The sequence below is a fragment of the Candidatus Villigracilis saccharophilus genome (genome assembly GCF_016711665.1).
The window spans coordinates 1-57671 of the sequence record NZ_JADJSO010000049.1 but is presented as its reverse complement, the minus strand read 5'-3'; the positions used below and the strand labels follow the sequence as shown (position 1 = coordinate 57671).

Below are 57671 nucleotides of genomic sequence, written 5' to 3'. Positions count from 1 at the left end.
TGGAACAGATACAGAAATTTTCAGAGGGGATCACGCGCTTTTTACTCGAACAAAATTCCAAGCTGATCGTTGTGGCTTGCAATACAGCATCAGCCGCGGCGTTGAAATATTTGCGCGGACGGTTTCCTGAAGTCCCTTTTGTAGGCATGGAGCCTGCTGTCAAACCTGCTGCGGAGATAACCAAGACAGGCAAGGTCGGCGTGCTGGCAACTCCCGCAACTTTTCAGGGCGCATTGTACGCGTCTGTTGTGGAACGTTTTGGCGCGGGCGTTGAATTCTTTCAGCACGCTTGTCCTGGGCTTGTCAGTCAAATTGAAAAAGGGGAATTGGAGTCAAATGCAACCCGCGCAATTTTGGAAGATGCGCTTCTGCCGATGCTGGAAAAAAATATCGATACAGTCGTATTGGGCTGTACACACTACCCGTTCGTGATTCCGCTCATTGAGCGGATCGTGGGCGCGCATGTTCGGGTGATAGACCCCGCTCCCTCGGTGGCGAGACAGGTCAAACGTCTGCTTGAGGTGAGTGTGAATCTAAATCAGACGAGTGAAAGCCAGAGAGTCCGATTCTATACTTCCGCTGATCCTGCTTCGATGAAATCCCTGCTGCCTTTATTGTTGGGGACGGATGGCGAAGTTGAAGCGGTTACGTGGAAAGATGATCAAGTGACTCTGTGATCTGCGCGCCCATGCGCTGCATATCCTTGAACAGGCGCAGCGGCTCGGCGATGTGCCCCATCATGTGGACTCCAGCGCGGCGCGCCGTGCCATCGAGATATTGAAGCAGATACGCGACGACGGGGATGGCGGTCAGTTCATATCCATCGGGATGCGCGATCTGCAACTGGACCTCAGCCTGCCTGCCGTTCAATTGACCTTTTGCTTCCACTTTGAGCGCCACCAGATACGGCGGCTTAGACTTTCCCATACCCCACCACATCAATTTACCCAGCGGACGAAGCCCGCGTTTTGGCGCAAGTTTGAGACCACAAAAACGATCGGGGTGATGATCAGGTCTGTAAACCAGTTCGAGCCTGAAATATAAAATCCAGTATCCTTGATGGTTGGAATCAAATTAGGAATATTTCGCAGTTCCTCGAAGAACATGGAATAGCCTGTGCGTTTGCCGATATCATTTCCAAAATTGAAAACGCGCGAATCCCAGGAAGTGGGTTTTGTCCACGCGCCATGTTTGTAGACTTGCGCCTGATACTCAAGAAAACATTCCATGAGTTCATCCACGGCTTCGGTGTAGGGCAGGCCCCGCATATTGAGGTAGCCAGCCGTAAATGCGGATTCGGCTATGTCCAATTTTTCTGCAGTGTAGCGGATCATCGCGGCGGGCAGACCGGGGTGAAAGCCCGCTTCGGTGATGAAACATAACCCCGCCTGCTGAATCTCTTTTTCTGCGCCATATAAAGCGCTGAGTTTTTTGGATGAGAGCTGCACATCGAGATAATCCACGTGCGCGGCGATGCAGGCGCGGATAACTGTCTCAGCGTGCTGCGTGGTTGGCGCGGCGACCAAACACAATGTCACGCCTTGAAGCGCTTGCGTTAGATCGTTAATATTGGACGCATCAACCTGTCTTGCGGATGCACGCGAGTCGTGCAATTCATCCACGAAAGATTTTGCCTTTTGTATGCTTCGGCCAGATATGATGATTTCAACATCGGTTTGAGCGAGCAAATGTTTGGCGAGCGGTCTGCCAGTATATCCATACCCGCCCAGGATTAGGATTTTTTTCATGTTGTTTTACTCTTTTTCAGGTTTGACGGCCAGCAGGGTTAGATTTTTTCCCAGTTCGCGTAGTTCCGTTTCATCCTTGAATTTCATCCCTGCCATCGCCATCACGGAGCGGGTATAGGCGGGTTTGCTTCGATAGAATTGAACAAGCATTTCGCTTGCGCCTGCGGTGGTGAGCGCTCCTGCGCGCGCCTTAAATTTTCTGCGTCCAACCTTTGCTTCAAAGATTGGATTGGCTTGAATATTTTTATACCAGTCGGCGCGCGCGCCATAGGCGGCTTCGATGTAATAAGTGTCGGAGGCTTTGTCGTAATCCATCACGTCAACCATCGAGTCGTAGCGCTTGCCTGATTTGCGTCCAATGTGGGTGATGAGCATCCATTGCGCGCCGAGTAGACGCTCCCAGCCGCCGAGTCCCATTTTGTGAAGGATGACTGGAACCTTGAAGAAGAATTTTTGCAATTGACCGGGTCGTTTGTCAAAGGCGCTCATGGATTATCCTCCTGTAAGTAGGAACTTGAAGAATTTCCCCAGATCACGCAGGCGCGGCCAGAAGGCGGGGACACGCTTGCGATAATCAGCGTAGGATTGGCCGAAGCGTTCGATCAATTCCTTTTCTTCCACGAGACGGATCCAGCCTGTGAGTCCAAGCGGCACGAAAATGGAGAAGATGATGGAGTTCGCATTCCCGTTCAAGAGTGCAAGCCCCATCCAAACGCGGATCGCACTGGCGTAGATCGGATGGCGTAGGATGCTGTAAATACTTGAATCAATGATCTGGCCTTCCTCGGGGTAATAAACATATAAGAGCGTGAGATTGTCCACGCCAAATGTCTGGACACTGCGAACCCATAATAATGCGCCAACGCAGACCATGAACCAGCCGAGGGCAAGAAAGACGATTGTCCACCAGCCGATGGGCACGAAGGGACCGTTCATGTAGCCAGCGTGTGCGACGGCTCCGAAGATGAGTCCCAGCCCGGGCAGGGCGTAATGGGCGAAGGCATTGCGGTAGGCAAGTTCTTTATATTTTTCTTTGTATGCTTGTTTGCGGGAGAAGAAGAAGCTTAGGAGAAGAAATCCCAGCGAACTGATGATGATCTCGCTGTCGATGCTCCAGGTGGGGATGTTGTCTGTGAGGATGAAATATACATTGACCAGTGTGAACAAGCCTAATGCGTAAAGAGTAATTCGTAATTTTCCGCCCATTGAATTTAATTCAGGAACATGTTTTGCGAGTGAGTCCATGCCTTTGATGTTCATGGTGACCATCCTTTGGTGTTGTGATTATACTCCTCGCATTAATCTGCCGCGACAATACCCATGTCCGTTGTTTTTATTGTTGCACCTTCAAGGTTCTCAAAACTTAATTTTGAAACATCCAGCCCATATTTTCCCGCCACGCGTTCGAATAAAGCATGATAACCAGCTTTGACCATCGCCTCCCAGTTTAAACTGAGCAAGTCCGCGATGCTGTGTATTGATTCCACATTTTCCCCTTCGATCTCAATAAAACTTCCATAAGGCAGTTCATCCAGCATGATGTGCGTATCGTTTAATTCATAGGTTGTGCGGAATTTTTCATAGAATACAACAACCTGAAAACCGACGGCTTCAAGGAATTGTTTTGCGCTGTCAAAATCCCCCACCTCAAATTCGATTTCCTGACGGCTGAGAATGCCGCCTTTATTTTCCACGCTCGGACCTTTGAATGTGAAGCGCGCTATATCATCCTGTCTCAAACGGAGAACGCGAAAGCTGTTTCTTAGCTCTCCATCTGGCCTGTCGAAGCGCAGGTTGACTTCGTGTACGCGCGGTTGAATTAATTGCGCCTTCAATTCTAGAAGGCGCAATTCGATCTTTCTTAAATTCTGTACATGGAACTTGGCTTCGGTTTCCTGCCCGTTCATTAATGCACGCTCAGTAAGGTCTGCTTTTGTTCCACGCTTTCGCCAGCTTTTACGCGGACCTTTCCCATTACACCGTCTCGCGGCGCTTTCAGTTCATTTTGCATTTTCATGGATTCTAGGATCAGCATGACCTGTCCTTTCTTCACTTGCTCGCCTTCTGAGATCATGACCGCCACAACCAGTCCGGGCATGGGTGCTTTTAGATGGAACTCGCCGCCCTCTGCAATACCTCCGCCCGCGGCCGCTCTTAGCCGCTTTTCACGCTCATCTTCTATCTTGACCTGATACTGCTGTCCGCGGATAAGCACTTCCCAATCTTCATCGCCCTGATAAACATAAGACTCGTAGGATTTTCCGTCCGCGATCAAAGAGAAGACTGGCTGCCCGCTTACCGCCTTAAAATCAACTTGCAGCAATCGGTCGCCGATGCGGATGTGATTTTCATCCACGACCTCGATCTCAAATTCTTTATTATCAATGGTTGTAATATATTTCATACTTTATCCTCAATCATCAATCGCCAATCGTAAATCGTAAATTATCTATGCATTCGTTCCCATCTGCCGACCCATTTCCAGTTGGATGTGTCTCTTTCATTGCGGCGAACCCGTTGTGCGGATAATTCACTTTGGTGATGCGCGACGAGTGTCGCAAGAATGGCCGCGATCTCCGCGTTTGTGGCGCGGGATTCAATTGCGTCATCCATCGAGAAGCGTTCCTCCACAAAGCGTGTGTCGAATTGTCCGCCCATGAAACGATGTGAATCCATCAAGGTCTGGTGGAAGGGGATATTGGTACGCACGCCGACGATGCGGTATTCTTCCAGCGCGCGCCGCATGCGCAGGATGGCTTGTCCGCGTGTTTCGCCCCAAACGATCAGTTTTGCGATCATCGGATCGTAGAATGGAGTGATCTCAAAGCCGGGATACACACCAGTGTCAATGCGCACGCCAGGTCCGGTGGGCAGGATGCTATGCGTAATTTGTCCGGTTGACGGCATAAAACCATTGAAGGGATCTTCTGCGTTGATACGGCATTCGATCGCGTGGCCATTGAACTTGATCTGGTCTTGTGTATAACTCAACTGCCTGCCGCGCGCGATGCGTAATTGCTCCGCAACGATATCCACACCTGTTACCATCTCAGTGATCGGATGTTCCACTTGCAGGCGCGTGTTCATTTCAAGGAAGTAAAAATTACGTTCCTTGTCAACTAAAAACTCGATCGTGCCGGCATTGACATAATCCACTGCCTGCGCGGATTTGACCGCGATGGTTCCCATTTTCTCGCGCAAGTCTTCATCCAGAAATGAGGATGGCGATTCTTCCAGCAATTTTTGATGGCGGCGTTGGATGGAACATTCACGTTCACCTAGATGGATTACGTTCCCAAACGAGTCTGCCATGATCTGGAATTCGATGTGGCGCGCGCCCTCGATCAATTTTTCCAAATAGACATTGCCGTCGCCAAAGGAAGATTCCGCCTCGCGTCTCGCGGATGCAAGCAGGGTCGGCATTTCCTCCAGGCTTTTTACTTCCCTCATGCCTTTTCCGCCCCCGCCAGCAGTGGCTTTGATCAGCAAAGGGAATCCGATCGTCGGAGCGATTTGAAGCAGGTCGTCATTCGTCATGTTCCCGACAGCTTCCGTGCCAGGCACAACAGGGATGCCTGCTTTGATGACAGTGGCGCGTGCTTCGGCTTTATCGCCCATCGCCGCGATGGACGAAGGCTTGGGACCAATGAAGGTGATGCCAAGGTCTGCGCATTTTGCTGCGAAATCTTCACGTTCCGCCAAAAAACCATATCCCGGGTGGATCGCGTTCGCGCCTGATTTTTTGGCAACTTCAAAGATCTTGTCTGCGCGCAGGTAGGATTCTCGCGACGGCGCAGGTCCGAGCAGGTAAGCCTCATCCGCGTAGCGGACATGCAGCGCGTTGCGGTCTGCTTCTGAAAATACTGCTACTGTTTCAATGCCAAGTTCGCGGCAGGCACGAATAATGCGGACTGCGATCTCACCACGATTTGCTACCAATACTTTATTGAACATATATGCTCCGCATGTGTCAAAAGTGTCAAGTGTCAGGTGTCAACTTACCTGATACGCGGCACTAAAACACTTGATACTTATAATGGAATATTTCCGTGCTTCTTGGCAGGATTCGCGTCACGTTTGTTGGACAACATTTCCAGCGCATTGATCAGGCGCGGACGGGTTTCCTTCGGCTCGATGACATCATCAATATATCCGCGCTGGGCCGCCACGTATGGATTTGCGAATTTTTCCTTGTAGTCTGCAACCAGTTCCGCTTTCTTTGCAACCGGGTCGCTTGCCTTATCCAATTCCTTGCGGAAAATAATATTGACCGCGCCATCCGGCCCCATGACTGCGATCTCAGCCGTCGGCCAGGCGAGGTTCACGTCACTGCGAATATGTTTGGATGACATCACGCAATATGCTCCGCCATAGGCTTTGCGGGTGATAACTGTTAATTTGGGCACCGTTGCTTCACAGAACGCGTACAGCAATTTCGCACCAGAGCGGATGATGCCATGATGTTCCTGAAACGTACCGGGCAGAAATCCGGGCACATCTTCAAAAGTGATGATGGGGATGTTGAATGCATCACAGAAGCGCACAAAACGCGCAGCTTTTTCACTTGCGTCAATATCCAGAACGCCTGCCAGGACTGCGGGTTGATTTGCGACGATGCCAACCGAATGTCCGCCCAGCCGCGCAAAACCGACCACGATATTCTGGGCATAGTTCTCATGGATTTCGTAGAATTGGCCGTTATCCATGATCTTGCTGATCACCTCTTTAATATCATAAGGTTTATTGGCGTCATCTGGAATGATGTTGTTGAGTTCTTCATCCATCCGCAGCGGATCATCACTTTGAACGAAAGGCGCATCCTCCATATTGTTCTGCGGCAGGTAGCCGAGCAATTTGCGAATTAAATATAGCGTATCCGCTTCACTGTCGGCGGCAACGTGGCAAACGCCTGATTTTTCCGAATGAACGCTGGCTCCGCCCAATTCTTCCTGGGTTACTTCTTCGTGGGTAACTGCTTTTACTACATCAGGTCCCGTAACGAACATATAGGATGTGTCACGGGTCATAAAAATGTAATCTGTCAACGCGGGCGAATACACCGCACCGCCGGCGCATGGTCCCATGATCGCGGAAATTTGTGGAATGACTCCCGAAGCCATTGTGTTGCGCAGGAAAATATCCGAATATCCGGCCAGAGCCACAACGCCTTCCTGAATGCGTGCTCCGCCTGAATCGTTCAGTCCAATAATAGGTGCGCCGTTCTTCATCGCCATATCCATGATCTTGCAAATTTTCTCGGCATGCACTTCACCAAGGCTTCCGCCAAACACAGTGAAATCCTGCGAGAACACGTATACGAGGCGGCCTTCAATTGTGCCCCAGCCAGTCACCACAGAGTCGCCCATATATTTTTGTTTATCAAGATCGAAGTCGTACGTGCGATGGATCACGAACGGATCAACTTCGCGGAAAGAGCCTTTGTCCAAAAGCAGGTCAAGGCGTTCACGCGCAGTCAGACGACCTTTTTTATGCTGGGTGTCAATGCGGGCCTGCCCGCCGCCCAGGAGTGATTCAGCTTTAAGATTATTCAGATTTTGGATTTTCGTGGTTTTATTCATACGCCTCTCTCGACAATAATTTTGTTGTGAACAGAATGAAGACAAGCAGAACCAGATTTACTATAACAGCGAACGGCCAGTTTGGATGCGGCCTTTGCCAGATGAGACGCTCGCTCCAATACCAGACGGTGTAGCCTGCTGTTGCCCCAAAGAGCAGTTTCGCCGCCCACGCTTTTTTCTTCCAGATACTCCACAAAAGAAGTACGCCCAAGGCTGTCCATAATGTGCCGCTTATGGTTGTAATTGCGGCGGCAGGTTGTGCGGAAAATTCATTTAGCACCCCACGCCATGTGATGGAAGTCCAGACCCGGATGAGATTCCATATTGTTAGGGTTAACACCAGCCATAGCGCGAGGGTTACTCGAAAGGAACGGTTTTTCATGGCATGCCGTTGATTGTGAAATTTGAAGGTGAGGAAACGGCTGATTGTGGAGAGGCAGACGTGTGGTCGATGTTGGAGGCGTTGCACGAGAGAAAGTCAACTACCGGTAATGTCAATATTCCTGTTCGCAATTTCATCTCCTAATATTTTGGCTCTTTCAAAAGATACAGCAATCCCTTACCGCCGTAGACATTGTACTTTTCAAGATAGCGCTCGAATTGGCCAAAATAAGGCGGCATCGAAAGCAGTTGCGCGTTGGCAAAGATGATGGTGACACCGTGCTCGCTCAGGTATTGAGGCGCCTGCCGGTTTTGTAGTGCGTGAAAATAATCATTGCTGTTGATCAAGCCGTCCATATTGACGATGGTGCGGTCTTTTATATAGTAACCAACATTTCCGCCGCCTGTCATGCCGATAATATCACCCGGCTGGGTGTTTTCTTCCAGGAATGGCAGGACTTCTATATAAGGTCTTTCCGGGGGAAAGTAGTTGTATCTCATGACTGTGGTGACGTAACTGCCTAAGCCATACGCAAAATATATGCCGATCAGGACAGCGGAAGCTTCCACTGAGAATCTCAGGGGTTTAAATTTTTGCAGCGGGTGGATCGCCAGATCGATAAACAGGCTGCCAGCCATTGTGACGAATATCATTTGGCTGATCCAATACCATTCCTTTGCGCCGCCGTATGCGGTGGTTGTGTAGGAAAGGATCAGGATCGCGCAGCCTGCCGCGAGTGGAATGAGAGCCATATTTGTAATTTTTTCTAAAGCCCGGCGGATATTCATGGCGGCAAGAATGACCACCAGTATGGCGGCGACCGCCATAACCAAATAATAACGTTCGTCTGTGGTGTCGCTGCCAGGATAAAGGGGGTAGATCTTTTTTGCGATCCATAGCGCGACACTGGAAAATGGTTGCCAGGCATCGAAGGCGTTTTGAAAGCCGATCCCAAAAAATGTGGTCCAGTTATGGGCAGGCCGTTCGTATATCGTGTTTGGCAGGGAGCCCCACCAACGCTTGATCTGTCCGCTGACAGGGCTGGATGTTCCAAAGATGAACTTATTTAATAACATGTATACTGCGAGCGCGCCGCTGACGATTCCAAAATATACCGCTCCATCTCCCAGCCATTTTTTCCAGTTCGCCAATAAACCTGAAATTGGAGATGTTTGTTCGATCATGGGTGCTTCTTTATTTCCGATGCGGCGGGCGGTTAGTCTAATGGCAAGCGCCAGAGTGACACTGATGCCCCAATCAAGGAAAAAGGCCGTGCGCGGGAAGTTATTTGCAAATCCAATTTGAAGCAGGAGTAAATAAAATCCTGTCACAAAGATCGTGCCTGCGCTATTTGCAGCAAGGACCTGACTGATCGTTCTCCAAACAGAATTTGCTTTTGGATGTTGATATAAGCCAAAGAAATAAAAAGAAATGGTCTTGACCACCAGGGATATAAGTGCCGCTTGCATGGCAGATGACGCATAAAGAATATTGTATGCTTCCAGCCCGGTGCGGATTGCCACAGAAAACACCATTGATAGGAAAATGATCACAATATCAAGCGGTAGAAAAAAGCGAATTGGACTCCCGCGAAAGATCACCCAGATGCCGACAATTACCGCGAAAAAGACAAGGTCAAGCCGGCTGAACATCACGAGGACCGCGAGCATCCCTAGGACAGCCAGTTGACGGGGGGGCACCGGTTTTGTGCGCCATTTTTTTTCAAATGCTGAGAGATTCCACATTAACAATACGATCGTAAAGCCTGCCAGCGCTGTTTCCAACCCAAATTCATAGACCGTGGTGTGAATGTAAAAGTTAAAAGCCCAAAAACAAGCTGCCAAAATACCAGTCGCGCGCGAAAGGGAACTTGAAATGATGCGATAGATCAGAACAGCTGTTGCAGCATTTAATATCCCCATGACGAGCAATAAAACACGCAGAGGCAGGATCAAGTCAAAACGGGCGAGGTAAAAAACAGGCACGCATACCAATAACCACAGTGGGTGATATTTGTTGGTCAGGTTGATACCGTCGAAACTGATGCCGCGCCCTTCAGTGATATTTTGGGCTACTTTAAAATAATAATAAGCATCATCCCGTGTAAACCAAGCGTTGGGAAAATTGTATGCATCTGAAAAGGCTGCGTATAGATGAATACTGGTGATTGTAACGATCAGGACAATTTCAAATAGTGAAAAACGTTTAAGGAAATTCATTTTTTGTTTTGTAAATCAGCGGCACGTCAGCTGATCTGCACAATTCCTATGGTATATCGAGTGTGATCTTGCCAAAATTCTCACCGCGCCACAGTCTTTCTTGCGCAGCGGCAGCTTCCTGGAGCGGAAATATCCTATCGAGGATCGGCTTTAGTTTTCCAGCGACGATCAGGTCCATTACCTCGGAGAAGTCCGCCAAAGTACTCATGGTGGAGCCGATGATCGAAAGGTGTTTCGCAAAAATAAAGCGGTTATCAATTTCGAAGCGCGGCGCGCCTGTGTTGCCGACAGTAAGTAGGCGGCCCCCTTTGCGAAGGGCACGCAAGCTCAATGGGAATGTTGTGCCGACATTATCGATCACCACGTCAACGCCGCGCTTTTCGGTTGCGCTGAAAACAGCTTTTGACCAGTCTTCCGTTTGCGACCGATCGATCAGGATGTCTGCGCCAAGGGAATGGGCTGCCTCTAATTTGGATTTGTTCGATCCGATGACTATAACACGCGCGCCAAGAAATTTTGCGATTTGAATGCTGGCGGAATTCACACCTCCACCCGCGCCGACAATCGCCACTGTTTCACCTGCATGCACTCCGCCGCGCTTGACCATTGAATGCCAGGCGGTTTGATACACCAAACCGGATGCGGCAGCTGCATGGAAACTAAGATCGCTGGGCATTTTATAAAGCTGGCGGGCGGGTAAACAGATATATTCCGCGTATGTCCCGCGCATCGTCTCGCCAAGCAGATGCCAATCGCGGCATAAATTATCCTGACCCTGCAAGCAGAATTCGCACTTGCCGCATCCGAAATTCGCATTGATGACGACCCGATCTCCAGGTTTAATTTCGGTGATATTTTCACCAATTTCCACGACTTCCCCAGCGCCATCAGCCCCATTGATGTGAGGCATCTCAAGTTTTAGTCCCGGCCAGCCATTGCGGACAAAAATATCCATGCGGTTTAGGGCAGCTGCGCGCAAGCGGATCAATACCTCGTCAGCCTTAGGCAGGGGCGTTGGAAAATCTGTATATTCAAGGACTTCAGGTCCGCCGTGCTGATGAAAAAGGATCGCTTTCATTGTTTTGAAAAATTCCTTTATTAAAGCTGATGTGAATGCAAAAAGAAGAAACGCCACATTTTAACTGTAAATGGGTGCAAAGTTGGCAGTGCGCTATTGGAGCGTAAACTGCGCCTTGTCACTTTCAATACCGCGCGATCCGCTTGAATCGATCAAACTGTCGCCATCAAATATGCGGACCTTCCAGAGGTATTCACCGGGCGGCATGGATTCATCCAGCCTAAATTGGCTGTCTTGGGTTCCAATTTCACCGGAATAGTAGGCTGGTTCCCATAGGCTGTCTTCAAGGTCTGGGGTAAAACTTAAATCAGATGTGACGACAACGGGATCAATAAAAACGCTGTATTGTTCATCGGCGCCATATGTGCGCGATAAGGATAGAGCGAGTTCTCCGGAAACCAGCTCATAAGTGCCGATGGACTTCCATGTCCACTCTTCAATTGGACTCCCGGTCTCGGCAAATTCATTTGTTTGTCCATTTATGCTTATGAAATTATGTTGATCGTTATTACGCCGTTTGTAATATCGGACCCAAAGTTGGTATTGCCCTGATTTTGGAACGTTTATGGAATATGTTGTTTCTCCTGAGTCCCAATTATCCAATACAAAGCCTGAGCCTGAGAATCCATTGATATATCCGCCGTTTGGGTACCAGCCTGATCTGGAGAACGCGTCTTCTGCTTCGATCCAGATGATATTATCGCGCTTGCGATCAAGCGTTAACGCGAAACTGGTTGACACGGTGTCGTTTGGATTCCAGCTAAAATTAATCGGAGTTGATGAAACCAGATCTTTTGGTGTTGTCGTCACCGGGGCGGGCGGAGAGTAACAAGCCGGTGACTGAAGTGCCTGTGGGCTGAAATGATAGATATCAAAGTACACTGCCTGGCGACTTAACTCTGCTTGCGGATAGCATCTGAGAATAACCCGTATGGCCTGTTCCCGCTCTTCGGCAAGGTTCGGGGCAGTCTTATCATAAACAACATCCAGTCCGCCAATATCTTTGTTTAGCCAAAGGGCGGAGAGCAGTGAGTTCATTTCCAGCTGTTGGTAATGCTCCGCGGCATCCAGACCGAGCTGCTTTGCGCCGCCGACTGCGTATAGCAAAACATGGGATTCGACAAAAACCGAATCTTCTTGATTGGGCATATAAGGGAAAAGGAGCAGCGGCGTTCCTTTGGCAGAGTCCAGTGTCAGGTCTGCAAGTTCGCGGCGTTTTTGGCGCTCTTCGGGATCCGTCAATTCGGTTCTGAAAATGACGTAATCTTTGACAAGGATGGATGCGATGAGTAATCCAAACACTGGCGCTGCGGCAGAAATTTTTTGATTCTCAAAAAAAGCGCGCAGAGATGCGAGGGTGACCCATAACCCGAGCGCACCCCAGATCATGAGCGGTGGTATGGCAAGATACATCACTCTTGGCCATGGTGATCCGAGCAGGATCGGTCCTGTCAGAATGTGAATTGCGTACCAGAGCGGAATAAATGCGAAGTGTGCGCGGCGTATATTCCACAAGTTGTAAATCATGCCTATCACGATAAAAGGTAGCAGCAAGGGATTGACAAGGGGACCGCTCCAGTTAATAAGTGAGTCAACCCAAACTACACGCGAAAAGGTAACCTCCAGCACGTTAACAAAGTTTCCCCAGAATAAAGTGATCAGATTTAACAGGTCTTGTGTGTTGAATGAGGCAGCCAACCAGCCCATATGGTGGCCTTGCCGCTCCGCCATGTACTCACGCGTCGACCCGAAATAGATCACAATTACAGGCCATACGACCAATGCAAGGTTGGTTATCCAGCTTATGATCGAAGCCCGCTTGTTCCTGATTTCAAAAATTGCATAGCCGATCAAATAAAGAAACGCAGCCACTATGTTTGGATAAAAGGTTTCGTAAGTTAGCATCCCCAGACAAAGCAGAAATCCTGCGAATTGGAATTGCCAGAGTTTTCGGTCTCGTAATGCCAGAAATAATACGGCCAGCGAGGCGATCATCCACGCTTCGGGAGGCGTATTATGCAGCGCCTGATGCGATGCGTTAAGTTCGATAAAGGGGAAGGCTGAATAGCAAGGAGGAGAGTAATCCGGCAGCTTTGCTGGAGGTTAGAAACGGACCAGAAAATATAGACAGACCACAGCAATCAGACTGAGAACCGCACTTTCTATTCGCGCTGAAACAAAGTCCAGGCCGAAGATCCGCAGGAAGATCGACCGCATCCAGAAATCAACAGGGAGAAACTTGAAGTGCCTTCCTCCGAATTCGCCGATATCAACTCGCAAGATGGTGGAATACCAGGTCTGCACCGTCCACTTGCTTTCATCAGCTTCGACCCGTAAACACGGGAGTTCAAGTCGAAGAAGCGCGTCAGGATTGTCAGAAGGATGATCAAACTTAATAAGATGGCTTCACCGCGCTGGTTTAATTGAAGCTGACTGGTAAAGATGGATTTCCATTTTGGGTTGTTGTGTGCCCAGATCAATAATCCAACGGCGCTCATCAGATAGGCTAATATACCGACCCGAAACGATTGGTTGTTTATCATCATCTGTGCAAAAACTGCCAATATCACTGCGCCGATCAATACTATTCCATCGGGAATTTGGAGTGCTGGGAGATTAATCGATTCCTTCAGATTGTTAAATCCTGGCAATCCGGAAAATGAAAGTTTCGGTAATCTTATTTTGGGCAGGTGGATCTTTATATAATAATCCGTTCCGTTGTCATCGCGGACAGGTTTGATCTGTGTATTGAACAAATAACCGCGTTTACTGGATGTTGACGCGCTTTCTTGATTAAGCTGGATTAAACCTTGTTCCACAGCCCATTCGGGAGGATCACTGATCGTGATTTCTTTGACCTTCGTGACAGTCGGGGCCGGAACGGATACTGTCAAAATATCATAGTCATCTGCTGGAAAATTTAAAGGCTCATGGACAGGGGCGTTCATCCAGTTTGTCAGGCGCGAAAGGGTGGGGAATTTGAACAGCCATTTCGAGGGCAAAAACACGGCTGTTGTAAAACATGCCAAAAGCCCCGCAAGAAGCGCCCAAAGTGAAAAACGAGTATATGACTCCGACAGGATGGTTATGAAGGGTTTGTCCTGCTCAAAAACGAATGGAGTATTCATTCCGGCTGCCAGAACTGCCCCTCCGCCTGTGGAGTAGAAAATTCTGCCGATGAACAAATCGCCCCACTGTTTTCTTAAAACCGCATCGACCTGTTCCATTATTTGAGGTGGATAAAAAACGATGGTCGGCTGGCCCGAGAATTTCTTTTCCTCACTTAATACCTGACTTGCTGAAACCGATTCATATGGAATATTCTTACGAAATTCTTCCACGGCGTAAGGACGGATATCTTTTTGGAGTGGGTCTGTGTAGAGCTCAACGAATGACTCTCCTTTCGAGTCCAATATTGCCCAGGAAACCACCTGGTCTGGCTGTGCGTGGTAAAGGGCCGGTACGCGCCCAAAAAAATCATAGATACCGCTGGCGGCTATGACCACTGTAAATAATAGAAGAGAAATTATTCCCATTTTTTTTCGCGGGAATAACATGGCCGCGATTGCGCTTGCCGCCGCATTTAAGCCGATGCCGGTCAGAAGAGCGAGCGCAGGAATGATCGTGATCATATGTGTGTGCCGCGGAGGGACAGTGTTCAGTGCGCTTAATCCAAAGACGTTGGCAAAGAACCAGAGGATGATCAGGAGGCTGCGGGGCTGTTTGAATGTTTTTAATGTCAGCGCAAATCCCAACAGGTAAAAAATAACCCCGCTCGTGCCGGCAAGCGGAAAGGCTATGTAATGTTCGGAGATCAGCCCCTGTCGTTGGAAGACGATCATGGTACGGAGAAAACCGCGCAATATCAGATTGAGGTAAATTTTCGGGTTGTAAAATAATTCATTGTCATTGATGGTGAAGGACGGTGCAACTGAGAATAGTTCCTCTTTTGAGTAAAACTGTAAACCATTGAATGAATTGAAGAACGCGCTTTCCCACATTTTGTAACTCATGGCTTGCGGGTCTGCGATGGAGCCATGTGCGATGTACGGGGCTGCGACCAGCCCAAAGCCAATTCCCAGGACGGCTGTGGAAAGTAGAAATTCCTTGAATGTGATTTTTTTTCCAAACCAGAGCAGCCCAATAAATGCAAGCGAAATGACGATACTAAAACGCGCCGCGAAGTATGTATAAAATCCCAGACCTGCCGCGGCGCCTGCCAGGAAAAGATAAAAACTGCTTTTGCGGTTTATGCCGATATATAACCAATAAAGCGTTAAGGTCATAAAGAACACGGCTTGGATGTTGTTATATCCGAGCCGAGAAAAGCCAATGAAATATGGACTGCTCGCCAATGCGATGGCAGAGACCACGGCAACCTTGCGCCCGTATCCTTCCCGGGTTAGCAGGTACAAAGGTGGAAGGGTGGCAATTCCCATTATTACCGAACTAAAGCGCCAGCCCCAAAGATCGATACCGAAAAGCCGCATGAACCAACTTTGCAGGATCGAGCTAAACACTGGAAATGAATATACTCCCGAGGCGAATATGGAGGGTTTGAAATTGCCTTGAGCGATGTCACGCGCAATTGTCCAGAAATTACCCTCATCGCCCATTAGTTGATCTGGCAGTCCCTGTAGGCGATACACTCCCACTAGGATGGCCGCGATCATCAATCCGATCATCCACAACCAGTCGATTCGTTCAAGGTGTGGTGATAGATCCACTTGCCGATCAACATCCCAGGCTGCTATTGCAAAGGTGAAAATTATTAAACTGAGGATCCAAACAGGAGCTTGCAACACCAGGAAATTTTCTGACCTGATAACCACGATCAGGAATATGAACAGCCCGCTTGCGATCAGCAGCCAGCGCCAGTGTGGAAATATCCTGCGTACGTCAATTGCGAAGTTGTTGAAAAACTCGCGGGGCTTGGGCAGGAGGGGAACACCTTGTAATCCCATTGAAAGTAATATCCCGCCAAATAAAAATAAAGGGAGTGCATTTAGTATATTATCGACCCCTGGATCTCCAAGAAATAAAATTTCGTTAAGCCAAATCCCCGCTTTGGTTGGCTGGGATTCCGGAATGGTTTGTTTGTTGATTTGCCACTGTCCAATGACAATCAGGGTCACTCCTAAAAAAGCGAGTACCCACCGAGATCTCAGCCAGTTTAGATCGATCCGCCCGGAATGAGAAAATATCCATTGGGCAAGCTTACTTTTGCCGAATTCTTTCCTTTTTCTTCTCATCCACTTTATTAATTGCCAATCCATGTACAAGGCAATGACAGCGGCCATGCCAATCAAAAGAATTTGATTGAAAGACATCGGGATCGTCCTAGCGAAGACTGGTTTCCATGCGTGAGATCACAAGCCGCTGTATCTCGCTTGTGCCTTCATAGATTTCAGTTATTTTTGCGTCGCGGAAATACCGTTCCACGGGAAGTTCCTTGCTGTAGCCCATGCCACCGTGGATTTGCACTGATTGATGTGTAACGAACATGGCGGTTTCAGAGGCGAACAATTTTGCCATGGATGCTTCGAGTGAGTATCGTCCGCCGTTTTCTTTGGATTTTTCTTTTGCGATCGCGGCGTTGTAGATCAACAATCGGGATGCTTCGATGCGGGTCTTCATATCTGCGATCTTGAAGCCTGTCCCTTGGAACGCTCCGATCGGCTGACCAAATGCCTCACGCTGCCCCGCGTACTGTCGTGCTGCTTCGTAGGCGGCTTCTGCAATTCCTAGGGCTTGAGTCGCGATGCCTATGCGGCCTGCGTCTAAAACTGTCATGGCGATCTTGAAGCCATCGCCCTCGTCTCCGAGTCTATTCTCGGCTGGGACGCGGCAGTCTTCAAAGATAATCTCACTGGTGGCAGAAGCGCGGATGCCTAACTTGGGTTCCTTCTTGCCGCGTACGATTCCTTTTGTTTTTCCATCCACGAGAAAGGCGCTGACACCTTTTTGTTTTTTCTCAGGATCGGTCATCATAAAGACAACGAAGTAATCCGCTACGGGTCCGCTAGTGACCCAGGATTTGCGGCCATTCAAAATATAAAAATCTCCGTCGTGTGTTGCGCGGCTTTTCATGGTGCCCGCGTCTGATCCGCTTTTTGGGGTTCTGTCAGGGAATACGCGCCGATGGCTTCACCGGATGAGATGGGTGTGATGAATTTTTTCTTTTGCGCTTCGGTTCCAAATTTCAAAATGCCGTGACAATACAGCGAATTATTGACAGACATGATGACGCCGTGAGCCGCATCCACTTTGCATATTTCCTCAAGCGCCAGGACATAAGAGAGAGAGTCCATGCCGGCGCCGCCATATTCTTCGGGGATTTCGATGCCCATAAAGCCGAGTGCCCCCATTTTTTTGATGGTGTTATATGGGAATTCTCCGCTTTCATCGAATTCTGCCGCGATCGGGGCGATCTCTTTTTGGGCAAAATCACAGGCTGCATCACGCAGCATTTTATGTTCAGGGGTGAGTGGGTAGATCGGTAAGTCTGTCATGCGCTGTCTCTCCGCTGAATGATTTTTACAGGATTATACCGCTGATAAGTTTACTGTATTTTGTAGATAGATCCACTTTAGCGGGATTGGAAACAGCAGATAAAGCGCTAATCCTGACTTTGAGTTTACTATTCCCGCATGTTCCGTTGTGGATCATCTTTTTGTATTCGTTTACCACCGATGAAGACACATATACTTTTCCACTCCCGGGCTTCACTACCAAATGGTTTGGCGAAGCATTAAAACGCGCCGACCTTTGGGAGGCTCTCACTCTTTCCTTGAAGGTTGCCACGCTCTCGACCATCGCAGCGCTGATTTTTGGCACCCTCGCTGCCACTGCCGTCTATCGAAGTGATTTTTTCCGGCGTGACGCGGTTTCCTTCCTGCTTGTCCTTCCCATAGCGCTTCCGGGCATTGTGACCGGCATCGCGCTTCGTTCAGCGATCAGTTCATTGTCCATTCCATTTTCGTTCTGGACGATCGTGATCGGCCAGGCTACTTTTTGTGTGGTCGTTGTTTATAACAATGTATTGGCGCGTTTTCGGCGTATGTCTGGTTCGCAAATCGAAGCCTCGATGAACCTTGGCGCGAATTCATTTCAAACTTTCCGGCATGTCGATTTACCGAATATTGGCACGGCTTTGCTTGCGGGCGGCATGCTGGCTTTCGCGCTTTCCTTCGACGAAGTCATCGTCACTACTTTTACGGCTGGGCAGCAGTCCACACTGCCGATCTGGATCTTCAGGCAGCTCGTTCGTCCGCGTGACCGCCCTGTGACGATTGTGGTTGCGACCATCGTGATTCTCATTTTACCTTCCTGCCGATATTCTTCGCACAAAAGATCTCTGCAGAATCATCCGATACCGAAGGCGGATCGAAATAATTTATTAAGACAAACACCAGCGGCATGTATAAACTTGCCGCTGGTGTTTATTTCTCTTGTATAATCCCGCCATGATCAATTTCTCCTACTCTTATCTTAATCCCAAATGTGAAGCGCGCGTGCACCCCGAAGGCGGATGCGGAGTCTTTGCAGATGCTGCCATCTCAAAAGGCGAACTTATCTCTCTTTGGGGCGGATGTATCGTTCAAAAAAATGACCTCGATCCCTCCATGCCGCGCTTCACCCAGCGTGTGATTCAAGTGGATGAAGATCTGTACCTGCTGACCGCCGAGGAGAAGGAACCAAACGACTGCTTCAATCATTCCTGCGAGCCCAATCTCGGATTCTTTGGGCAGATTGGTCTGGTTGCCTTGCGGGATATTAATGCAGGCGAGGAAATGATGTTCGACTACGCCATGTCTGATGGCGGTCCTTATGATGAGTTCGTGTGTTATTGCGGTTCCTCCAGTTGCCGCGGAACGGTCACGGGCAACGATTGGAAACTTCCTGACTTGTGGAAAAAATATGCGGGATATTTCTCGCCGTATCTTGCGCGGCGCATCATGAATTTGCGTGAAATCCAAGACAAATGAAATTGTCTTTCCCTGTTCGCATCTTCCTAATTGCGCTTGTACTTAGGTTAATTCCGGTTTTACTAACACGTTCGCTTGGCATCGGCCTCGATGATATGTTCCAGTACGATATGCTGGCGCGCAGCCTTGCTTCCGGCCGGGGATTCCGCTGGTACGCACAGGCGGATTTGAAACAGCTTGAGCCATATGTTGATTTTGATCTTGCCACGGCGAAAGGCTACGATCCAAAATACGGGCTATACACTTCCTTCCGCGCGCCGCTTTACCCTGCTTTTCTTGCAATCGTATATTATTTTAGCGGGGCGGGTGCCTCTCGATTTTTTGCTGCTCGTTTGGCGCAGATCATTTTTCTTGGTGCGCCGCTTGCGCCTTTGACATATCTTGTTTCAAAACGCCTTGCTGCATCCTCTTTTTTGATGAAACAAAACTGGAAAGGTCGGCAAAAACATCCGCGTGGGTGGTTGCCTGTTATCCCATGCTTCTTGTTTATCCATTGGGACTTGGCACAGAAAATCCTTTCTTTGTTTTGCTTCTTGTTTCCTACCTTTTTCTTCTTAAATCCATCGAACAGCCGACGAAATTTAATTTTTTTCTTTCCGCTGTTTTTTTAGCATTAACTGCCTTAACCCGCTCCGTGATTCTGCCGTTTGCGGGTCTGGCTGTTTTATATATGATTTATCTACACCGAAAAAAAGCCATTCTGGCCGGGATTGCTTTTATTTTGATTCTCTCTCCCTGGGTGATTCGTAATTCGTTATTACATAAGAGATTGACAGGCATTGAAACCTCGATGGGATACAACCTGTATCTTGGATATTACCCGCAGGGGAACGGGTCGTTCATTTTCGGCCCGTCACTGGATCTGCTCGCGATCATGGACGATGCCGAACGCGATGAAGTCGGGACACAAAAAGCGTTCGGATTTATCAAAGCGCAGCCCGCGCGGATCGTTCCACTTGCAATTAATCGTCTGGGCTTTTTCTTTGGCTTGGAGAAGCGTGTTTTAATGTATTTTTATTCAAATGATTTGCTTGGGTATATTCCAGCCCGCATATTGTTTGTGGTCGCCTTCGCCCTGCTCTTGCCGTTTGTGATCATTTCGATCTCTGCATTGTTTGGTTTTTCGCTGCTAAAATGGAATCCACAAACCAAACTTCTTGGTTTATTGTTTTTCGCATATCTTCTGCCCCATGTTTTCATCCTGTCCGAAGATAGATTTCATCTGGCGTTGATCCCTTATTTTTCGATTCTTGCCGCACTATTGTGGACGGGCGGTTTTGGAGGGATATCTGCCTGCTGGAATGGCTCTTTGACTGGCAGGGTGTTCGTCGCTTTGGCGGTTGTCGGCGCGATATTTCTTTTTCTAAATTGGGGATTTGAGTTATCCCGCGATGCGGATAAAATTGCCCAATTATTTGGACCGAATGGAAATAACTCCCATTTTTCATATTGAGAGAATTGATGAAATACTTGCTTGGCGAAAGACTGAATTTTGATTGGAAGATCGTCGCAGTTACGATTATCAGTACGCTGTTGTTAATGGTGGATCATTATCACAAGCTCACCGCTTTTAAATATTGGGATCGCGTATTCTTATATTTGATCGTTCCACTTTTGATCGTAGTCTTATTATTTCGTGAAAAACCAGACGAATATGGTTTTTCACTTGGTGATTGGAAATTGGGCATACTCTACACTGTAATAGGCATTCTCTTTATGGCCCCTGTCATTTATTATCTGGGCAGCGGAGATGTCTCCATGCAGAAATACTACGAGCCGTATTTACGCGGTCTGCCTTGGACGACTTTTCTCGATCTGGTCGGCTGGGAATTCTTTTTTCGCGGCTGGATTCTTTTTGCATATGCGCGTAAATTTGGGCACGACGCTTTGTGGTTGCAGGCTGTCCCATTTGCATTAGCGCATATCGGGAAACCAGAGATCGAAACCCTGTCAACCATCTTTGGCGGTTTTGCTTTCGGTTGGGTGGCGTGGCGGACAAAGTCATTTGTCTGGCCGTTACTGATACACTGGTTTATTGCCACATTCATAATTATTGTTGCCGCCGGTGTCATATGATAAATTACATACTTCGTCCCGCCCTGGAAACGGAAGCGGCTCAAATAAAGAAATTAATTAACTTGGTCGGGATCAACCCCACAGGACTGGATTGGAAGCGTTTCATTGTCGCGGTCAATGATGACAGGCGGGTGATCGGCTGCGGGCAGATCAAGCCGCATGGGGCAGACATTCGCGAACTTGCATCCATTGCTGTTGATCCTGCATATCAAGGCAACGGCATTGCGCGGGCGGTGATGGATCAATTGCTTTCCACCATCCCTCGACCGGTGTATCTAATGTGCGTTTCAACAATGGAAGGTCTTTATATTAAATTCGGCTTCAAGGCGATCCCTTATGAAGCCATGCCGCGTTACTTTCAGCGTATTTCTAATGTTTTCCGCATTGCGGACGTCATACGTCACAGCGGGGAAGAGTTGCTCGTTATGAAAATGGAGTAGAATCATATATATGAAAAACGCACTCTATATCTTACTTGGTGTTATGGCGGGTTTTGTGCTGGCGGGTGTGCTGGTATTTGTTTCGCGCGCGCCTTCGGGCAGTCCGATCACGCTTCAGCCTGCGCCCACGGATGCTCCGATAGCGATCCATGTGATCGGCGCTGTGCCGCGCCCGGGATTATATGAATTCCCTGAAGGCGTACGCGTGCAGGACGCGATCGATGCGGCGGGCGGCTTGCTTGCTGAAGCGAATGTGGATGCTCTCAATCTGGCGGCGTTATTGGAAGATGGTCAACAGTTGAATATTCCTTATAAGGCTGGCAGCGAGCCTGTTGTTGACCCATTTGCGCTTGACCTGCCTTCCTCGGCTACTGCTACACCGTTGGCAAATCCAGATATAGAACTTATTGATATCAATACAGCCACGCTGGAAGAGCTTGATTCGCTTCCGGGCATTGGTCCCACCACCGCGCAGAAAATACTGGAGTATCGTGCTCCTGACGCGAACGGTCCATTTGCGACCATTGAAGATATCATGAATGTATCCGGTATCGGACCTTCCACATTTGAAGATATAAAAGATCTGATCACTGTAAACTAATGTCTTTTGATCACTTCGGCGCCATCGCTCATTTGTACGCGCGTGTGACCTATTCGAAAACGGATATCATGCGTGAAATCGCGTCCCTTCCTGTGAAGGGACGTTTACTTGATGTTGGCGGCGGCACGGGCAGGGTTTCATCTGCCATACGTGCGCTGGTGGATGAAGCGATCGTTGCCGATGTTTCATTTGGAATGTTAATGCAGGCGCCTCGTTCCACGCTCAAGCCTGTCTGCGGTGGTTCTGAATCATTACCCTTCGCGGATAATTCTTTCGAACGCGTTATCATGGTGGATGCATTGCACCATGTCGTCAACCATGCAGAAAGTGCCAGCGAAATGTTTCGCGTGCTTAAGCCCGGCGGTCTGCTCGTGATCGAGGAACCGGATATACGGTCTTTTGGCGTAAAATTGATCGCACTTGCCGAAAAATTACTCCTGATGCGCAGTCACTTCCTTGCGCCGCATGAGATCATGAAATTGTTCTCGAGCTTTACGAGCGGGGAAAAGCATATACGCGCGCAAGACGGAACTGCCTGGGTAGTTGTTCGGAAAAAATAATTACATCTCCTGCGGTAAAATACCTCCCAACCAAAGGAGAGAAACAGTGACAGATTTATTGGAATCTAGAGAAAAACGAGTTTTTAATAATGTGCTTGGCGCGATGGGGAATACTCCGCTCGTGAAGTTGGAACGTATCGGGCGTGATCTGCCCGTTCCATTGTATGCAAAACTGGAATTCATGAATCCCGGCGGATCGGTCAAAGACCGTGTTGGCGCCTATATTATTGAGCAAGCTGAAAAACGCGGGGAAATTAAACCCGGTGGCACGATCGTAGAAGCTACATCAGGCAATACGGGTGTCGGTCTCGCCATCGCGGCGGCGTTGAAGGGTTACAAGACGATCTTCGTTATGCCCGATAAGATGAGCAATGAAAAGATTTTATTGTTGCGCGCTTATGGAGCGAAAGTTGTAATTACACCAACTGCGGTGGGACCTGAGGATCCGCGCTCCTATTATGAAGTAGCCAAAAAATTCGCCCGTGAAACCCCCAATGCCATCTTGGCGAATCAATACCACAACCCTGATAATCCAAAAACGCATGAGATCAGCACCGGCCCCGAACTTTGGGAACAGACTGATGGAAAATTGACTGATGTCATCATCGGCATTGGCACGGGCGGAACGATCAGCGGGGTTGGGCGTTATCTCAAGTCGAAGAATCCAAACATCCAAATTGTCGGCGTGGATATCGAAGGTTCGATCCTGACCGAGATCTGGCAGAATAAAGGCAAAATTCCTGCAGGCGCGTATCCCAAGACCTATAAAGTGGAAGGCATTGGCGAGGACTTTTTACCATCCGCGATGGATATCACCGTGGTGGATGCGATCGAACGGGCGGGCGACCGCGAGTCATTTTTGTGGGCGCGTCAGTTGGTGCGTCAGGAGGGAATTTTCGCAGGTGGATCATCTGGTTCCGCGATCGCCGGCGCGATCAAGTATTGCCGTAAACTACCTGCCGGCCGAATCCCCGTGGTGATCCTGCCTGATTCGGGTTCGCGCTATCTCTCGAAATTCTATGATGATAAATGGATGCGCGAGTTCGGATTCCTCTCGATGGAGTTCGGCGAAACGGCTCTGGCTGACCTGTTGCTTGCCAAGCCAAACAAGATGCTTCAAACTGCCGCGCTTGGCGATTCGATCCGCAAAGTGGTCTCAGTGATGCACCAGAATGCAGTGTCGCAGATGCCGGTCCTCGGCGCGGATGGATCGCTGGCGGGTCTCATCGAAGAAGTGGACTTGCTTAATCACATGCTCGAAGAGCATGACCACAGCAATGATGAAAAAATAGATGCGCTTGTTCAGAACGCGGGAGCGGTATTCCCGCCTGAGACTCCGCTCGAAGATGCCATGCCGTCATTGACGTCAGGATATGCCTTGATCGTAGTCGAACACGGCCGACCGATCGGCATATTGACCAAGATAGATGTGCTGGATTACGTTGCTGGTAAAATATAAGTTACGTTAATTTTGGAGGCGCGTATGAACTTCTCTATCCGGGGTATGGAAACCATGGAACAAACCGTTGGAAATCGTTTATTCCAATTAATAATTGAAATAAACGATCGTATCATTGCCCTTCGAGCTGATGCAGACGATAAAAAAATTTCTTCCAGGGAAAAAGTAAAAGGCGAAAAAAAAGAGAAGGCTGCTCCAAAGAAACCATCTACGCCGAAGACCGTCAAGCCTAAAGAGTCGAAACCAATAAAACCGAAAACAAATAATTCTAAACCTGTAACTCCCAAATCGAAGAAATTGGAAGATAAATCAATTTCTGCATCAGAGATTGTTGGGCCGGCCACTTTTGAGGGAGGACGGAAAATTGAGGATGGATCTGAGATTGAAGAACCGCTGATCGGATCTGCAGTTACATCCTTTGAGCCGGACCTTAAGACAGTTGAAAAGAAATCAGATATTCGACCTGAACCTGAAAAGGAAAATGAAGCCTCCCGGCAGGATGTGCCATTTATTGTTCCTCAGGATATAAACAGGAAAGAGAACCAGACAAGGGTGGAGAAGCCGGTTGTGCGGTCCTTGAAATATTCCCCAGATTCTTTTTCGGTCTCAAGCCGAAGGAAGAATAACCTGCGTTTGTTGAGATTTGGCGGCGGTGTTCTGGTCGTTTTGATTATATTGGGATTTGGTTTGAATTTTCTGATGAAGAACAAACCCGCCACAGCAGTTCCTGCATCTGTGACAAGTGAGGCGCCGGCCAACGTTATGTCAACTTCAACAAGCGCACCTATTGCTGCCATAGCCACAGCATTGCCTCAATCAACAGCAACAAATGCCCCAACTGAAACCCCGCTTGTTACACCAACACTTGGAGTAAGTTCCACGTTGACAGGCAATGACGGCGCGATCTTGGTCTATGTCCCTGAAGGTGAATTTACGATGGGAGCTGACGTGACACCCGACGAGCAACCTGTCCATCAGGTGGCTTTGGATGCTTATTGGATCGATCAGACTGAAGTGACGAATGCCATGTATGAAAAATGTGTGGACGCGAAAAAGTGCCGGCCGCCTGTGTCTGTCACATCGAATACGCGCGAATTATATTTTTACCATCCCGATTTTGGAAATTTTCCCGTTATTTTTGTTTCGTGGAGCGATGCAAACAGCTATTGCTCATGGGCGGGACGCAGGCTACCAACGGAAGCGGAGTGGGAAAAGGCCGCTCGCGGAACTGAAGGAAACGTATACCCGTGGGGAAACGATGAGCCCAATGCCAGTCTCCTGAACGTGGATTTTCCAGATACGACAGAGGTGGGCAGATATCCGGATGGTGCCAGTGTATATGGCGCGCTTGATATGGCTGGCAATGTTTGGGAATGGGTGGCTGATTGGTATGGTGAATCATATTATAAGGATTCGCCCGCCTCGAATCCCCTCGGACCGGATAGTCCGCTGGACCCCAACTTTGGACAGCTTCGGGTACTGCGCGGCGGTTCGTCATGGTATAACCTTGATGGCAGTGTCCGTTCTGCAGATCGCGAACAAAATGGAGTAAGGTTTTTTAGCGCATTGATCGGTTTTCGCTGCGCGCAAGGTGCATCCCAGTAGCGTAAAATTTATAAAAAATAGTGCTCATCAAATCCCTGAAGATATTCGAAAGATCTTCAGGGATTTGATAACTATATGCTTGGGGGGGCTGCAAAAGCCTTTACAGAATCTTTAAATTCCCGTGGAATTTGCATGATAAACTTTCTGGACTGCTTTGCAATAAAAATAACTGGGCGAGGGTGTCATGAAAAAATATTTGATTCTTTTTACGATGTTTCTGGTAACAGGCTGTGGGGCGGGTAGATCACAAGCACAGCCACCGGCTATGATGGGTGGCGGGGATTCTGGCATGATGGCACGTCATCATGCACAGGTTCCAGAGCAATACGCGGGACTGACCTCTCCCGATGTAACTGATGATGCTCTTCTGCGCGGCGCGGAGATCTACAAAATAAACTGTCTTGCCTGTCACGGTGAAACCGCGGCGGGCGACGGTGTGGCGGGCGCAGCTTTGAATCCGCTTCCGTCCCCGATTGGGCATACTTCCCAAATGCTGTCGGATGCGCTTGTCTTTTACCGTATTAGCGAGGGTGGAGTTGAATTTCAAACAGCCATGCCCGCCTGGAAGGATGTTTTAACTGACGAGCAGATCTGGGATGTGATCGCTTATGTTCGGGAATTGGGAAAGGGCAATACTGCTCTTATCGATCAAATGCAGGCCGCGCAGCAGGACGAGATGCTGAACGAAGCATTGAAAAAAAGCGCGATCACAGAAGCGCAGGCGGATACTTTTCGGGTTGTGCACGTTGAATTGGAAGGCTATATCAAGTCGAACGTGTCACAAGGAACGATGGACGAACGAGAGGCGTCGGCTCTTATGGCTTTGGTTGACTCTGGGGTGGTGACGCAGGCTCAGGTGGATGAGTTCAAGATTGTTCATGCGATCCTTTCATCGGGCGGGTTCATGCCATAATTTTCAGCCCAGAATCCATCACAGGTTCAATTAGGGCATTGCGGTGAATCGTTTATGCCGCTCCTGTCAGTTCTTCTTTAACTGACAGGAGCGGCACTTCTTTTCTCGAGCGACGAAAATTGTTTTCTTTAAGAAAATTAGGGTGGAGTTGGTTTTATTTTGCGGTAAACTTGATTTGTATCAGTTTTACAATTAATAAAAACCAACTTCAGGAAAAAAATGAAAAAAATCTTGATCGTAGATGATGATGAGCAGATCACAAATCTGTTTGAAAAATTTCTTGTAGAGGAAGGCTACGAGGCGGCTGGATTGAATGACAGTTCGAAGGCTATTGAAGTGGCGAATTCTTTTGTCCCTGATCTTTTTTTACTGGATCTCATGATGCCTCAACCTGATGGTTTCAAGCTATGTCGGATGCTTCGCGCCACCCAAAAATTTTTACATACCCCGATCATCATCATCACCGCTTTGGGCGACACCGACAGTAAGGTGGTTGCCTTTGGCGCTGGCGCCAATGATTATCTGCAAAAACCCTTTCACATTACCGAGTTGTCAAAAAGAATAAAAACATTGATTTAGGAAAAAAAGCGGCGTTCTCTAATTGGAGAACGCCGCTTTTCATTACTGAGAAATTATTACTATTCGAGCGTTCGAATGAACGCGATGATCTGCCAGATCTGTTCTTCGGTCAAAACATCCTTCCAGGCGATCATGGCAGTGCCATCTTTGCCGAAGGATATCCGCCAGAACAAATAATCGTCACCGGCCATTGTCTGGAGCAGAGCCAGGTTTTTCGGAGCAGGAACAAGCGCGGTGCCCGCGGGACCATCGCCATGGCCTTGTCTCCCATGACAGGATTCACAATTATTTTTGAATACTGCCGCGCCTGCGACTGCGGCTTCCTCGCCAAATGGATTGGTCTGACCTGCAAAGTCAGATGGGACAGGTGTCAGCGTGCCGATTACATCCGCATTCGCGTTCGAACTGGTGGTGGCGCATCCCCATAGTATTGCCCCGCTCAAGACCAAGATTACAAACAACAAATAATTCTTTTTCATGGTTATTTGGACTTGGGTCTACCTTTGCCCGCTTGGGAAATTTCTTTCGATTCCTGCGTAACCTCGGCTTGATCCTGTTTTGTGTTGCTGCTCAGCCACCCGACGGTGATGATCAGAAAAAAGAACGCGATGCCGATGTACAGCAATAACGACAAACTTGTATCAGGACCTGCCCCGCCTTCAGACAACAAACTTAATGCCAGCATGTTTTCCTCCGATATGATATGGATACGCCACTTATACGTGAAAAGATAACACGTGTCAAATGAAAAAATGATTGCGGTAAAATTCATCCCAGCCTATTGAGGAGAAAATATATGACACTTAAAGCCTGGCACAAGATACTTATATTTCTATTTGCAATTGTTGTTTTCTTACGCCTCACATCAAACCCCGCACCTGAAAGAGCTTATTACTCGGATGATATGAATTATCCGCTTGTTATCGCTCATCAGGGCGGAGATGAGGTCTGGCCTGGTGACACGCTTTTTGCATATCAAAATGCTGCGGCGTTAGGCGTGGATGTACTTGAGATGGATATCCATATTTCCCGGGATGGCGTACTCGTGCTCATGCACGATGAGAAAGTGGACCGCACCACAGACGGCGCAGGCGAGATCGAATCCATGACGCTTGCAGAACTTAAGCAGCTTGACGCAGGCTATGACTGGTCGCTGGATGAAGGCAAGACCTTCCCATTCCGTGGGCAGGGTATCACCGTGACCACTTTGGAGGAAGTTTTCCAGGCTTTCCCTGAAAAGCACATGACCATTGAGATCAAAAAATCCAACGCCTCGATGGTTAGACCATTCTGTGAGCTTATCCGAAAATACGAAATGCAGGATAAAGTTCTGGTCGCGTCGTTCTATGATGACAAGATAAAGGAGTTTCGCACGGAATGTCCCGAAGTGGCTACTTCAAGCGCAAAACAGGAAACCACGTTATTTGTTCTGTTGAGCAAGGCTTTTCTTTCAGGATTTTATTCACCCAAATTTCTCTCCCTTCAAGTCCCCGAAGAATCTGGTGGAATTACTGTTATGACAGAAGCGTTTGTCAGGGCAGCCCATACACGCGGACTTGCGGTTGAGGTGTGGACGATCAATGACAAGGAAACCATGCAAAAATTGATCAGCTGGGGTGTGGACGGTATCATGACTGATAGGCCAGATATATTGATGGAGTTGGTGGGAAGATAGCAAAACAAAAAATGGACTGGTTTTGGCCAGTCCATTTTTTGTTACTCCATCCAGGTCGTGCGGTCTTCAAAAGAAGGTCTTGCTGCCGATTCTGTGACGATCTCTGGGTATCCTATATATATGAACCCGGAAATCGTTTGATCTTCTGCCAGGCCAAAGAATTCCTTCACCTTTGCATCGCGCGCCCATTCGCCAGTTCGCCAGATCGCGCCGAGTCCCAGAGCGTGTGCGGCCAATAAAATATTTTGGCAGGCGGCGGAAACTGCGGCAATATTTTCCTCCCCGATCACTTTCTTTTCCACTGGTTTGTCCACGCCAACGGTGATAATGACTGGGGCGCGGAGCGGCAATGCGCGGATATTGTCTAATGCTTCTTTCGGCGCATCAGGCATACGGTCAAGTTGTGAAGCGGCCATCACATCCCCAAGTTTGTTGCGCGCACCCCCGCTCAAAACAAAAAAACGCCACGGTCTGACCCTGTAATGATTCGGCGCATGATTGCCGGCGTCTAATATTTTTTCGAGCATGTCCCGCGGCACGGCATCTGTCTTGAGATTTTTCGCTGAATATCTTGTCTTAATCGTTTCAAATAGTTCCATGGTTCCTCCGCCACTTGGACGCTTGCGGGTAAAATTGTCTTACCATGAAAATATTTTACTCCGAGACACATCGAAAACATGATCCGCCATTTGAGGTTTTTGACGGGGGAAGCGCGTGCCTTATCTCGAAAACCCGGACCGAATGGATAGGATATTAACCGCCTTGAATAAAACGGATTGGGCTGAATTTGTGGAGCCTGATGATTTTGGACTCGCCCCGATTTTCGAGGTGCATGATAAAGATTACATCAATTTCCTCGCATCCTGCTGGACCGAGTGGTTGGATTCTGACCCCGAAGTTGCGGCTTCGCCCGGGCAGAATGCATTCCTGCCTGCAACATTTGCTTTGCGCAGGCTGACGCGTGTTCCAAGAACTTTGCTTGGTAAAGCAGGTTACTACATGATGGACTTATCTGCCTGCATTGTTGAACATACCTATACTGCCGCATTGACTTCAGCCAATTGTGCTCTTGGGGCTGTTGAATTTGTTTCCCGCTCAGCTTCATCATCCATTCCCCCAAATTCATCATTCGCATTATGCCGTCCACCCGGACACCACGCGGGCAAAGACTACGCCGGCGGATATTGCTTCATCAACAATGCCTCCGTTGCCGCAAACTGGCTTTCATCTAAAGGGAAGGTTGCCTTGCTTGACATTGACTATCATGCCGGCAATGGAACACAGGATATATTTTACGAACGCAAGGATGTCTTGACCATTTCCATTCACGGCGATCCTGATTATGAATATCCACACTACATCGGTTACGCGGACGAATCAGGTGCGGGTGAGGGCCTTGGCTATCATCGAAATTTTCCGCTTCCTGCTGGTACTGATGATGCCACATACTTGGCCGCATTGGACGAATCGCTTGACATGATACAAAATTATGAACCGAATTATCTAGTCTTGTCCACTGGGATGGACACCTTCGAAAATGATCCGCTTGGGAAATTCAAGGTGACTCGCGGCGGGTTTGCTGAAATTGGTAAGCGGATCTCCAGTCTTCAACTTCCGTCTGCGATTGTGATGGAAGGCGGCTACGCCAATGCTGCTTTGGGTGAAAATTTAGCCGCCTTGCTGGATAACTTCAAATGAAAAAAAAGGTAATCGGTTTACTGGTCATTCTATTCCTTCTCAGTGCTTGTGGATTGACGCCTGCAGAGCAAGCGATTTTAACGTCTACTTCCATCACTCCCACATCCGCCGCATGGACAAAGACCCCTGTGGCACCGCCAACATCCACACAAATACCATCACCCACTTTTACATTAACACCGACGGTCACATTCACTCCAACTATCACCGCTGCGCCGACATTTGCCTTTCCGTCTGTGACTGTCAATAAACAGGCGCATTGCCGCTACGGTCCTGCTGTTGCGTATCTTCACGCTGCTGACCTGGCTGTCGGAGATGCTGGCACAGTCCGCGAAAGGGCGGTCTACAGTAACTGGCTGCGCATCAAATTTGACAAACTCGAATATCAATGCTGGGTTGCTCCGTCAGTTGTGGATCTGGTGGGGGATATTAGCAACATTATCAAAACTGTTCCCAACCTGCAAACCATAGGCAGTAATCAATACGGACCGCCGCATAACGTTACTGCTGTTCGCAACGGCGATCAGGTCACTATTAATTGGGAACAAATGGTTATGTCTGTGGATAAGGATCGCGGCTATTTTGTTGAAGCATTTGTCTGTCAAAATGGATTCCTGTTGTGGTGGACCTTCTCTTACCCCGATCAATACAGTACAAGCTACACCGTTAAGGATGAATCTGGCTGTTCTGCACCTTCGTATGGTCAGCTATACACAGTGGAAAAACACGGATATTCACAACCGTTTGATATTCCCTGGCCTGCGCCTTAATTGATAGATAAAGACAGCGGATGCAAATTGCATCCGCTGTCTTTATCTTCTGATTATTCCAGATTTTTTCAATGCGCTTTCGAGCGCGTCAATGGTTGCCGGTTTGATCAACATTGCCTGTGCACCGCCTTTTAGGACTTGCTGGCGGGTCTCAGGTTGATCATCGGCTGTGATTACGATGACCGGTACTTTCATCAAGCGCGGTTCACGGCGAATATAGGCAAGTACTTCAGTCCCGTCCACGCCGGGCATATTTATATCAAGGCAAACAAAACGTGGAATGATTTTTCCCAATGCATTTAGTGCTGCGCTTGACCCATAGGCAACCTGCGTTGGCAGGTCCAGCAGATTTAGCATTTGTTGCAGTGCGTCTGCTGTTTGACGGTTGTCGTCAATGATCAATCCTTCAGACATTTAATCCTCCAAAATAATCCTACCCATGACAGACACATCATACCCCATCAGTTGAGAAACAGCTCCGCGAAAACCTGGATCAGTTAAGAGTTCATAGAGAGGCGATAATAATTCGCTACGCGCGTGTTGTTTTGGTATGACCAAGTCGTAGCGCTCTTGAAACAACGGAATGAAATCTAGTTCAAGGGCCTGTGCGGCGGCGGCGATTCCAAGTCCACAATCGGCGCGCCCTGATGCGATCGCTGTGGCAACACCCAGATGTGTATATTCCTCCAGATTATAGCCGAGGATGGAATCAGGATTTATGCCTCTTAAGTTCAGATGATAATCAAGTAGGACGCGCGTGCCTGCTCCGCGCTGGCGGTTCACGAACTGGATCTCCCGCTTCGGACTCTGCCCGTTGCTGAGGAGGTCTTCCAGATTTTTTATGCCCTTTGGGTTTCCCTTCTTAACGATCAACCCCTGATCGCGTCCCACCAACGCGACCACCTTCACATTCATGTTCGGCATATATTGGCGGATGTATGAAATGTTATAGGAACCATCACTCGGGTCAAGCAAATGCGAGCCTGCCATATGCGCTTCTCCGCGGCGCAACGCAACCAGGCCGCCCTGAGAGCCGACATTGGCAGATGCCAGTCTGCGGTTGTGTCCCGCGAGGAATTGCGCAAGCAGGTCGAGGGTCATATCATGCGAACCGATGCAGAAGATCGTTTTTTCGATCTCTGTCCGGGTTCGATACATGCGGACTTTTACCAGTTCGCCCGCTTCCAATCCCTGCACACCGCTTGGGATCAACGCGAGTCCATCCGCCTGCACCAGCGAAGTAATGACTCCTGCTCCGCGGGACAATGGCGCTGCGAGAAGTTTATCCCCCATCTTGCCAACGGCCACGCGCACAAAATCATCATCTCCTGCGGGTGAAACGATCTTTCTTGTCAGCATTGCCGTCTCGGTGGGGAGCTCCATCGGCGGGCGCCCAAGCCATTTGGCAATGATCGCTTCGACGAAGATATCAATGGTCAGCGCGGCGGAAACTGGGTAACCAGGCACTCCGATGATGGGAATTATTTCGTTGCGAGGGGCGATCTTCCCCGAAGCAATTTCCTCTGCGCTTTCCAATGACACCCAGAATCACAGGGTGGCCTGGCCTGACAGCCACTCCATGAACCAAAAGAGTGCCAAGTTTTTCAACCACCTTTGACGAGAAATCTTCTGCGCCTGCGGAGGAGCCGGCGTTCAAGAGAACAAGGTCATGCGTTTGCGCGGCTTCCAAAACCGCATCACAGATCGAATCAAAATTATCTTTTGTGATCGGGTATCGGGTTGGTTCGCCGCCCATGTTCTTGATCTGTGCGGCGATCACGAGGGAGTTGTATTCGAGGATGTCGCCAGATTTTAGTTTGGACCCGATCGGGACCAGCTCCGTGCCAGTTGGCAGGATCGCAACTTTAGGCTTACGCGCGACGCGTATGGTTTGATGTCCAGAGGCGGCAATCGCACCCAGATCCGCCGGGCGCAGGGAATGTCCTGCGGGGAGAACAAGTTGAGTCGCTACAATATCTTCTCCCAACGGGCGCACATGGCTCCAGGGCGCGACCGCTGCCCGAATACGAATGGTTTTGGGACCGCGAATGTCTTTCGTGATCTGACCGTTCTCGTCGAGTGATTCCACATTCTCGATCGGGATGACCGCGTTCGCCCACTCTGGGAGCGGGTCGCCTGTATCAACATACTGCGCTTCGGAACCAATGAATAAACTGATGGGCGTGGACGGCATCGCGCCATTTGTCGAGATTGCACGCAACGCGAATCCGTCCATCGCGGAGGCGTGATAGTGCGGCGAGGAAATCTCCGCCCAGATCGGTTCGGCAGTAATTCGACCCAGGGCATTTTCATCGAGCGGGATAGATTCAACGCCAAGTACATGCCAAAGATCAGCCTCTTGCAAGGCTTCACGCAAACGGGATTGAGCTTGTGAAAGTGGAATATCGTGTAGGTAGACAGACATAAATTCCTAAAAGGCGGTTACATATTTGAAGGGGCTATGCAACCCCGTCCATTGCGGCACCGAGGCGTTTGATGATCTCATCCACTTCATCCTCCGTGATGGAAAGCGGGGGAGAGAAAGCTAATGTATTCCCAAGCGGACGGGAACGCAATCCATGTTCCTGTGCAGCTTTGAATATCTTCATGGCCATGGTAGGGTCGGCTATTTTGGTTTCCTTGTTGGAAACAATTTCCACGCCGCAGACTAGGCCAATTCCGCGCACATCGCCGACAAATGAGAATTCTGTCATCGTTTTCAGCCCATCAAGCAGGCGTTTGCCCAGTTCGCGCGCGCGTTTCGGGAATTCTTCATGCTCCATGATCTCGAGATTCTTCAATCCAACGGCGCATGCCATGGCATGACCAGAATAAGTGTAGCCGTGCATGTATGCTTCAGAATCTGCCGCGGTTTCCATCGTCTCGCGGATCTCATCAGAGATTTGAATTCCACCTAGTTGCGCGTATCCACTCGTGATGGCTTTTGCAAAAGAAAGGATATCGGGTTTGACGTTCCAATGCGTCAATGCAAACCATTCGCCGGTGCGCCCAAAGCCTGTGATCACTTCATCGGCAATAAAAAGGATCTCGTATTTGTCGCAGATCTGGCGGATAAGGGGGACGTAGTCCGCGGGGGAATGATCACTCCGCCCACGCCCATCACCGGTTCGGCGATGAACGCCGCCACCGTATCCTGACCTTCACGCAGGATCGCCTCTTCCAGTTCACGCGCGGCAGCCTGACCAACGGTCTCGCCAGCTTTTAGTTGACCTTCGTACCGATATGGATTTGGCGCTGGGATGTGGACAAACCCATCCATCGCAGGCCCGAACATGCCATGATATTTTTCAAGCCCGGTGGCAAATGTCGCAGCGAGGGTAATGCCGTGATAGGAACCTTTGCGTGCGATCACTTTATATTTACCCGGTTTGCCTTTTCGTTTCCAGTAATAGCGGGCGGTCTTGAAAGCAGAATCATTTGCCTCCGAACCGCCTGAAGTGAAGAAGGTTGTATTCAAGTCTTCGTAGGCGAACCCTGCTAGTTTATCGGCAAGTTTGATTGAAGGAAGGTTTGTCATCCCAGAAAAGTTGGATGTGAATGCCAGTTGCTTCATTTGGTCATATGCTGTTTTAGCTAGTTCCTCGCGACCATATCCGGCATTGACGTTCCACAGCCCCGCCATGCCATCCAGTATTTTTTGCCCATCCGTTGTATATAACCAGACGCCTTCGCCGCGTTCGATCACCAGCGGATTGGCATGTGACTTGGGGTGGTAAACAGGATGTAATTGCTTTTTATCCTTCTCGATCCAGACTGTTGTATCTTGTTTGGTCATGGTAATCTCCAATTTTTTTACCACAAAGGGTCACAAAGTACCATGAAGTTTTTTTTCAGGTTTTTCCTTTGTGCGCTCACCTGCACTGTACCAAACGCAGTGCGGTGCAAGTGTCGTTGCCTTTGTGGTTAAGAGTTTTTCTTATCCCAATACTTCCACATCATGCGGACCTGACTCCCTTAACCCAGCACCAGTCATCCGTACAAAAATCGCTTTTTGGGTGAACTCTTCCAGGTTGTGTGCGCCGCTATAGCTCATGCCAGATTGCAGGCCCCCGATCAATTGGGTCAGCACTTCGCGCACTTTTCCGCGATACGGAACGGCAGCTTCAACACCTTCGGCAACATACTCTTCGATCTCTTCTTGCGTCAGGTCATTACCTTCTTTGCGGTTTCGATCAATGGTCGCTTCACGGGATGCCATACCGCGCGAAGCCTTGTAGCGATGACCGCGGCGGGTCATGATCATGCCCGGACTCTCATCTGTCCCGGCCAGCATGGAGCCGATCATTACCGACTGTGCGCCTGCAGCGATCGCCTTTGCAACGTCTCCGGGCTGGCGAATGCCGCCATCTGCGATGATCGGAATTCCAGCGGATTCTGCGGCCTTGGCGCACTCGATCACAGCGGTAAGCTGTGGAACTCCCGAGCCTGCCACCACACGGGTGATGCAGATCGAGCCAGGACCGACACCGACTTTTACACAATCCGCCCCTGCGTCGATCAGGCTTTTTGTGCCGTCAGCTGTTGCCACATTCCCGCCAATGATCTGAGCATCGGGAAAGTGCTTTCTAATATTTCTGATCATATCGATTTCAAGATTTGAATCGCCGTGGGCGATATCCACTACGATGCAGTCTGCGCCTGCGGCTAGCGCAGCCTCCACGCGGCGCATCTCTTTGTCGCGGACGCCTACTGCCGCGCCGACGATCAATCGTCCGCGTGAATCTTTTGTAGCTTTCGGATATTGCGTGATCTTCATAATATCCTTCAGGGTAACCAATCCGGTCACACGGCCGTCTTTATCTACAAGAGGAAGTTTTTCGATGCGGTGGTCGTGCAATAATTTCTCGGCATCCTTCAGGGATATTTCCGGAGAACCTGTGATCACATTTTTCTGCATCAATTCGCTGACGGGTTTGTTTTCGTCGTTCTCAAATAATAGATCGCGGGTGGTCACGATCCCCACCAGTTTCCCGTCCGCGTCCACGATCAAAATTCCGCCCGAGCCAGTTTCGTCCACAAGTTTTTTGATGTCGCCGACTGTATGGGCCGTGGTCATCTTGATCGGGCTTTCAACAATAAAAGACTCCGCTTTTTTGACGCGGTGGATTTGCCTGGCTTGTTCATCAATGGAAAGAAAACGGTGGATGATCCCGATTCCGCCTTCGCGGGCCATCGCGATCGCCATTTCGCTTTCAGTGACCACATCCATGTTCGCGGAGACGATCGGGATTTGCAAAGAGATCTTCTTTGTCAATTTTGTTTGAGTGGAAAGCATGCGGCGCGAGTCTACAATGGAATATTGCGGTACAAGTAAAACGTCATCATAAGTCAAAGCGGTATCAGGTAATATTTTCATAATCACTCCTCTGAAATTGAACCGCCCGAATTATAATGCTTGATATTGATTCCATTGGATATGAGAGCGGATCATCCTTAACTGGCGGCTGGTCAACCCAAAGGTAACAGGATCAACTCCCGCTGAGGATCGGTCCGCTGACTTCGAGCGGAAAAATGCTAGAGAGTTGGAATTCAAACAAGGAGATATCATGACAGTTACGGCAGTGATCGGTTCACAATGGGGCGACGAGGGCAAGGGTAAGGCTGTGGATTTTCTTGCGGAGCGCATGGATTATGTGGCGCGTTTCAATGGCGGGAATAACGCCGGGCATACCGTCATCAATGATTTTGGAACGTTCAAAATTCATTTGGTGCCTTCGGGGATCTTTGCGCAAAATACAACTGGCTTGATCGGCGGCGGTGTGGTCATTGACCCGCAGGTACTGATCGATGAGATCGAGATGCTCAACAAGGCTGGCGTGGCGGTAGATGGCAGGTTGTGGGTTTCCCCGCGTTCGCACTTGATCATGCCGTATCATAAGATTTTGGACGGGCTGTACGAAGAAGCCAAAGGCGCGGGCGCCACGGGAACAACCCGCCGCGGCATTGGGCCTGTCTTTGCGGACAAGGTCAGCTATAACGGAATCCGCTGGACGGATTTTACAAGCGATATGTTCGAGCAGAGATTGCAGGTGCAATTAACCTTGAAGAATAAGATCATCGTTGCCTTGGGCGGAGAAGCCTTGAAGTTTGAAGATGTTCGTGATACCTATCGTGGATATTATTTGAAACTAAAGCCTTATATTCGTGAATTATTTTCATTGGTTCAGGATGGATTGAAGACAGAAAAGAACTTCCTGCTTGAACAAGCCATGGGCACTTTTTTGGATACAGATTGGGGAACTTATCCTTTCGTAACTGCTTCAACAACCATTCCGGCCGCCGCCTCTGCCGGGCTTGGGATCCCGCCGAAGCACATCACAAATGTTATCGGGGTAACTAAGGCGTACACAACACGAGTCGGTGGTGGTCCGCTGCCGACCGAAATCCATGATGTTGAAAGCGAAGTGTATAAAAAATTTGGCGAAGTTGCCGCCACCACAGGGCGTATTCGCAGAGTTGGCTGGCTGGATCTGGAAATTGTCCGCACTGCAGTGGATCTAAGCGGCGTGACCGAGTTGTGCCTGACCAAGCTGGATGTGCTCAGCGGTTTGGATGAAATTCAAGTTTGCGTCGGATATCAATTGAACGGCAAAGATATCCGCTACGCAGATGTGGATGCTTATGGACTTGACACGGTAGCGTTGGTTTATAAAAAATTCAAAGGCTGGCAGCAAGATATCTCCAAGGCAAGGTCTTTTGATGAATTGCCTCAGGAAGCAAAAGATTACGTCTCAATGATAGAAGAGTATGCAGGCGCGCCGGTCAAATGGATCGGCGTTGGTCCTGAGCGGGACGCGACGATCAGAAGATAAATGCCAGAACTCCGGGTTTTTCTCGGAGTTCTGTGTAATCAACATATAAGGCGGTCGAACAAAATATGGAACTTTACTTTATCCGTCATGGACAATCTGTCAACAACGCAGGTTGGAGTGACCCGGAATACAAAGAGCATCCAGACCCATATCTTACAGAGATTGGAATTGCTCAGGCTGAACATCTCGCAAAATATCTCAAGGCAAAACAGCATATCACCAATGACAAGGTTTGGAATATCCAAAACCAGTATGGATTTGGATTCACGCACATCTACACCAGCCTGATGGAACGCGCTGTTGCAACTGCCGCGCCGACGGTCCGTGCATTGGGAACCGTTCCATTCACTGCCTGGGTCGATATCCATGAAGAAGGCGGCATGTACGCCCGCGAAGAGACAGATAATTTTACAGGCCTGTCGGGAAAACCTCGTTCATTCTTTGAGAAAAGTTTCTCCGAATTGAACCTGCCCGATGGTTATGATGAATCAGGGTGGTGGAATCGTCCCTTTGAAGCGGAGGAGGAACGCCAACTCCGCGCAGATAGGGTGCTTGCCGAGCTCATCGCCCGTCATGGCGACAGGGATGGACAGCCCGAGCAACGGATCGCATTTGTTAGTCACGGCGGCTTTTTTGTACGGCTGATTTCCGCCATGCTTAAACTTCCCTGGCGTCAGGGAGCGCATGATAAGAAATCGTGGTTTTTGCTTAACAATTGTTCGATCAGCCGCTTTGACATTCGTAAGGATGAGATCCTGGTCGCTTATCTAAACAGAACTGAGCATTTGCCCGCACATTTGGTCAGCGGTTGAGAGGGAGTCATGTCTACTTATCAGATCCATAAACAGGAAATTGTGAGCATCTGCCATACCTTGCTCGAACGCGGCTATCTCAAAGCCACTGAAGGGAATGTCTCTGCTCGTGTCAACGGACAAAATTCCTTTGCCGTAACGCCCTCCAATTATGACTACGCCAAAATGCAAGTGGATGATATTTGCATTCTCGATTTTGACATGTATCAAATCGAAGGAGAAATGAAACCATCCATTGAAAGCGGGATGCACGCGGCTGTCTATCAGACTCGCGCGGATGTGCACTGTATCATCCATACACACCAGCCCTACGCAAGCGCGCTGGCTTTGATCAATATGCCAATTCCCGCCTTGTTCGATGAACAGGTCCGCTATTTAGGCCGCAGTGTGGATATCATTTCTTATGCGCCATCAGGCACTGGATTCCTAAAAAACGCAGTCAAGGCTAAGGTGAAGAATAAGAACAATGCTTTTATTCTTCAAAACCATGGTGTCCTGGTCTTCGGTGGGACAATGGAGCAGGCCATTCATAACATGGCCTTGCTAGAAAAATGCGCCTTGACATATTTACTCGCGCTCATGACCGAGAAGAAAATTTCAAAGATACCCTTGCCAATTCGCGAAATTGCGTTTGCCAAACTGCGCGCCGACGAAAAGAAATTTGCAGAATTAAATTAACATGTAGGGGTGGACCGTTGCTCCACCCCTACAACATGGAACAAAATGACCCAACAATACGCCATCTCCGAATACCCCGACGTGGACGAAGTCTATGTCAAACTAGAGAACCTGATCAGCCAGCCGATCCGCCCTGTGCGGCGCGAGAAGATGGCAGAGTATCTTAATTATTTTGACACCCAGTGTGTGCGTTCCAAACAGTTGATCGACGAAGCCAAACAGATCATTCCCGGCGGCGTACAGCATAATCTTGCTTTTAATTACCCTTTCCCGATTGCTGTTGAAAAAGCGGATGGCGCTTATCTTTGGGATGCCGATGGCAACAAATATATAGACTTTCTTCAGGCAGGCGGACCGACCATCTTAGGCAGTAATTACGCGCCTGTGCGTGAAAAAGTGATAGAGATGTTGCAAACCTGCGGACCTGTCACAGGGTTATTCCATGAATATGAATTAAAACTTGCACAGCTTATTCAGCGCTTCATGCCCTCGATCGAAATGTTCCGCATGCTTGGTTCGGGAACAGAAGCTGTCATGGCGGCAGTCCGTGCGGCAAGGACATTTACGAAGAAGAGATATGTCATAAAAGTCGGCGGATCCTATCATGGATGGAGTGACTCGATGGTGTACGGGTTACACATCCCGGGCACGGGGCGATTGGAGGCAAAAGGGATTCCGCGCGGAACTAGCGCGTCAACCCGCGAGTTCTACCCGAATGCTCTCGGGGCGTTGAAGCGTCAGCTTTTTTTGAACAGGTTTCGGGGCGGTACAGCAGCGGTCATTGTTGAGCCCGTCGGCCCTGAAAGTGGAACGCGTCCTGTTCCAAAAGATTTCAATCAAAAAGTCCGCGAGCTTTGCGATCAGTTCGGAGCCCTTTTGATCTTTGACGAAGTCGTCACGGGGTTTCGTTTGGGGCTGGGCGGCGCGCAGGGCTATTACAATGTGAAACCTGATTTGACCGTATTCGGAAAATGTATTTCCGGTGGATATCCCATGGCGGGAGGTGTCGGCGGGCGGCGTGATGTGATCGCGACTTTCGCGGCGGGCATTGGCGGCGTGGGCGAACGCGCGTATATTGGCGGGACGCTCTCGGCAAATCCGCTCTCATGCGTGGCGGGTTATTACGCCCTTCTCGAAATGGAAAAGACAAACGCGGCGGTCATCGCGGGCAAAGCCGGCGACAGACTCACGAAAGGTTTGCAAGCCATTATTGAAAAATATTCACTGCCCTTTGTCGCATACAATCAAGGCTCGATCGGCATCTTGAGACGGCTGGCACCATGCTGCTCGATTTCAAGCATCCCTTGCGCCTTATGAAGGAACTCAAACCGCGCAAGCACATGATGGAAGAGATGGGCGCGGCTTACATGGCAAATGGATTGGTAACACTCGCAGGCTCGCGTATGTATACTTCGATGGCTGATACCGAGGATGTGATCGATGATGCGTTGGATCGCTTTGAAACTGTTTTGAAGGAATGTCAATGAGTCATAAACTATTAATTCTTGCGCAGGATAAAAAGAAATATCATGCTTTGATCGAAGAGGCGCAGTTTGATGGACTGGAAATTGTTGATCAGCCATCCCATGATGTGGATATCATTCTGGGAGAACCCAGCCTGATCAAAGTTGCGCTCGCCTCTCTCCCCGGCTTGACCTGGGCACAGTCCATTTGGGCAGGGATCGAGCCTTTGGTCGGTCCCGCTTCGCGCCGTGATTACATCCTAACCAATGCGCGCGGTGTCTTTGGCGAACTGATGTCTGAATATGTCATTGGTTATCTTCTCGCTCATGAACGAAAAATATTTCAAAGACACGATGCTCAAATGAACAAACAATGGGAAGAGTCGGATACAGGAACCCTGCGTGGAAAGACCATCGGCTTGTTGGGCGTCGGTTCGATCGGCACTGAAGTTGCACTCACAGCAAAATTCTTTGGTATGAACGTCCGCGGTTATACACGCGACAGCGAAACAAGCGCTCATGTCGATTCTTATTTTCACGGAGATGACCTGCTAAAGTTTGCAAGCGGACTCGATTATCTCGTCAACATCCTGCCGAACACCAACGACACACGAAAGATCATCAACGGGGATTTGCTACATGTCCTGCCTGTACATGCACTTGTGATCAATGTCGGCCGTGGTCCCGCACTGGATGAATCTGCGTTGCTCGACGCGCTAAATCAGAACAAAATTGCGGGTGCGGTGTTAGATGTCTTTGAACAGGAACCGCTTCCAAAGGGTCACCCATTTTGGACGACGCCTAAATTACTTATGACCTTTCACACTGCTGCGCCAAGCCTGGCGGAAGACATCACGAATATATTCATTGAAAATTACAAATTGCTCCTGGAAGGCAAGCCGCTTAAGTATCGAGTTGATTTTCAAAAAGGATATTAGTTCCCTGAGCATCAAAGGATCAATCATGACGACACAATATAAGATCTATCCCTATCGCTGGGTGGTGTTGGCGGTTTTCATGCTCGTGAACATTACCATCCAGATCCTGTGGATTTCCTACGCGCCGATCACAGGCCCAGCTGCTGCTTTTTATGGCGTGAACGATTTGCAGGTCGGCTTGTTTTCCATGTCATTTATGATCGCATTCATTCCGCTATCCATCCCTGTTTCATGGGTCATTGATACTTATGGATTTCGGCTGGCGGTCAGTATTGGCGCGGTCATGATGGGCATCTTTGGCATCCTGCGCGGCGCGGCTGGAACAAATTACGCGCTGGTTTTGTGGAGTACCTTTGGCATTGCCGCCGCTCAGCCATTCCTGCTCAACACGTGGACAAAAGTCCCGGCGAATTGGTTTGCCCTCGAAGAACGCGCCACTGCGGTTGGGTTGGTAACACTGGCAAGTTTGGTCGGCACTGCACTGGGCATGGCGCTGACACCGATTCTCATGGAAAGCCTGTCTATTTCCACGATACAAGTTTCTTATGGCAGTATCGCCGCTGTTTCGGCAGTCTTATTTATTATTTTCTCGCGCGAGACTCCGCCAACGCCGCCTTGCCCGCCCGGACAGGAAGTCCGCGCGTTGATGCTGGACGGTTTGAAGCATGCGCTCACTGTAAAAGTATTTTGGTACGGACTGGCAATCACGTTTGTGGGGTTGGGTATCTTCAATGGGGTGACCACCTGGGTTGAGAATATCATCCGTCCGCGCGGCTTCAGTCCTACAGACGCAGGTACGCTTGGAGCATTGATGATCGTTGGCGGCGTGATCGGAGCGGTTGTGATCCCTGCTCTGTCTGACAAGCAGCGCAAGCGTCAGTTATATCTTTATATCGCGTTCATTGGCGCGATTCCTGGGTTGATCGGATTAACATTTGCGACCACCTCCGCGCTGTTATTTTCTTCCGCTTTTGTGCTGGGATTTTTCCTGACGAGCGCCATGCCGGTCATTATGCAATATACTGCCGAGGTGACACATCCAACTCCTGAAGGTACATCGAATGGACTCATTCAACTCTTTGGGCAGGCTTCAGTGGTTTTTGTTTTCTTTATGGAGGCATTGAAGTATTCCGACGGCTCGTTTACGCCTGCATTGCTTGTTGCAGTTGGGTTTCTGGTGATTAGCCTGGTATTTATTTCAAAGATGAAAGACCCGTTGGAACTTATCCAGAATACATAAGGAGAGTCTATGGCAACTACACTAAATGACATCCTCAAAGCCGCAGAACGGATTCGGCCCCATGCGCATCGTACTCCTGTAATTACAAATTCAAGTTTAAATCAACAAGTGGATGCGCAGGTATTCCTCAAGTGTGAAAATCTGCAGAAAGTAGGCGCATTCAAATTCCGTGGCGCGTGTAATGCGGTCTATTCCTTAAGTGATGAGGAAGCTGCGCACGGAGTCTGTACGCATTCATCGGGCAATCACGCGGCGGCGTTGGCGCTTGCGGCGCGTATGCGCGGGATCCCTGCTTATATTGTGATGCCGAACAATGCTCCTTCAGTGAAGAAAAATGCAGTGGCTGGCTACGGCGGCTTGATCACGTTTTGTGAGCCGACACTTCAAGCCAGAGAAAGCACATTGGAACAGATCAGGCATGATACGGGTGCGACCGTTGTCCATCCTTATAATGATGAACGTGTGATCGCAGGTCAGGGGACGGCAGCGTTGGAGCTACTGCAGGATGTCCCTGATCTGGATGTGATCATTGCACCAGTAGGCGGCGGCGGTTTATTAAGCGGTACATCTATTGTGGCTACAGAAACCAGAAAAGGAATCCGCGTGATCGCTGGGGAACCTGAAATGGCTGATGACGCTTTTCGTTCCATGACTGCCGGCACGATCATTCCTTCTGAGAATCCGAAAACGATCGCTGATGGATTGCTCACATCGCTAGGTTCCTTGACCTTTCCCATCATCCAGCAGCGCGTGGAACAGATCGTAACTGTGAGCGAGGCTGGCATTATCGATTCCATGAAATATGTTTGGGAGCGTGCCAAGATCATCATCGAGCCATCTTCCGCTGTGGCGGTCGGTGTGCTTTGGGAACAGAAAATTGACCTGAGCGGACTCAAGATTGGTGTGATCATCAGCGGTGGCAATGTGGACTTGCAAAAATTACCCTGGCAATAAAAGGAACTTTATGAATCCGATTGAAACTATTTTGGAAAAATATCCCGTCGCAATTGTGGATGGCGCGCTTGCCACAGAATTGGAGCGGCGCGGTTGTGACTTGAACGACGCGCTCTGGTCTGCCAAAGTTTTGATGGAACAGCCAGAACTGATCCATCAGGTGCATTTGGATTATTTCTACGCAGGCGCGGATTTTGCGATCACTGCCAGTTATCAAGCCACCGTTGAAGGGTTCGCCCGCAGAGGTCTTAACAGAGATGATGCCCTTGACTTGATGAAAAAATCTGTGCAGATCGCACAGACCGCGCGGGATGAATTTTGGTCTGACGAAAATAACCGCATTGATCGGGCGCGGCCGCTGATCGCAGGGTCTGTTGGTCCATATGGCGCGTTTCTCGCGGATGGCTCTGAATATCGTGGCGACTATGGACTGACCGAGCAGGAATTGATAGACTTCCACCGTCCGCGCGTCGAAGCGCTCATTGCTTCAGGTGCGGACCTTTTAGCTTGTGAGACCATCCCATGTTTGATCGAAGCCCAGGCATTGGTCAAATTGCTGAGCGAATTTCCAAACACTTTTGCGTGGTTTTGCTTCAGTGCAAAAGATGATGAGCATATAAGCAATGGCGAAAAAATATCAGACTGTGCGAAGTGGCTGAATCAAATTCCACAGGCGGCGGCGATCGGGATCAATTGCACATCCCCATTGTATATCCCTTCACTGATCCGTGAAATTAAGAAAAATACGGATAAGCCTGTTCTCGTTTATCCAAATTCTGGGGAAATATATGACCCCATTTCCAATACCTGGCATGGAGAAACTTCTTGTGATGCGTTTGGAAAACAATCAAAGGAGTGGTTTGAAAATGGAGCTGTCATTATCGGGGGGTGCTGCCGCACAACCCCGGATCATATCCGCGAAGTACGGAATTGGGCGCGTAGGAAACATGGCTTGATATAACAGTGAATCGATCTGTTTTTTGCAATGAAAATCCCCGCGGCTCTTTGCCACGGGGATTTTTTCTTCAATTAGATCTATACAATCCTGGTTTTATTTAATAGAAATTGAATTTTTGGCCCAAGTTCATCGAGGTCAAATGGTTTTGTGAGGTAATCATCCGCGCCAAAGGAAGCCGCCTTGCTGTTGCTGTAATCCAAGGCAGTGATGATCAGGATCGGCGTGTGTTGATAATCTGGGTTTGCGCGGATCAATCCGCAAAGCCTGTACCCATCGGGTTGAGGCATCATCATGTCAAAAATAAAGAGGTTTGGTCGAACTTTGTCTGCAGCCTGAATAGCCTTTGAGCTGTCATTAATGGCCGTGACTTCATGCCCTGCAGAGGAAAGATATCTTTTCAATAAAGTTGTCACCTTTACATCATCATCTACGATTAATATTTTCGCCATTTGTTAGCTTCCATGCTATTTGGGATATTTATTGATGTAATCATACAATTAAAAATGGCGGATAACAAGGGAGACTTTAAAAGTTCAACTGCTTATAGATAAATCCTGACATCCCCGTTTTGTTCGTAAATCGCCTGGTGTAAAATGGGGCATGCGATGGAACTTTTTTCTGTTTATATCGTCATTATCAAATAGTAGTTTAAGGAGAAAACGAATGAATACGGAACTTTTCACTTTTATTGTTGTCTTGACCATGCTTATGACTGCCTGTGTGCCCTTTCAATCTGCTCAGCCCGAAACAATTCCGGCAGCGGCAATGACTCAATCAGGAGCAGTGGTCACAACAGGACAGGGAGGTGGTCCTGCGGTTGGCTTACCTCCTTCCACGATAATTAATGGTGGGGAAACTCCAATATCAGTCGCTAACCTTTCTGCCAGCGGAGTCTCTCTATCAGAGAACGGCAAGACTTTTACAATGCGTCCTGGCGAAAATTTCCTGCTTAATCTTGGATCTGATGTTTACGAGTGGACTGTCGAGGTTGATCGGGATGGTGTGCTTCAGCGTGAGCAGGGAGTGACAGTAATCCAGGGTGCTCAGGGAATTTATACAGCTCAGACCCCCGGCACCGCCATCCTGAATGCGAATGGAGATCCGCTTTGCTTAAAATCCAACCCCCCATGCAAGATGCCGTCCATCTTATTTAGTATTATATTGATCGTTGAGTGATATATGCTGACCTTGGGTTGGCGAGGTTGACAAAATATTTTATGTTTTTCGAAAATAAGAATAAAAGATGGATGTGCCCTTTCGAGCGCATCCATCTTTTATTCTTTCATGGAAGTTATTTTGGATTAATGATAGGTCACCTGTACCGACACTGCATCAAGTGAGAAGGTGCGCGCCGATGAACCAGCGACATCGATGATGCGAATACGGAAGTTCGTGTTGGAAAGTTCGGTTGGAAGCCAGACATGGCCCCAAGTGTCAGCGGAGGTACCGAGTGTATATGTGGAATTCGTGGTACTCAGGGTTGTGGTGGATTTGGCTGTCGTCCAGGTTGTTCCACCGTTCCATGACAATTGCACACAGAATTTTGGCGAACTGGTGGTGCTGTTCACCTTTCCAGTAAGTTTCACTTCAATGCCATTAATGGCAGTCGCGCCCGGCGTGCTGAAATTATAGTTATAGAATTGATGTTTGTCCTTACCGTTGTTTGTGCAGTTGGTATTGTTGTTTGTTCCACTGCTTGTGTCTACTGCAAACAAACCGTCAGCCAGGTATGCATTGATTGGAGTGGTCTGATAGCCATTGTTATCCCCAGCGCTGGTGGTCACAGCTGCATTCGCGCTCGGAGCCATGAATCCAGTGTTGGTTACCGGTAACGGTGTATTGGTCGGTGTGGGCGGAATCGGAGTATTGGTTGGAGGTAAGGGTGTGTTGGTTGGCCCAGGAGTAGGTGTGGGCCCGGGAGCTGCGCAGTTGGCGAGCTTGAATGAACCAATACGTGTACGCCATGAGGCCGAACCAGTCGTCTGCACATACTCACTGGTAAACCAGAAGGTGCAGTCATCGACCGGGTCAACGGAGAGCATGGAGTAATCGCCCCAGCGTGCGGCTGTGTGTGTCTGCGCGCCAGTACCTGCGATCAGCGTGCCTTCACCCTGAGTCATGCTGTTGAGCGGATCAGTGGCGAGGCGTCCTGTGTAGCGCAGTGCGGGGAACATTGTGGAACTGGAGGCTGAGTAGCCAAGTCCGATGTCGCCGGCGCTGTTCATAGCGACGCTGCCCATCCAACGATGAGTGGCATCGGGAGAGAAGGTGCTCTGTTGATTAATGCCCCAGCCTGTACCGCCTGTGTTGCGAAGTTCATACCAGCGGATCCCGGCTCGATCCGTACTGGTTGCATCCACAGTGTGGTTCAGCATGATCGTTTCGTAACCGCCAAAATTGCGGTATTGAGCGCGGTACATGGCGCGGTCAGCGATCGCATCCAATTTGGCAGTTGTGCCTGATTGTGGGATACAGGTGCGCGCGCCGTTGCACATATTCGAGTCAAAAGCGGCGGTCGCGAGTGCGGCTACCCGTGAGAATGTTGAATTGGCTGTATTGGCCCAGTCAACATGGAAAGCCCAAATTTGAACCTGGTCCTGCGGGAAGCCGCCGGCGTTATCATCAGGCTCAACAAAATAATTCGGGGTTCCAGCGGCAGGCGCGGGACCATCGAGATCGGTCGGGAGCATACCGCCCATGTTCGGGTCAGTGCTGTACAGGTTGAACTTGACCATGCGCGCGGGGAGACCCTGGAGCATCTTTTCGCGTTCGAATACGGCTACACCTTGACCAGCCCATGTTGCGGCGTTCGCGAACTCATGCACCGCCATGTAGTAGCCATCAGGCCAAACCCCGAAGTGGGGATAATCGTTCATGTTGGTATTGCTCCACAGGAAGTCGTAGCGATACCATGCGCCGGTTGGATCACCGGTTTGAGAAACGGCGATGCATTGGTGATATCCAGATGCGCCGCCGGGGACAGCGAATTGGCTCACCATCCAGCGGTCGGCCAGTTGATCGTAAAGTACGATCGGGTCGCCGTTGTTGGTGGTCTGACAGACGCCGCCGAATCCAGCCCATAATGTGTTGCCTGCCGCAGGTCCATAGAGAAGCGCGCCGGTCTTGCTGTAGATGGCGAAGCTAAGGTTGACCCACTGCATATAATGATTCGGGCCGACGTCACCATTGGTATCGGGCGGCAAAACACCGCTGATATTGGAAACGCCATCAAAATTCGCGATGGTGACCGGTGCATTCGGAGAGATAGGGGCAGCCTGCACAGCGGCATCCATTTCAACCGGGGCATTCAGGTTCATGGTGGTTCCGCGGCCGGGCAGGGTGAAGATTTTATTCATGTCCGCGTCTTGCGCATTCTTTTCTGCTTCGATCGGGATGATGGAGCTTAATGGCGCGGAAACATCGTTCTTGATCCCTGTGACTACTTCCTCTTGATCGTCACTGCCTTTTCCGGAGGATTTATCTGAACCGCCTACGGTCACACCTTCACCGTTTGGTGCCAACGGGGCGAACCTGGGGGTTGGCGCGGATGGCCTGCTGACAAATGCGATTGCGGCGATTACAGCTGCAAGACTAATGATTGCTGCGATTCCCTTTATGTGTTTCATCATCTCTCCTCTACTTGAATTGATTTAGTTAAGTTGATCTCCAGGCCGTGGATCATCAACTCTATACACAAAGATGTAAGTTAATACTTGGGAATACAAAAATCCCCATTATTTTTTGACAATGGGGAAACCGCGAGTTTTGCCACAGAAATATCCTGCTAGAATTTGGCATTGATGATTTTGTTGGTTGAACAAAAATTTATTTTAGAATATGAGGTTGATTTATAAGTAATGCGGGCAATATTATCATAATATCCCCAAAGGTCAATCTTTTCTTAGATGGAATTATTTTCTGGGCAGGCAAGGGGAAAGACTGTGACTTAAATAATTATGTAGATTAACTTTTTTCGGTAAATTGTCATTACAAAATTTCAAAAATATCCCCAGCTGTTTTACTCTGGAGTCGGCAGCTTGCTGTCGAGTGGCTGAATGAACTACGAAATGCCAACAGAAAAGGCAAAGGCTAATTTCGTGAAATTCTCGCCCCCGTTTCTTGTTTATCCATCAGCACCCGGCTGATGAGCCAATCGTGATTTACAAAAATTACCCCGCCATAAGCTGATCCACTGCGTCAGCCAACTCACGCAAATTACTGACCTTCAACACGTCACTGCAAAGCGGCGCGTACTTGTGCATGTCGCTGTCACCGTGCCACATGACTGGAGGTTCAGGATTCAGCCAAATGGTCCGCGTGGAGCGGCGGGACATGCGTGAGAAAATGTCGAGGCGCGGATCGTTGTAGTTGTTGCGTCCATCCCCAACGATGATGAGAGTCGTCCCGCTGTTCAGCGTATCCATATATTCATCGTTGAAATTATTCAAGGCGTAACCGAGGTCTGTGTTGTAATGTCCGCTGGGCATGCGCCACAAAACGGATTGGATCGCTTCGTCTGCATTTGTGCCGCTGAAATCTTCCGAGATGGATTCAAGATGATCGATGAACGCGAAGGCGTGCGTCTTGCGAACCTGTCCTTGCAGTGCGAATAGAAAACTTAACATCAACTCGGAACAAAAACGCATGGACGTGCTCACGTCACAGATGACCACGATCTTCGGTTTGTGGATACGATTGCGAAATTTAATTTCCATCGGCACGCCGTTAAATTTCAAACTCGCGCGGATGGTCGCCTTCGCATCCATCTGTCCGCTCTTGGCGCGTTTCTGCCGCAGTGCGATGCGTGTGCGTAACGCGGCGGCGAGCTTCTTCACTTCACGCTGTAAAAGTTGTTTGTCAGAATCAGACAACGCCTCGAATGGACGGTTCATCAGATTGTCGATATTTTCTCCGCGCGGCTTCTCGCTTAAATTTTCGGCGATGCGTTCGCCCGCGAACAGCCCCACCTGTTTCTGAATCCCCTGCATATTTTGCTGGATCATGTTTCGGATTTGTTCGATGCGTTCGCGGTTCATGCCCATCTGCGCGAGCTGCTCCATCAATTCCTTCATCGCCTTTTGGACTTCGGGGAACGCCATCGCGCGCATCATGCGCTGGGTCATCCAGTTTTGATAATTGAGATTGTCCGCCTGATTCAATCCGACTAATTGACCGAGCGCTTCAAGCTCCGCACGGGATAGTTGCTCGCCATTCATCAGCCTTTCCATGCGCTGACGGAGATTCTCCGCGAACTGCTTCAACGCTTCAGCCAGCATCTGAATCTCTTCGGGCGAGAGATCATCCATCGGATTGCCGCCCATCTCTGGCGGCTGTCCCGACCCGAAGAAGAGCGGAAATAATTTCTCGAAGGTGGGCAGGTCTTTCACATCCTTGATGAGTGTGGCGCGCAAAGATAAACGGAATTGTTCGCGGTCTTGAATCCCCATTAAGTCAACCGCCGAAAACGCCTCGGCAGATTCTGCGAGTGACACGCGCACCCCGCTCGCGCGCAAGGCTGCAATTAACTGTAGGATACGGGATTCCATGATTTATTCATCCTGCAGGGGCGGGGTCCCGATCCGGGCAACCTCGCCCCTACCAACAATATTTAATTTCCAGAAAACCTTCCAAAATCTTCATTATTGTTTCTCGGCTTCTGCTGTTGCGGCGGGGGAGCCATCAACTGCCGCTTCGCCTTTTGCAGATCGGCTTCGTGCTTCAATAATACCGAAAGTGTATCTTCCAACACATCCTTATCCAAATTGGAGGCGTTCAATGCCACGAGCGCATTTGCCCAATCCAATGTCTCGCTGATGGACGGTGACTTGCGCATATCCGCTTTGCGGAGTTTTTGGACATACTCCACGGCTTGCTGTGCCAGTTTGGGATTCAGGTCTGGGACTTTCAATCTCACCACCGCGAGTTCTTCCTGCAAGTTTGGATAATCAATGAAAAGATACAAACAGCGCCGCTTCAACGCTTCGGATAATTCACGAGTGTTGTTGGAGGTTAGTACTACGAATGGTTTGTGCTTCGCAGATAACGTTCCCAACTCAGGCACGGATACTTGAAAGTCGCTCAAGATTTCCAGCAGGAAGGCTTCAAACTCTGCGTCTGCGCGGTCAATTTCATCGATCAGTAAAACGGTTGGCTTTTCGCTGAGGATCGCTTTCAACAGTGGACGCTGCAACAAAAAGCGATTTGAGAAAAAGACATCTTCTTCCTTCGCCAATTTGTCCGCCGCCTCTGCCAATGATTCCGCTTTGCCGAGGGTGTCATTTAACTTATCGCGCAGCAATTGCGTGTACAGCAATTGCTTGGAATATTCCCACTCATACAAGGCTTTGGATTCATCAAGTCCTTCATAACATTGCAAGCGGATCAACTCGCGTCCTGTCGCGCTGGCAATTGCTTTTGCCAATTCGGTTTTTCCCACGCCCGCAGGACCTTCCGCTAGAAGCGGCTTGCCCAACTTCTGCGAGAGGTACACGATAGTCGAGATTTCATCAGAGGCAATATACTTTTGGGAACCAAGGGATGTTTTTACGGTATCAGTGGAATTAAACATGTTTGTCATGGAATCACCTTTTGTCAACGAGTATACACTTATTGATGACTCTTGATTTGTTTCACTTACCGTGAAAACAAAAAGCCTCGTGTGTTTTTTCACGAGGCTCACAGATTTGACGAATGATCATTTGGTGTGGTCTGCTTTTCTCCACCAGAGAAATGTCGCGATAAGGCCGATCAAGCTTGTGAGAAGAACGATCACATAGCTATGAGTCCCAAGCAATTCTGTGCGTAGACCTGCTGCGCCGCTGAACAATGCGGGCACTGACCACGGAAACCAATCGCCCCAGCCTGTGATTACAGCGATTTGCGCGAGCGCCACTGTAAAGATCATCCAGCCAAACGCAGACATGTAACCACGTCCCGCACTCGCGATCAAAGCGACAAAAGGTAATAACGCAATTGTCAGCACAGCGGAGCCAAGAATGTCCACGATGGAAGATTGCAGAAGCCCCATGGACCAGCCTGGGATATCAACGTTATTCCCAACGATCAACCCAAGGATGAGAATCAGCACTGTCAAGGCAAAAGTCCACAGGGCGATCAGGACGAATTTTGCAGCGACAATCGCCTCGCGTGAAGTTGGCAGCGCAAGGAATTCCTTGGCTGTACGGTCTGAAAATTCCCGTCCGAAGACCCATGCGGTGACGATGGCAAAAATGATTGCACCTCCAACCGCCGTGGCTTGGGAAAGCATATTGAACAGCGTTGACCATTCCGCTGTGCCCGCGGTGAGCTGCGCCTTGGCGTTGATCAGTCCCATGGATTTTGCGGCTTCGGGATCTTTCAGGATGATCATGAATAATCCGCCGACCAACGGAACAATGGAGAATCCCAGCGCGGTGAAAAATGGAACTTTCGAGCGGCGCGCTTTCAGTACCTCAGCCCAAAACGCCGCAATAAAATTATTCATTGATTTTCTCCTATCAAGCGTAGGAAATAATCCTCAAGATTTTCCTGTTCCACTACCAGACGAGTTGGTGCAACACCTGCGCTGACAAGTAGTGTGGCTATATTGTCAGGCGCTTCCAATGCCCGCTGATCATGGATCACCAATGTCGTTTCATCGATCGCTATTGAATATCCCGCACGAGTCAACACTTCAATTGCAAGTTTGTTGTCACGCGTTTTTATTTCCAATCGACTTGAACGCAATTGCTCAAGTTTGTTCGCGTCCAATTCTTCGATCATCTTTCCTTTGTGAATGATCCCAATGCGCGTTGCGAGCAAGTCCACTTCAGACAAAATGTGGCTTGACATAAAAACAGTTATGCCGCGCTCACGCGCCAGAGAAGTTAACATCTCTCGGATTTCCACAACACCCGCGGGGTCAAGCCCATTAGCAGGCTCGTCGAGGATGACCAGTTCAGGCTCATGTAATAACGCGCGCGCCAACCCAAGGCGCTGCAAATTGCCCGTTGAAAGCGCACCAGCTTTACGGTCCGCATAGAGAGCGATGGAAAGATGTTCCATGATTTCGTTCACCACTTTGGGATTCCGAATCCCATGCAGTCGCCGCGCAATCTCCAGATTTTCCCGAACTGTTAATTCTGGATACGCTGATGGACTCTCCACGAGATGACCGACCTTTGCCCACGGCCCGCTTCCATCTCGACCGAGAGCCTGATCCAGCACAATGACTTTTCCCTCGCTCGGGCGGATCATCCCCAAAAGCGCGCGGATGGTCGTGGTCTTGCCCGCGCCGTTGAGACCGAGAAATGCATAGATCTCGCCGCGCCGCACCGTGACGTTGATCTTGTCCACGGCTTTTACCGCGCCAAAATTTTTCGACAGGCCTTGTATTTCGATTGCGTTGTTCACGGCTAATCCTTCTCTGTCAGGTAGTGGAGCAGGATCAAGCCGAGGCCTAGAAAAAGCGGGACGAAGCCGCCCAGCATCCACGGTCCGAGGTGAAGCGGGTAGTTATTGCCAGAGTCAAAGCCTAATGGATAGAGTCCGAGCGAGAGAGCAAATCCGAGTGCGGAGATGATAATCCCCCAGCGCAGCAATCCTTTTTTGCCAGATTTATTTTCAGGTCGGGTCAATCCCTTTTCGGCGAGAGCAATGGTTTCCTTGTAATTCATGTAACGCATGAAGGCGAGGAAACCGAAGATAATGGCGAGGACGCCGACAACACCGAGGCAGGGAATGAGATCGTTCATGAAAAGTCCTTTAGAAAAAGTCAGGGACTGGAGATTTCTCCAGTCCCTGTTATTTTACTTGATGGCGGTGATGTTGATACCTCCGCTGTTGGTGTTGACGGTGAGCTGTTCACCTCCACTGTTGATGGCACCGACAATTTGATCTTCTTCCGAACTGGAGCTTTCGGTCAATGTGACAGTGATCGGAAGGTCGGAGCTGATCTGTCCAAAGTCGGTCTTGAGATCCACATTGAGTTTTGTATCTGTTGGCAGGGCAAGCTCGATATTGCCGAAATCTGATTTGACGTTGTGAGGTCCTGTGCCGAGTGAGCCGCTAAACTCGATGGTTCCGCTGTTGGTCTTGACATCCAGTGTGACGGACTTCGCATTGAGAATTTCAATATTTCCAAAATCGGTGTAGGCCTTGAGTTTGCCTTTCGCGCCGTCGACGGTGATCGCGCCGCTGTTGGTGTGCAGGTCGTATGAGTCTGCCATGGCCTGCTTCAATTCGATCTCGCCAAAGTCGTTGTCCACTTTCAATTCCTTCGTGATGTTGACCTTGGTAATGCTGGTCTTTCCGCTGCTGGTTTCCAATGTGAGCGAAGCTGCAGAACCGTTTTCGTAGGTGGTATTCCCAAAATCCGATTTGATGAAGGCATCTCCTGAAGCGCGGACGTTGGTAAATGTCACAGCGCCGCTGTTCGATGTGACACTGACATCCCTGGCTTTGACCTGGGCCAGTGTGATCTCTCCGAAGTCAGAGTTGATCTTCACATCTTTAGTGCCCGCTTCCACTGCCTCGATGTTGATCTTGCCGCCATTGCTTTGAACCTCCAACTCACCTTCGATGTTCTTTGCTGTCACATCGCCAAAATCATTGGAGAGATCCACAGCGCCCTGAATATCCTGCACATTGACTGAACCAAATTTGGTATCGACACTCACAATAGTTTCAGTTGGGACGGTGACGATGAAGTCCACGGTGTTGATATCGTTAAGCGGTCTTGACCACTTTGACTTGCACTGTGTCCACATCTGCGCCAGTGACAGTGACATCGCCTGCCTCATCAGCCACTGTCAGGGTGAGTGGCTTTTCTGCGTCCACTTTGAGGGTCTTGCTTTCCTCCACTGTGAGGAAATGTTATTTCGATCAAAAGGACTATTGGTCGGGAAGCCGCCATTGATGGTGAAGAATGCCACTGCGCCAATGCCCAGGCATACCAACGCCAACGCTGCTACTAAAAGGGTGATTACAACTGGTCTTTTCATTTTCGTTCTCCTTGTTTACTAAGTGCCGCAAAAAGCGGTATCATGTTTCTCACTACGTTTGACAGGCGATTCGCGAAAAAGTTTCAAAACCAGAATGTCAAAGTACATGAAGGAAAGCCCAACCTTTATCATCATTCAACCTTGCTCTTCATTGAAACTTTTCCCCCACTTTCTCCCTGTCTAACCCTGTAGAGACTCCATGTCAGCTACTGAAACCACCCTCATCCAGCGCGCGCAAAAAGGGAGATCATGATGCCTTTGCGGCGCTGGTCACCGAACATCAACGTTACGTTTTCAATCTTGCTTTGCGAGTCGTCAAGGATGAGAACGAAGCGCTCGACCTCGCGCAGGAGACCTTTGTACGCGCATGGACGGCGCTGCCCAACTTCAAAGGTCAATCCCAATTTCGCACATGGCTATATAGAATTGTCACCAACCTGTGTTACAACCGCCTGCCCAACTTGCGCCGCTCGCTCAACGACCTTGGCGACGATGTGATGGAAGACATTCCTGAAACCAATTTCGATAACCCCGCCCGCGAATTTGAATCAAATGAAACGAAGCAACAATTACAAAAGGCGATTTCTTCACTCGACTCAAATTATCAATTACTCATTACCCTTCGCTATCAAAACGAACTCTCCTACGACGAGATCGCCTCGACTTCTTAATCTGCCGCTTGGTACTGTTAAAACGGGCATTTTCCGCGCGAAGGAACAGCTCCGCAAATCACTTGCCCATCTGGAGGAATCATGGATAACCGCCTAGAACAAGACTCCCTCATCGAAGACGCTCTCCAAAATTATCCACTCGCGCCCATGCCGCGTGATATTACCGCCAGTGTCATGGCGCGCATCCAAACCACGCCAACGCCGCGTCCATTCCAGGTCACATGGAATGATTTTGCCATTGCCCTCACCATCACTCTTTGCGTAGTCGCGCTAATATTTACCGTGCAAAATCTCCCCCGATCATGCTGACGAAGATCCGCATTCAAGGAATTCTTTTCTATCAGGATATTCTGGTCAATGCCCGCTGGCTTATTCCCTGTGCTGTTTGGTGCCGCCGCATTTTCTCCGCATTGACGATCCCTATTTTCAAAAGCAATTAACAAAATAAGAAGACTTAAAAGTCTCCGCTGCTCCCCCAGAACACACAGCTTGGAAATTGCAGTTTATGGGGCTTTCCGCATTTAGGCTGCTCAAGGCTGTCAAATAAATCCTGTGCTATCATTGCGCTTCGAAATGGGTTTATTTAGCAATTGTCAATTGTCCATTTTTATCTTGGTATAAACGGGATTTTTCATGCGCCTCAAAGCAGATCTAACTCTTCTAGTAGTTTCCATTATTTGGGGTTCGGCGTTTGTTGCGCAGCGAGTCGCGGGCCAAATGGGTAGTGTATACCTGTTCAATGGCGCACGTTATTTGCTGGCTGCGCTGGTTGTGTTGCCGCTTGCCTTGCTGGGGAAGCGAAAGGACAGGCCTTCCTGGACAATGTCTCGCGATCAATACAAATGGATGATCGTTGCAGGTTTTTTACTCTTTCTCGGAAGCGCGTTTCAACAGGCGGGTATGGTGTATACCACCGCGGGGAATGCCGGTTTCATTACCAGTTTATATGTTGTACTGGTTCCTATTGCCTTGTTCTTTGTTTGGGGCGAGAAACCGCATTGGATGTCCATTGCCGCGGTGGGGTTGGCCGGGGGTAGGGGCGTTTCTCCTGTCAACGGGCGGCAGGTTCGAGGTCAAGGCAGGCGATGCGCTTGAACTGCTCGGTGCATTATTCTGGACATTTCACGTCATTGTGCTTGGAAAATTCGTATTTAAGTTTGAAGCAATGTCATTTTCCGTCGGTCAACTTTTTGTGTGCGCGATCCTAAACTTAGGTGTGGGTATCTTTGCTGAACCAATGATGTCTTTCAATTGGCCGCTCATATTTGCGATTTAAGAAACCTGATCGAAGAATTGGTTGTCGTTTCACCCGCTCACGCAAAAGTTGTGGCGTGATTTTGAAATGCTGTTGGCTTACACGGCGCGTGTGGCGGATGCTGGTGCATGTTTTGGAAATTGCGCGGAAAGATTACGGCTGAGAACACAGGCGACTCTGCGCGGCAAATGCAAAAGTCAATTGTAGATTCGAAAACTGTGTGGGCCCGCTTCTGGCGTATTCCGAAGGTTATCCTGTTGGCTGGATTGCCGTTGAGCCTCGCAGTCATTATCCCAAGCTGGCACATTCCCGCGTGCTAAACCTGTTGATGATCAGGAAGTCTGGTCGATCACCTGTTTTTTGTCGAGAAAAACACCGCCGTAAAAATATCACAGTTGAATTGCTGAAAGCCGCGATCGAGCATGTAAAAAGAATGGCGGACAGATCGTCCGGGAAGGATATCTCGGTTTGATGTAAAACGGCTCAGCCTGCACCTTTTGTCTTTACAGGCACGGCTTC

Annotated in this window: 57 protein-coding genes and 4 pseudogenes (1 of these 61 running past the window's edge); 30 read left to right on the top strand and 31 right to left on the bottom strand. The window is 49.3% G+C overall.

Going from position 1 to position 57671, the window contains the following annotated elements; genetic code table 11:
* Positions 1-677, top strand: partial view of a glutamate racemase gene (murI, locus tag IPL17_RS15185; protein WP_345307922.1) — the 3' portion only. 145 nt of this gene lie to the left of the window's left edge; 677 of the gene's 822 nt are visible here — the last part of the coding sequence; its start codon lies off the left edge, out of view; its stop codon occupies positions 675-677.
* Here the strand turns inward: murI and IPL17_RS15180 are convergent.
* The 14 genes and pseudogenes from IPL17_RS15180 to IPL17_RS15115 all read right to left on the bottom strand — a co-directional run bounded on the left by IPL17_RS15180 (position 646) and on the right by IPL17_RS15115 (position 17476).
* The gene (locus IPL17_RS15180; RefSeq protein ID WP_345307921.1) at positions 646-927 is read right to left on the bottom strand and encodes a hypothetical protein; all 282 of its coding nucleotides are present in this window, start codon (positions 925-927) and stop codon (positions 646-648) included. The genes murI and IPL17_RS15180 overlap by 32 nt on opposite strands.
* Before the next feature lie 11 nt (positions 928-938).
* Entirely contained in the window at positions 939-1748 is an 810-nt protein-coding gene (locus IPL17_RS15175) for a saccharopine dehydrogenase NADP-binding domain-containing protein (RefSeq protein ID WP_345307920.1), read from the bottom strand.
* Between the two features lie 6 nt (positions 1749-1754).
* Complete coding sequence (locus tag IPL17_RS15170) at positions 1755-2237, bottom strand: nitroreductase family deazaflavin-dependent oxidoreductase (RefSeq protein WP_345307919.1); 483 nt, start codon at positions 2235-2237, stop codon at positions 1755-1757.
* A gap of 3 nt (positions 2238-2240) precedes the next feature.
* A complete protein-coding gene (locus IPL17_RS15165) occupies positions 2241-3008 on the bottom strand; it encodes an isoprenylcysteine carboxylmethyltransferase family protein (RefSeq protein ID WP_345307918.1) in 768 nt (255 codons plus the stop codon).
* 38 nt (positions 3009-3046) lie between these two features.
* Positions 3047-3655: a class IV adenylate cyclase gene (gene cyaB, locus IPL17_RS15160; protein ID WP_345307917.1), complete on the bottom strand. Its 609-nt coding sequence runs from the start codon at positions 3653-3655 to the stop codon at positions 3047-3049.
* The gene (locus tag IPL17_RS15155) at positions 3655-4152 is read right to left on the bottom strand and encodes an acetyl-CoA carboxylase biotin carboxyl carrier protein subunit (protein ID WP_345307916.1); all 498 of its coding nucleotides are present in this window, start codon (positions 4150-4152) and stop codon (positions 3655-3657) included. Before IPL17_RS15155 ends, cyaB begins: the two co-directional genes overlap by 1 nt.
* 41 nt (positions 4153-4193) lie before the next feature.
* Positions 4194-5702: an acetyl-CoA carboxylase biotin carboxylase subunit gene (accC, locus tag IPL17_RS15150; protein WP_345307915.1), complete on the bottom strand. Its 1509-nt coding sequence runs from the start codon at positions 5700-5702 to the stop codon at positions 4194-4196.
* A 77-nt stretch (positions 5703-5779) separates the two neighbouring features.
* Entirely contained in the window at positions 5780-7327 is a 1548-nt protein-coding gene (locus tag IPL17_RS15145) for an acyl-CoA carboxylase subunit beta (protein ID WP_345307914.1), read from the bottom strand.
* On the bottom strand, positions 7320-7709 hold the full coding sequence (locus tag IPL17_RS15140) for a hypothetical protein (protein ID WP_345307913.1): 390 nt from the start codon (positions 7707-7709) through the stop codon (positions 7320-7322). Before IPL17_RS15140 ends, IPL17_RS15145 begins: the two co-directional genes overlap by 8 nt.
* A 140-nt stretch (positions 7710-7849) precedes the next feature.
* A complete protein-coding gene (locus IPL17_RS15135; protein ID WP_345307912.1) occupies positions 7850-9928 on the bottom strand; it encodes a hypothetical protein in 2079 nt (692 codons plus the stop codon).
* 46 nt (positions 9929-9974) lie between these two features.
* Positions 9975-11006: a zinc-binding dehydrogenase gene (locus IPL17_RS15130; RefSeq protein ID WP_345307911.1), complete on the bottom strand. Its 1032-nt coding sequence runs from the start codon at positions 11004-11006 to the stop codon at positions 9975-9977.
* 93 nt (positions 11007-11099) lie between these two features.
* On the bottom strand, positions 11100-13001 hold the full coding sequence (locus IPL17_RS15125) for a hypothetical protein (RefSeq protein ID WP_345307910.1): 1902 nt from the start codon (positions 12999-13001) through the stop codon (positions 11100-11102).
* 167 nt (positions 13002-13168) lie between these two features.
* Positions 13169-16336 carry a glycosyltransferase family 39 protein gene (locus IPL17_RS15120; RefSeq protein ID WP_345307909.1) on the bottom strand — a complete coding sequence of 1056 codons (3168 nt, stop codon included), beginning with the start codon at positions 16334-16336 and terminating at the stop codon, positions 13169-13171.
* 10 nt (positions 16337-16346) lie between these two features.
* Positions 16347-17476 (bottom strand): annotated as a pseudogene (locus tag IPL17_RS15115) (acyl-CoA dehydrogenase).
* A 128-nt stretch (positions 17477-17604) separates the two neighbouring features.
* Here IPL17_RS15115 and IPL17_RS15110 point away from each other — a divergent pair.
* The 12 genes and pseudogenes from IPL17_RS15110 to IPL17_RS15055 all read left to right on the top strand — a co-directional run bounded on the left by IPL17_RS15110 (position 17605) and on the right by IPL17_RS15055 (position 27227).
* A pseudogene (locus IPL17_RS15110) lies at positions 17605-18401 on the top strand (ABC transporter permease).
* A gap of 71 nt (positions 18402-18472) precedes the next feature.
* Complete coding sequence (locus tag IPL17_RS15105) at positions 18473-18994, top strand: SET domain-containing protein-lysine N-methyltransferase (protein WP_345307908.1); 522 nt, start codon at positions 18473-18475, stop codon at positions 18992-18994.
* On the top strand, positions 18991-19605 hold the full coding sequence (locus tag IPL17_RS15100; RefSeq protein WP_345307907.1) for a hypothetical protein: 615 nt from the start codon (positions 18991-18993) through the stop codon (positions 19603-19605). Before IPL17_RS15105 ends, IPL17_RS15100 begins: the two co-directional genes overlap by 4 nt.
* Before the next feature lie 59 nt (positions 19606-19664).
* Positions 19665-20447 carry a hypothetical protein gene (locus IPL17_RS15095; protein WP_345307906.1) on the top strand — a complete coding sequence of 261 codons (783 nt, stop codon included), beginning with the start codon at positions 19665-19667 and terminating at the stop codon, positions 20445-20447.
* 8 nt (positions 20448-20455) lie between these two features.
* Positions 20456-21070: a CPBP family intramembrane glutamic endopeptidase gene (locus IPL17_RS15090; RefSeq protein ID WP_345307905.1), complete on the top strand. Its 615-nt coding sequence runs from the start codon at positions 20456-20458 to the stop codon at positions 21068-21070.
* Complete coding sequence (locus IPL17_RS15085; RefSeq protein ID WP_345307904.1) at positions 21067-21510, top strand: GNAT family N-acetyltransferase; 444 nt, start codon at positions 21067-21069, stop codon at positions 21508-21510. Before IPL17_RS15090 ends, IPL17_RS15085 begins: the two co-directional genes overlap by 4 nt.
* A 10-nt stretch (positions 21511-21520) precedes the next feature.
* Positions 21521-22111 (top strand): helix-hairpin-helix domain-containing protein, encoded by a 591-nt coding sequence (locus tag IPL17_RS15080; protein WP_345307903.1) that lies wholly within the window; start codon positions 21521-21523, stop codon positions 22109-22111.
* On the top strand, positions 22111-22671 hold the full coding sequence (locus tag IPL17_RS15075) for a class I SAM-dependent methyltransferase (protein ID WP_345307902.1): 561 nt from the start codon (positions 22111-22113) through the stop codon (positions 22669-22671). The genes IPL17_RS15080 and IPL17_RS15075 overlap by 1 nt, the downstream gene beginning before the upstream one ends.
* Before the next feature lie 46 nt (positions 22672-22717).
* Positions 22718-24130, top strand: a complete 1413-nt coding sequence (locus IPL17_RS15070) for a pyridoxal-phosphate dependent enzyme (protein ID WP_345307901.1) — start codon at positions 22718-22720, stop codon at positions 24128-24130.
* 24 nt (positions 24131-24154) lie between these two features.
* A complete protein-coding gene (locus IPL17_RS15065; RefSeq protein WP_345307900.1) occupies positions 24155-25735 on the top strand; it encodes an SUMF1/EgtB/PvdO family nonheme iron enzyme in 1581 nt (526 codons plus the stop codon).
* Between the two features lie 184 nt (positions 25736-25919).
* Complete coding sequence (locus IPL17_RS15060) at positions 25920-26648, top strand: cytochrome c (RefSeq protein WP_345307899.1); 729 nt, start codon at positions 25920-25922, stop codon at positions 26646-26648.
* Positions 26649-26867: 219 nt separating this feature from the next.
* Entirely contained in the window at positions 26868-27227 is a 360-nt protein-coding gene (locus tag IPL17_RS15055; protein ID WP_345307898.1) for a response regulator transcription factor, read from the top strand.
* 59 nt (positions 27228-27286) lie between these two features.
* Here the strand turns inward: IPL17_RS15055 and IPL17_RS15050 are convergent, their stop codons facing one another.
* The gene (locus IPL17_RS15050) at positions 27287-27706 is read right to left on the bottom strand and encodes a cytochrome c (RefSeq protein ID WP_345307897.1); all 420 of its coding nucleotides are present in this window, start codon (positions 27704-27706) and stop codon (positions 27287-27289) included.
* Between the two features lie 2 nt (positions 27707-27708).
* Positions 27709-27912: a hypothetical protein gene (locus IPL17_RS15045; RefSeq protein ID WP_345307896.1), complete on the bottom strand. Its 204-nt coding sequence runs from the start codon at positions 27910-27912 to the stop codon at positions 27709-27711.
* Positions 27913-28023: 111 nt separating this feature from the next.
* On the opposite strand from IPL17_RS15045, the gene IPL17_RS15040 reads away from it, so the two are divergent.
* Positions 28024-28902 carry a glycerophosphodiester phosphodiesterase gene (locus tag IPL17_RS15040; protein ID WP_345307895.1) on the top strand — a complete coding sequence of 293 codons (879 nt, stop codon included), beginning with the start codon at positions 28024-28026 and terminating at the stop codon, positions 28900-28902.
* A gap of 41 nt (positions 28903-28943) precedes the next feature.
* On the opposite strand, the gene IPL17_RS15035 is transcribed toward IPL17_RS15040, so the two are convergent.
* Entirely contained in the window at positions 28944-29501 is a 558-nt protein-coding gene (locus IPL17_RS15035; RefSeq protein WP_345307894.1) for a nitroreductase, read from the bottom strand.
* Positions 29502-29616: 115 nt separating this feature from the next.
* On the opposite strand from IPL17_RS15035, the gene IPL17_RS15030 reads away from it, so the two are divergent.
* Together IPL17_RS15030 and IPL17_RS15025 are read left to right on the top strand one after the other, a co-directional pair.
* Positions 29617-30600: a histone deacetylase family protein gene (locus tag IPL17_RS15030; protein WP_345307893.1), complete on the top strand. Its 984-nt coding sequence runs from the start codon at positions 29617-29619 to the stop codon at positions 30598-30600.
* Positions 30597-31370 carry a hypothetical protein gene (locus IPL17_RS15025; protein WP_345307892.1) on the top strand — a complete coding sequence of 258 codons (774 nt, stop codon included), beginning with the start codon at positions 30597-30599 and terminating at the stop codon, positions 31368-31370. The genes IPL17_RS15030 and IPL17_RS15025 overlap by 4 nt, the downstream gene beginning before the upstream one ends.
* Before the next feature lie 42 nt (positions 31371-31412).
* On the opposite strand, the gene IPL17_RS15020 is transcribed toward IPL17_RS15025, so the two are convergent.
* From IPL17_RS15020 to guaB, 5 genes and pseudogenes are all read right to left on the bottom strand, one after another.
* A complete protein-coding gene (locus tag IPL17_RS15020; protein WP_345307891.1) occupies positions 31413-31784 on the bottom strand; it encodes a response regulator in 372 nt (123 codons plus the stop codon).
* Positions 31785-32912, bottom strand: coding sequence for a substrate-binding domain-containing protein (locus IPL17_RS15015; RefSeq protein ID WP_345307890.1), 1128 nt, complete (start codon positions 32910-32912; stop codon positions 31785-31787).
* Positions 32800-33795: a molybdopterin-binding protein gene (locus tag IPL17_RS15010; RefSeq protein ID WP_345307889.1), complete on the bottom strand. Its 996-nt coding sequence runs from the start codon at positions 33793-33795 to the stop codon at positions 32800-32802. Before IPL17_RS15010 ends, IPL17_RS15015 begins: the two co-directional genes overlap by 113 nt.
* 34 nt (positions 33796-33829) lie before the next feature.
* Positions 33830-35166 (bottom strand): annotated as a pseudogene (locus IPL17_RS15005) (aspartate aminotransferase family protein).
* Positions 35167-35307: 141 nt separating this feature from the next.
* Positions 35308-36747: an IMP dehydrogenase gene (gene guaB / locus IPL17_RS15000; RefSeq protein ID WP_345307888.1), complete on the bottom strand. Its 1440-nt coding sequence runs from the start codon at positions 36745-36747 to the stop codon at positions 35308-35310.
* A gap of 190 nt (positions 36748-36937) precedes the next feature.
* Between guaB and IPL17_RS14995 the strand changes: the two genes are divergently transcribed.
* The 8 genes and pseudogenes from IPL17_RS14995 (at position 36938) to mmuM (ending at position 45249) form a co-directional block, all read left to right on the top strand.
* A complete protein-coding gene (locus tag IPL17_RS14995) occupies positions 36938-38203 on the top strand; it encodes an adenylosuccinate synthase (protein ID WP_345307887.1) in 1266 nt (421 codons plus the stop codon).
* Between the two features lie 65 nt (positions 38204-38268).
* Positions 38269-39015, top strand: coding sequence for a histidine phosphatase family protein (locus tag IPL17_RS14990; RefSeq protein WP_345307886.1), 747 nt, complete (start codon positions 38269-38271; stop codon positions 39013-39015).
* A gap of 9 nt (positions 39016-39024) precedes the next feature.
* On the top strand, positions 39025-39693 hold the full coding sequence (locus tag IPL17_RS14985; protein ID WP_345307885.1) for a class II aldolase/adducin family protein: 669 nt from the start codon (positions 39025-39027) through the stop codon (positions 39691-39693).
* 45 nt (positions 39694-39738) lie between these two features.
* Positions 39739-41180: pseudogene (locus IPL17_RS14980) on the top strand (aminotransferase class III-fold pyridoxal phosphate-dependent enzyme).
* The gene (locus IPL17_RS14975) at positions 41177-42094 is read left to right on the top strand and encodes a D-2-hydroxyacid dehydrogenase (protein WP_345307884.1); all 918 of its coding nucleotides are present in this window, start codon (positions 41177-41179) and stop codon (positions 42092-42094) included. Before IPL17_RS14980 ends, IPL17_RS14975 begins: the two are co-directional and overlap by 4 nt.
* A gap of 25 nt (positions 42095-42119) precedes the next feature.
* Positions 42120-43334 carry an MFS transporter gene (locus IPL17_RS14970; protein ID WP_345307883.1) on the top strand — a complete coding sequence of 405 codons (1215 nt, stop codon included), beginning with the start codon at positions 42120-42122 and terminating at the stop codon, positions 43332-43334.
* 9 nt (positions 43335-43343) lie between these two features.
* Positions 43344-44288 carry a pyridoxal-phosphate dependent enzyme gene (locus IPL17_RS14965; RefSeq protein WP_345307882.1) on the top strand — a complete coding sequence of 315 codons (945 nt, stop codon included), beginning with the start codon at positions 43344-43346 and terminating at the stop codon, positions 44286-44288.
* 10 nt (positions 44289-44298) lie between these two features.
* Positions 44299-45249: a homocysteine S-methyltransferase gene (gene mmuM, locus IPL17_RS14960; RefSeq protein ID WP_345307881.1), complete on the top strand. Its 951-nt coding sequence runs from the start codon at positions 44299-44301 to the stop codon at positions 45247-45249.
* Between the two features lie 74 nt (positions 45250-45323).
* On the opposite strand, the gene IPL17_RS14955 is transcribed toward mmuM, so the two are convergent.
* Positions 45324-45695, bottom strand: a complete 372-nt coding sequence (locus IPL17_RS14955; protein WP_345307880.1) for a response regulator transcription factor — start codon at positions 45693-45695, stop codon at positions 45324-45326.
* A 214-nt stretch (positions 45696-45909) separates the two neighbouring features.
* Here IPL17_RS14955 and IPL17_RS14950 point away from each other — a divergent pair, with 214 nt between their 5' ends.
* Positions 45910-46422, top strand: a complete 513-nt coding sequence (locus IPL17_RS14950; RefSeq protein ID WP_345307879.1) for a hypothetical protein — start codon at positions 45910-45912, stop codon at positions 46420-46422.
* 125 nt (positions 46423-46547) lie between these two features.
* On the opposite strand, the gene IPL17_RS14945 is transcribed toward IPL17_RS14950, so the two are convergent.
* The 8 genes from IPL17_RS14945 to IPL17_RS14910 all read right to left on the bottom strand — a co-directional run bounded on the left by IPL17_RS14945 (position 46548) and on the right by IPL17_RS14910 (position 55086).
* Positions 46548-48872, bottom strand: coding sequence for a hypothetical protein (locus tag IPL17_RS14945; protein ID WP_345307878.1), 2325 nt, complete (start codon positions 48870-48872; stop codon positions 46548-46550).
* Positions 48873-49415: 543 nt separating this feature from the next.
* On the bottom strand, positions 49416-50792 hold the full coding sequence (locus tag IPL17_RS14940) for a VWA domain-containing protein (RefSeq protein ID WP_345307877.1): 1377 nt from the start codon (positions 50790-50792) through the stop codon (positions 49416-49418).
* A 62-nt stretch (positions 50793-50854) separates the two neighbouring features.
* Positions 50855-51814, bottom strand: coding sequence for a MoxR family ATPase (locus IPL17_RS14935; protein WP_345308002.1), 960 nt, complete (start codon positions 51812-51814; stop codon positions 50855-50857).
* A gap of 126 nt (positions 51815-51940) precedes the next feature.
* Positions 51941-52729 carry an ABC transporter permease gene (locus IPL17_RS14930; RefSeq protein ID WP_345307876.1) on the bottom strand — a complete coding sequence of 263 codons (789 nt, stop codon included), beginning with the start codon at positions 52727-52729 and terminating at the stop codon, positions 51941-51943.
* On the bottom strand, positions 52726-53637 hold the full coding sequence (locus IPL17_RS14925; RefSeq protein WP_345307875.1) for an ABC transporter ATP-binding protein: 912 nt from the start codon (positions 53635-53637) through the stop codon (positions 52726-52728). The genes IPL17_RS14930 and IPL17_RS14925 overlap by 4 nt, the downstream gene beginning before the upstream one ends.
* A gap of 2 nt (positions 53638-53639) precedes the next feature.
* Positions 53640-53978, bottom strand: coding sequence for a DUF6249 domain-containing protein (locus IPL17_RS14920; RefSeq protein ID WP_345307874.1), 339 nt, complete (start codon positions 53976-53978; stop codon positions 53640-53642).
* 54 nt (positions 53979-54032) lie between these two features.
* On the bottom strand, positions 54033-54938 hold the full coding sequence (locus IPL17_RS14915) for a DUF4097 family beta strand repeat-containing protein (protein ID WP_345307873.1): 906 nt from the start codon (positions 54936-54938) through the stop codon (positions 54033-54035).
* A 13-nt stretch (positions 54939-54951) separates the two neighbouring features.
* Positions 54952-55086, bottom strand: a complete 135-nt coding sequence (locus IPL17_RS14910; RefSeq protein WP_345307872.1) for a hypothetical protein — start codon at positions 55084-55086, stop codon at positions 54952-54954.
* A 316-nt stretch (positions 55087-55402) separates the two neighbouring features.
* Here IPL17_RS14910 and IPL17_RS14905 point away from each other — a divergent pair, with 316 nt between their 5' ends.
* The 5 genes from IPL17_RS14905 to IPL17_RS14885 all read left to right on the top strand — a co-directional run bounded on the left by IPL17_RS14905 (position 55403) and on the right by IPL17_RS14885 (position 57472).
* Complete coding sequence (locus IPL17_RS14905; RefSeq protein WP_345308001.1) at positions 55403-55897, top strand: sigma-70 family RNA polymerase sigma factor; 495 nt, start codon at positions 55403-55405, stop codon at positions 55895-55897.
* A gap of 81 nt (positions 55898-55978) precedes the next feature.
* Positions 55979-56206, top strand: a complete 228-nt coding sequence (locus IPL17_RS14900; protein WP_345307871.1) for a hypothetical protein — start codon at positions 55979-55981, stop codon at positions 56204-56206.
* A complete protein-coding gene (locus tag IPL17_RS14895) occupies positions 56200-56337 on the top strand; it encodes a hypothetical protein (RefSeq protein ID WP_345307870.1) in 138 nt (45 codons plus the stop codon). Before IPL17_RS14900 ends, IPL17_RS14895 begins: the two co-directional genes overlap by 7 nt.
* A gap of 193 nt (positions 56338-56530) precedes the next feature.
* On the top strand, positions 56531-56992 hold the full coding sequence (locus IPL17_RS14890) for a DMT family transporter (protein WP_345307869.1): 462 nt from the start codon (positions 56531-56533) through the stop codon (positions 56990-56992).
* Between the two features lie 288 nt (positions 56993-57280).
* The gene (locus IPL17_RS14885) at positions 57281-57472 is read left to right on the top strand and encodes a hypothetical protein (RefSeq protein WP_345307868.1); all 192 of its coding nucleotides are present in this window, start codon (positions 57281-57283) and stop codon (positions 57470-57472) included.
* Positions 57473-57671 lie beyond the last annotated feature (199 nt).

Bases quoted from the DNA above. Each gene is read 5' to 3' on its own strand.
- IPL17_RS14975 (WP_345307884.1), top strand. From the start codon at position 41,177: ATGAGTCATAAACTATTAATTCTTGCGCAGGATAAAAAGAAATATCAT.
- guaB (WP_345307888.1), bottom strand. From the start codon at position 36,747: ATGAAAATATTACCTGATACCGCTTTGACTTATGATGACGTTTTACTT.
- IPL17_RS14990 (WP_345307886.1), top strand. From the start codon at position 38,269: ATGGAACTTTACTTTATCCGTCATGGACAATCTGTCAACAACGCAGGT.
- IPL17_RS15135 (WP_345307912.1), bottom strand. From the start codon at position 9,928: ATGAATTTCCTTAAACGTTTTTCACTATTTGAAATTGTCCTGATCGTT.
- IPL17_RS15085 (WP_345307904.1), top strand. From the start codon at position 21,067: ATGATAAATTACATACTTCGTCCCGCCCTGGAAACGGAAGCGGCTCAA.
- IPL17_RS15035 (WP_345307894.1), bottom strand. From the start codon at position 29,501: ATGGAACTATTTGAAACGATTAAGACAAGATATTCAGCGAAAAATCTC.
- cyaB (WP_345307917.1), bottom strand. From the start codon at position 3,655: ATGAACGGGCAGGAAACCGAAGCCAAGTTCCATGTACAGAATTTAAGA.
- IPL17_RS15025 (WP_345307892.1), top strand. From the start codon at position 30,597: ATGAAAAAAAAGGTAATCGGTTTACTGGTCATTCTATTCCTTCTCAGT.
- IPL17_RS15040 (WP_345307895.1), top strand. From the start codon at position 28,024: ATGACACTTAAAGCCTGGCACAAGATACTTATATTTCTATTTGCAATT.
- IPL17_RS14900 (WP_345307871.1), top strand. From the start codon at position 55,979: ATGGATAACCGCCTAGAACAAGACTCCCTCATCGAAGACGCTCTCCAA.
- IPL17_RS15125 (WP_345307910.1), bottom strand. From the start codon at position 13,001: ATGATCGCCTCGCTGGCCGTATTATTTCTGGCATTACGAGACCGAAAA.
- IPL17_RS15105 (WP_345307908.1), top strand. From the start codon at position 18,473: ATGATCAATTTCTCCTACTCTTATCTTAATCCCAAATGTGAAGCGCGC.
- IPL17_RS14885 (WP_345307868.1), top strand. From the start codon at position 57,281: ATGTTTTGGAAATTGCGCGGAAAGATTACGGCTGAGAACACAGGCGAC.
- IPL17_RS14965 (WP_345307882.1), top strand. From the start codon at position 43,344: ATGGCAACTACACTAAATGACATCCTCAAAGCCGCAGAACGGATTCGG.
- IPL17_RS15045 (WP_345307896.1), bottom strand. From the start codon at position 27,912: ATGCTGGCATTAAGTTTGTTGTCTGAAGGCGGGGCAGGTCCTGATACA.
- IPL17_RS15065 (WP_345307900.1), top strand. From the start codon at position 24,155: ATGAACTTCTCTATCCGGGGTATGGAAACCATGGAACAAACCGTTGGA.
- mmuM (WP_345307881.1), top strand. From the start codon at position 44,299: ATGAATCCGATTGAAACTATTTTGGAAAAATATCCCGTCGCAATTGTG.
- IPL17_RS14940 (WP_345307877.1), bottom strand. From the start codon at position 50,792: ATGGAATCCCGTATCCTACAGTTAATTGCAGCCTTGCGCGCGAGCGGG.
- IPL17_RS15175 (WP_345307920.1), bottom strand. From the start codon at position 1,748: ATGAAAAAAATCCTAATCCTGGGCGGGTATGGATATACTGGCAGACCG.
- IPL17_RS15165 (WP_345307918.1), bottom strand. From the start codon at position 3,008: ATGAACATCAAAGGCATGGACTCACTCGCAAAACATGTTCCTGAATTA.
- IPL17_RS15060 (WP_345307899.1), top strand. From the start codon at position 25,920: ATGAAAAAATATTTGATTCTTTTTACGATGTTTCTGGTAACAGGCTGT.
- IPL17_RS15055 (WP_345307898.1), top strand. From the start codon at position 26,868: ATGAAAAAAATCTTGATCGTAGATGATGATGAGCAGATCACAAATCTG.
- IPL17_RS14945 (WP_345307878.1), bottom strand. From the start codon at position 48,872: ATGAAACACATAAAGGGAATCGCAGCAATCATTAGTCTTGCAGCTGTA.
- IPL17_RS15050 (WP_345307897.1), bottom strand. From the start codon at position 27,706: ATGAAAAAGAATTATTTGTTGTTTGTAATCTTGGTCTTGAGCGGGGCA.
- IPL17_RS15100 (WP_345307907.1), top strand. From the start codon at position 18,991: ATGAAATTGTCTTTCCCTGTTCGCATCTTCCTAATTGCGCTTGTACTT.
- IPL17_RS15130 (WP_345307911.1), bottom strand. From the start codon at position 11,006: ATGAAAGCGATCCTTTTTCATCAGCACGGCGGACCTGAAGTCCTTGAA.
- accC (WP_345307915.1), bottom strand. From the start codon at position 5,702: ATGTTCAATAAAGTATTGGTAGCAAATCGTGGTGAGATCGCAGTCCGC.
- IPL17_RS14995 (WP_345307887.1), top strand. From the start codon at position 36,938: ATGACAGTTACGGCAGTGATCGGTTCACAATGGGGCGACGAGGGCAAG.
- IPL17_RS14985 (WP_345307885.1), top strand. From the start codon at position 39,025: ATGTCTACTTATCAGATCCATAAACAGGAAATTGTGAGCATCTGCCAT.
- IPL17_RS14895 (WP_345307870.1), top strand. From the start codon at position 56,200: ATGCTGACGAAGATCCGCATTCAAGGAATTCTTTTCTATCAGGATATT.
- IPL17_RS15090 (WP_345307905.1), top strand. From the start codon at position 20,456: ATGAAATACTTGCTTGGCGAAAGACTGAATTTTGATTGGAAGATCGTC.
- IPL17_RS15140 (WP_345307913.1), bottom strand. From the start codon at position 7,709: ATGAAAAACCGTTCCTTTCGAGTAACCCTCGCGCTATGGCTGGTGTTA.
- IPL17_RS15010 (WP_345307889.1), bottom strand. From the start codon at position 33,795: ATGTCTGTCTACCTACACGATATTCCACTTTCACAAGCTCAATCCCGT.
- IPL17_RS15075 (WP_345307902.1), top strand. From the start codon at position 22,111: ATGTCTTTTGATCACTTCGGCGCCATCGCTCATTTGTACGCGCGTGTG.
- IPL17_RS15170 (WP_345307919.1), bottom strand. From the start codon at position 2,237: ATGAGCGCCTTTGACAAACGACCCGGTCAATTGCAAAAATTCTTCTTC.
- IPL17_RS15120 (WP_345307909.1), bottom strand. From the start codon at position 16,336: ATGTCTTTCAATCAAATTCTTTTGATTGGCATGGCCGCTGTCATTGCC.
- IPL17_RS15080 (WP_345307903.1), top strand. From the start codon at position 21,521: ATGAAAAACGCACTCTATATCTTACTTGGTGTTATGGCGGGTTTTGTG.
- IPL17_RS15095 (WP_345307906.1), top strand. From the start codon at position 19,665: ATGATTTATCTACACCGAAAAAAAGCCATTCTGGCCGGGATTGCTTTT.
- IPL17_RS14890 (WP_345307869.1), top strand. From the start codon at position 56,531: ATGCGCCTCAAAGCAGATCTAACTCTTCTAGTAGTTTCCATTATTTGG.
- IPL17_RS15020 (WP_345307891.1), bottom strand. From the start codon at position 31,784: ATGTCTGAAGGATTGATCATTGACGACAACCGTCAAACAGCAGACGCA.
- IPL17_RS15145 (WP_345307914.1), bottom strand. From the start codon at position 7,327: ATGAATAAAACCACGAAAATCCAAAATCTGAATAATCTTAAAGCTGAA.
- IPL17_RS15155 (WP_345307916.1), bottom strand. From the start codon at position 4,152: ATGAAATATATTACAACCATTGATAATAAAGAATTTGAGATCGAGGTC.
- IPL17_RS14930 (WP_345307876.1), bottom strand. From the start codon at position 52,729: ATGAATAATTTTATTGCGGCGTTTTGGGCTGAGGTACTGAAAGCGCGC.
- IPL17_RS14955 (WP_345307880.1), bottom strand. From the start codon at position 45,695: ATGGCGAAAATATTAATCGTAGATGATGATGTAAAGGTGACAACTTTA.
- IPL17_RS14920 (WP_345307874.1), bottom strand. From the start codon at position 53,978: ATGAACGATCTCATTCCCTGCCTCGGTGTTGTCGGCGTCCTCGCCATT.
- IPL17_RS15180 (WP_345307921.1), bottom strand. From the start codon at position 927: ATGGGAAAGTCTAAGCCGCCGTATCTGGTGGCGCTCAAAGTGGAAGCA.
- IPL17_RS14950 (WP_345307879.1), top strand. From the start codon at position 45,910: ATGAATACGGAACTTTTCACTTTTATTGTTGTCTTGACCATGCTTATG.
- IPL17_RS14935 (WP_345308002.1), bottom strand. From the start codon at position 51,814: ATGTTTAATTCCACTGATACCGTAAAAACATCCCTTGGTTCCCAAAAG.
- IPL17_RS14970 (WP_345307883.1), top strand. From the start codon at position 42,120: ATGACGACACAATATAAGATCTATCCCTATCGCTGGGTGGTGTTGGCG.